The organism is Ancylobacter lacus (genome assembly GCF_018390635.1).
Taxonomy (GTDB): Bacteria; Pseudomonadota; Alphaproteobacteria; order Rhizobiales; family Xanthobacteraceae; genus Ancylobacter; species Ancylobacter lacus.
On sequence record NZ_JAHBGE010000072.1, the window covers coordinates 165,969 to 221,497 of the forward strand.

Sequence of the window (55,529 nt, forward strand, 5' to 3'; positions counted from 1 at the left end):
CGCCCGAAGCCGTCGATCTCCTACGAGGTCGGCGAGACGGTGAAGGTGTCGGACGGCCCGTTCGCGTCGTTCAACGGCGTGGTCGAGGAGGTCGACGAAGGCCGCTCCCGCCTCAAGGTGGCGGTGTCGATCTTCGGTCGCGCCACGCCCGTGGAGCTCGAATTCGGTCAGGTCGAGAAGACCTGATCGCTTCAGGCCGGTTCGCCGGCCGTTTACGGGCCGGTTTCGACCGGTCCAAAGGTCGTGGGAGGGCAGGGGCGACCGCCAATCGCTTCATCGCCCGGACCACGTGCCCCGCGCCGGCAGGTCGCCGGCATTTCTGGGAGTAAGACATGGCAAAGAAGATCACCGGCTATGTGAAATTGCAGGTGCCGGCCGGGTCGGCGAACCCCGCCCCCCCGATCGGTCCTGCGCTCGGCCAGCGCGGCCTGAACATCATGGAGTTCTGCAAGGCGTTCAACGCCCAGACCGCCCAGATGGAGAAGGGCATGCCCATCCCCGTCCTGATCACCGCGTATCAGGACCGGTCCTTCACCTTCGAGCTGAAGACCCCCCCGGTCTCCTACTTCCTCAAGAAGGCCGCCGGCCTGCAGACGAAGAAGAAGCCCGGCTCCGGCCACAAGACCCCGGGCAAGGGCTTCATCGGCAAGATCTCGCAGGAACAGATGCGCGAGATCGCCGAGAAGAAGATGAAGGATCTGAACTGCGACACCGTCGAGTCGGCGGTCCGCATGATCGAAGGCTCCGCCCGTTCGATGGGCCTCGAGGTGGTGGGTTGATCTGATGGCCAAGATTGCGAAGCGTGTCCAGGCTACCCGCGAGGGTATCGACCGGGCGAAGCTCTATGGCCTCGACGAGGCTCTCGGGCTCGTGAAGGACCGGGCCAACGCCAAGTTCGACGAGACCATCGAGGTGGCGATCAACCTCGGCGTCGACCCGCGCCATGCCGACCAGATGGTCCGCGGCGTGTGCAACCTGCCCAACGGCTCCGGCCGTACCGTGCGGGTCGCGGTGTTCGCTCGCGGCGCCAAGGCCGACGAGGCCAAGGCGGCCGGTGCCGACATCGTGGGCGCCGAAGACCTGCTGGAGACGATCCAGGGTGGCACCATCGAGTTCGATCGCTGCATCGCGACCCCGGACCTGATGCCGCTGGTCGGTCGTCTCGGCAAGATCCTCGGCCCGCGCGGCCTGATGCCGAACCCGAAGGTCGGCACCGTGACCATGGACGTCAAGGGCGCCGTCGAGGCGGCCAAGGGCGGCGCGGTCGAATTCCGCGTCGAGAAGGCCGGCATCATCCACGCCGGTATCGGCAAGGCCTCGTTCCCGGTCGACAAGCTCGCCGAGAACATCCGCGCCTTCGCCGATGCCGTGGTTCGGGCGAAGCCCACCGGCGCCAAGGGCACCTATGTCCAGCGCATCGCGGTGTCCTCGACCATGGGCCCCGGCGTGAAGGTCGACACCAGCTCGGTGCTGTCGCCGGCGTGATGCCGGAGCCGCGCCGGTCGCGGAGGCGTGACCGGCGCGTATGCGGAATTGTCAACCCCCCGATGCGAAGAGGGGGCTGACAAGTCCCCTGTTAACCTCTATATCGCAGGTTTCGCTCTGACTCGTTTGAGCGGAGCTGATGACATTCCAGGCTTTCGTCCGCCAACCCGGACGAAGGGGCCGGTAGGGTTCGCCCTGCCGGCCTAAGTCCTGTCCGAGACTGCAGGTGCCAAGCCCTCCGGGGCGCGGCGTAATCCCGACCGGGGCCTGCATAGACGGGGTACGACCGCAGTGCTTGTGCCGTCCCAGGACGGCTCTTGAATTTCGGCTCGAACCAGCGCCTTGGCCGGATCGCTTCGGACCCAAGGGGACAGGATATTCACCCGTCGTCCCGCCTCCCGGCGGGCCGGCAAGGCGCAAACCGGCGGAGGGTTCCCATCCTTCCGCCACCGGAGAGCAAGAGAAGTGGATCGCGCTCAAAAAGAAGAGCTCGTCACGACGCTCGCCGATGTGTTCCAGAACACGTCGGTCGTTGTCGTGGCCCACTATTCCGGTCTCACCGTCGCTCAGATGTCCAAGCTGCGTCAGCAGATGAAGGCGAGCGGCGCGACCGTGAAGGTGGCCAAGAACCGCCTCGCGAAGATCGCTCTCGAAGGTTCGGACGTCGCACATGTCGGTGCCCTGCTGAAGGGCCCGACCGTGATCGCCTATTCCAGCGATCCCGTTGCGGCGCCGAAGGTTGCCGTCGAGTTTGCCAAGGCGAACGACAAGTTCGTCATCCTTGGCGGCGCGATGGGCAAGACGGCCCTCAATGTGGACGGCGTGAAGGCTCTGGCCACGCTGCCGTCCCTCGATGAACTGCGCGGCAAGCTGGTCGGCCTCATCCAGGCCCCGGCGACCAAGATCGCCCAGCTCACCACCGCGCCGGCGGCGAAGCTCGCCCGCGTGTTCGGGGCCTATGCCAAAGAGAACGAAGCCGCGTGAGGCTTTCCCGGTAATACTGGTTCGAACCAAAATCCAAGGACTTAGGTAAAATGGCTGACCTGTCGAAGCTCGTTGACGAGCTGTCCAACCTCACCGTTCTCGAGGCCGCCGAGCTCGCGAAGCTCCTCGAGGAGAAGTGGGGCGTTTCCGCTGCCGCCGCTGTGGCCGTGGCCGCTGCCCCCGGCGCTGCCGCCGCCGCCCCGGTGGAAGAGCAGACCGAGTTCACCGTCGTTCTGGCTGCCGCCGGCGACAAGAAGATCGAGGTCATCAAGGAAGTCCGCGCCATCACCGGCCTGGGCCTCAAGGAAGCCAAGGACCTCGTCGAAGCCGCTCCCAAGCCCGTCAAGGAAGGCGTGACGAAGGAAGAGGCCGAGAAGATCAAGGCGCAGATCGAGAAGGCCGGCGCCAAGGTCGAGCTTAAGTGATCTGACACGTTTCGGGGGCGCCGCGTCAGCGGCGTCCCCGTTCCGTCGGGCGATGCGTCCGGCGGCAATGGAGGACCCTGACGGTTCTCCCGGCGACCGGAGGCCAAGGCCGCGGTCGCCCGGCGAGCCGTCAGACGCCGTGCAGGGCCGAACGGAGGGCGGGCCGCCTTCCGTCCCGGGCCGGGCGGTGCTCATGCGGTCCCTTGATCCAGCGGCGGGTCAAGGGCGCGCGGACGGAACACTCGGACGGAGCGAGGATCGACATGGCGCAGACGTTCACCGGTCGTAAGCGGGTCCGCAAGTTTTTCGGCAAGATCCAGGAAGTGGCGGAGATGCCGAACCTCATCGAGGTTCAGAAGGCATCCTACGACCAGTTCCTGCAGATCCAGGAGCCGAAGGGCGGGCGCGACGACGACGGCATTCAGGCGGTTTTCAAGTCCGTCTTCCCGATCTCGGATTTCGCTGGCGCGGCCATGCTGGAGTTCGTGCGCTACGAGTTCGAGCCGCCGAAGTACGACGTCGATGAATGCCGGCAGCGTGGCATGACCTTCGCCGCGCCGCTGAAGGTCACCCTGCGTCTCATCGTGTTCGATGTCGATCCCGACACCGGCTCCAAGTCCGTCAAGGACATCAAGGAGCAGGACGTCTACATGGGCGACATCCCGCTCATGACCTCGAACGGCACCTTTATCGTGAACGGGACCGAGCGCGTCATCGTCTCGCAGATGCACCGTTCGCCGGGCGTGTTCTTCGACCACGACAAGGGCAAGACGCACTCCTCGGGCAAGCTGCTGTTCGCCGCCCGCATCATCCCCTATCGCGGTTCCTGGCTGGACATCGAGTTCGACGCCAAGGACATCGTGTTCGCGCGCATCGACCGTCGCCGCAAGATTCCCGTCACCAGCCTGCTCTTCGCCCTCGGCCTCGACGGCGAGGAGATCCTCAACACCTTCTACAACACCATCACCTTCTCGCGGACGAAGGACGGCTGGCGCATGCCGTTCGATCCCAAGCGGATGAAGGGCTACAAGGCGGTTGCCGACCTTGTTGACGCCGACACCGGCGAGATCGTGATCGAGGCCGGCAAGAAGATCACCGTCCGCCAGGCGCGCCAGCTCGCCGAGAAGGGCCTCAAGGCGCTGCGCATCGGCGACGACGAGATGGTCGGCCAGTACATCGCCGAAGACCTCGTCAACATGCAGACGGGCGAGATCTATGTCGAAGCCGGCGACGAGATCACCGAGAAGACGCTGAAGCTGCTCGCCGACATCGGCTATGACGAGGTGCCGGTTCTCGAGATCGACCACGTCAATGTGGGCGCCTATATCCGCAACACGCTGGCGGTCGACAAGAACATGACGCGCGAGGACGCGCTGTTCGACATCTACCGTGTGATGCGCCCGGGCGAGCCGCCGACGCTCGATTCCGCGCAGGCGATGTTCCACTCGCTGTTCTTCGATTCCGAGCGCTACGACCTTTCCGCGGTCGGCCGCGTGAAGATGAACATGCGCCTTGATCTCGACTGCCCGGACACCGTGCGCGTGCTGCGCCGCGACGACATCCTGGCGGTCATCAAGACGCTGGTGGAGCTGCGCGACGGCAAGGGCGAGATCGACGACATCGACCATCTCGGCAACCGCCGCGTCCGTTCCGTCGGCGAGCTCATGGAGAACCAGTACCGCGTCGGCCTGCTGCGCATGGAGCGTGCGATCAAGGAACGTATGTCCTCGGTCGACATCGACACCGTGATGCCGCAGGACCTCATCAACGCCAAGCCGGTGGCGGCGGCGGTGCGCGAGTTCTTCGGTTCCTCGCAGCTCTCCCAGTTCATGGACCAGACCAACCCGCTGTCGGAGATCACGCACAAGCGTCGTCTCTCGGCGCTGGGTCCGGGCGGCCTGACGCGCGAGCGCGCCGGCTTCGAGGTGCGCGACGTGCACCCGACCCACTATGGCCGCATCTGCCCGATCGAGACGCCGGAAGGCCCGAACATCGGCCTGATCAACTCGCTGGCGACCTTCGCCCGCGTGAACAAGTACGGCTTCATCGAAGCGCCGTATCGCCGGGTCCGCGAGAGCCAGGTGCAGGACGAGGTGGTCTATCTCTCCGCCATGGAGGAGGGGAAGTACTACGTCGCCCAGGCGAACATCCCGCTCGACGGCGAAGGCCGCTTCGTCGAGGACCTGATCGTCTGCCGTCATGCCGGCGACGTGCTGCTGGTGACTCCGGACCGCGTCGACTTCATGGACGTGTCGCCCAAGCAGCTCGTCTCGGTGGCCGCGGCGCTGATCCCGTTCCTTGAGAACGACGACGCCAACCGCGCGCTGATGGGCTCGAACATGCAGCGCCAGGCGGTGCCGCTGGTTCGCGCCGACGCGCCCTTCGTCGGCACCGGCATGGAGTCGGTCGTCGCCCGCGACTCCGGCGCGGCGATCGCGGCCCGCCGCACCGGCATCATCGACCAGGTGGACGCCACCCGCATCGTCATCCGCGCGACCGAGGACAACGACCCCTCGAAGTCGGGCGTCGACATCTACCGCCTGCAGAAGTTCCAGCGCTCCAACCAGTCCACCTGCATCAACCAGCGTCCGCTGGTGCGTGTCGGCGATTGGGTGAAGAAGGGCGACATCATCGCGGACGGTCCCTCGACCGACCTCGGCGACCTCGCGCTCGGCCGGAACATCCTCGTCGCCTTCATGCCGTGGAACGGCTACAACTTCGAGGACTCCATCCTTCTGTCCGAGAACATCTCGAAGGGCGACATCTTCACCTCGATCCATATCGAGGAATTCGAGGTGATGGCCCGCGACACCAAGCTCGGGCCGGAGGAAATCACCCGCGACATTCCGAACGTCTCGGAAGAGGCGCTGAAGAATCTCGACGAAGCCGGCATCGTCTATATCGGTGCCGAGGTTCAGGCGGGCGACATCCTCTGCGGCAAGATCACGCCGAAGGGCGAGAGCCCGATGACGCCTGAGGAGAAGCTGCTGCGCGCCATCTTCGGCGAGAAGGCGGCCGACGTGCGCGACACCTCGCTGCGCGTTCCTCCGGGCGTCACCGGCACGGTGGTCGAGGTCCGGGTGTTCAACCGCCACGGCGTCGACAAGGACGAGCGCGCCCAGGCGATCGAGCGCGAGGAGATCGAGCGTCTTGCCAAGGACCGCGACGACGAGCAGGCGATCCTCGATCGTAACGTGTTCGGCCGTCTCGCCGAGATGCTGGACGGCAAGGTCGGCGTCAGCGGCCCGAAGGGCTTCCGCAAGGAGACCGCGCTGACCCGGTCGGTTCTGGCGGAGTATCCGCGCAGCCAGTGGTGGCAGTTCGCGGTGGCGGACGACCAGCTCATGGGCGAGCTGGAGGCCATGCGCAACCAGTACGACGAGTCGAAGAAGCGGCTGGAGCAGCGCTTCCTCGACAAGGTCGAGAAGCTGCAGCGCGGCGACGAGCTGCCGCCCGGCGTGATGAAGATGGTGAAGGTCTTCATCGCGGTGAAGCGCAAGATCCAGCCGGGCGACAAGATGGCCGGCCGTCACGGCAACAAGGGCGTGGTCTCGCGCATCGTCCCGGTCGAGGACATGCCGTTCCTCGAGGACGGCACCCCGGTCGACATGGTGCTCAACCCGCTCGGCGTGCCGAGCCGGATGAATGTCGGCCAGATTCTGGAGACGCATCTGGGCTGGGCCTGTGCCGGTCTCGGCAAGGTGATCGACCGTGCGGTTGAAGCCTACAAGGCGACGCACGATATCGCTCCCCTGAAGGACGCGTTCGGCAAGGTCTATGGCGATGACGAGACCGTCTCCTCGCTCGACGAGGAAGGTCTGGTCGAGCTGGGGTCGAACCTGCGGCGCGGTGTTCCCATCGCCACCCCGGTGTTCGATGGCGCCCGCGAGGCGGACATCGAGCGCATGCTGGAGCTGGCGGGTCTCGACCGCTCGGCGCAGTCGACCCTGTTCGACGGCCGCACCGGCGAGGAGTTCGATCGAAAGGTGACCGTCGGCTACATCTACATGCTGAAGCTGCACCACCTGGTCGACGACAAGATCCACGCGCGGTCCATCGGCCCGTACTCCCTCGTCACCCAGCAGCCGCTGGGCGGCAAGGCGCAGTTCGGCGGGCAGCGCTTCGGCGAGATGGAGGTGTGGGCGCTCGAGGCGTATGGCGCGGCCTATACGCTGCAGGAGATGCTCACGGTGAAGTCGGACGACGTGGCCGGTCGCACCAAGGTCTACGAAGCCATCGTGCGCGGCGACGATACCTTCGAGGCCGGCATTCCCGAGAGCTTCAACGTGCTCGTCAAGGAAATGCGGTCGCTCGGTCTCAACGTCGAATTGATGAACTCGAAGACCCTTTCCGCGGTTCCCGGCGCCGGCGAAAGCCTGCCGGCGGCCGAGTGACCCGATAGACGTCGACAGGATGCGGGCGCCGGCGGCGTCCGCATCCATCATTGCGTCACACAGACTTTTTCCAGCGACACTGAAAGCCCATGGCGGCGGGCGCGGTGTCCGAGCCGAAGGAGACGGCGATGAATCAAGAGGTGATGAATCTCTTCAATCCGGCAGCTCCCGCGCCCACGTTCGATCAGATCAAGATCTCGATCGCGAGCCCGGAGAAGATCGCGTCGTGGTCTTTCGGCGAGATCAAGAAGCCGGAAACCATCAACTACCGGACGTTCAAGCCGGAGCGTGATGGCCTGTTCTGCGCGCGCATCTTCGGCCCGATCAAGGACTACGAGTGCTTGTGCGGCAAGTACAAGCGCATGAAGTACAAGGGCATTATCTGCGAGAAGTGCGGCGTCGAGGTCACCCTCTCGCGCGTGCGCCGCGAGCGCATGGGCCACATCGAGCTGGCCGCCCCTGTCGCGCACATCTGGTTCCTGAAGTCGCTGCCGAGCCGCATCGGCCTGCTGCTCGACATGACGCTCAAGGACCTCGAGCGCATCCTGTACTTCGAATATTACTGCGTCATCGAGCCGGGCCTCACCCCGCTGAAGGAGCGTCAGCTCCTCTCGGAGGAGGACTATCTGCGGGCGCAGGAAGAGTATGGCGAGGACAGCTTCACCGCGCTGATCGGCGCGGAGGCCATCCGCGAGATTCTGCGCGGCATGGACCTCGAGCAGATCGCGGCGAACCTGCGCAAGGAGATCGCCGAGGCCACCACCGAGCTGAAGCCGAAGAAGCTCGCCAAGCGGCTGAAGATCGTCGAGGCCTTCCAGCAGTCCGGCAACAAGCCGGAATGGATGATCCTGACCCATGTACCCGTCATCCCGCCGGACCTGCGCCCGCTGGTTCCGCTGGACGGCGGCCGCTTCGCCACGTCCGACCTCAACGACCTGTACCGCCGCGTCATCAACCGCAACAACCGCCTGAAGCGGCTGATCGAGCTGAAGGCGCCGGACATCATCATCCGCAACGAGAAGCGCATGCTTCAGGAAGCGGTCGATGCGCTGTTCGACAATGGTCGCCGCGGCCGCGTCATCACGGGCGCCAACAAGCGCCCGCTGAAGTCGCTCGCCGACATGCTCAAGGGCAAGCAGGGCCGCTTCCGCCAGAACCTGCTCGGCAAGCGCGTCGACTATTCCGGCCGTTCGGTGATCGTGGTGGGTCCCGAGCTGAAGCTGCACCAGTGCGGCCTGCCGAAGAAGATGGCGCTGGAGCTGTTCAAGCCCTTCATCTATTCGCGTCTCGACGCGAAGGGCCTGAGCGCGACCGTGAAGCAGGCGAAGAAGCTCGTCGAGAAGGAGCGTCCCGAGGTGTGGGACATCCTCGACGAGGTGATCCGCGAGCATCCGGTGATGCTGAACCGCGCGCCGACCCTGCACCGGCTCGGCATCCAGGCGTTCGAGCCGACCCTCATCGAGGGCAAGGCGATCCAGCTTCACCCGCTGGTCTGCGCCGCCTTCAACGCGGACTTCGACGGCGACCAGATGGCGGTGCACGTGCCGCTGTCCATCGAGGCGCAGCTCGAGGCGCGCGTCCTGATGATGTCGACCAACAACATCCTGCACCCCGCGAACGGCGCGCCGATCATCGTGCCCTCGCAGGACATCGTGCTGGGCCTCTACTACCTCACCATGATGCGCGACGGCGAGCCCGGCGAGGGCATGGCCTTCGCCAATATGGGCGAGATCGACCACGCGCTCGCGGCGAAGGTCATCACCCTGCACACCAAGGTGCGCGGGCGCTATGTCGGCGTGGATGAGAACGGCAACCCCGCCTCGAAGATCTACGAGACCACCCCGGGCCGGATGAAGCTCGGCGAGCTGCTGCCGAAGACGGTCAAGACTCCCTTCGACGTCGTCAACAAGCTGATGACGAAGAAGGAAATCTCGAACATGATCGACACCGTCTACCGCCACTGCGGTCAGAAGGAGACGGTCATCTTCTGCGACCGGATCATGTCGCTGGGCTTCCACAACGCCTTCCGCGCCGGCATCTCCTTCGGCAAGGACGACATGGTCGTCCCCGCCAAGAAGTGGGAGCTGGTGGAGGAAACCCGTACCCTGACGAAGGAGTACGAGCAGCAGTACAATGACGGCCTGATCACCCAGGGCGAGAAGTACAACAAGGTCGTCGATGCGTGGGGCAAGTGCACTGATCGCATCGCCGAGGAGATGATGCGCGAAATCTCGTCGGTCAAGAAAGACCCCAAGACCGGCCGGGACAAGCAGATCAACTCGATCTACATGATGTCGCACTCGGGGGCGCGCGGTTCGCCGGCCCAGATGCGCCAGCTCGCCGCCATGCGCGGCCTGATGGCCAAGCCCTCGGGCGAGATCATCGAGAGCCCGATCATCTCGAACTTCAAGGAAGGCCTGTCGGTTCTGGAGTACTTCAACTCCACCCACGGCGCCCGCAAGGGCCTCGCCGACACCGCCCTGAAGACCGCGAATTCGGGCTACCTGACCCGTCGACTGGTCGACGTGGCGCAGGACAGCATCATCACGACCGTGGATTGCGGCAGCTCCAACGGCATCAAGATGCGCGCCATCGTCGATGCGGGCCAGATCGTGGCCTCGCTCGGCTCGCGCGTCCTGGGCCGTACCGCGGCGGAAGACGTGATTGAGCCGGCGACCGGCAACGTCATCGTCCCGACCGGGCGGATGATCGAGGAGGCTGATGTCGAGCGCATCACCAAGTCGGGCATCCAGGAGATCAAGATCCGCTCGGTTCTGACCTGCGAAGCCAAGAACGGCGTGTGCGGCACCTGCTACGGCCGCGACCTCGCGCGCGGCACGCCGGTGAACATGGGTGAGGCCGTGGGCGTCATCGCCGCCCAGTCGATCGGCGAGCCGGGTACGCAGCTGACCATGCGCACCTTCCACATCGGCGGCGCCGCCACGCTGGCGGATTCCTCCTTCGTGGAATCGAACTTCGAAGGCAGCGTGCGCATCCGCAACCGCAACGTCGCCCGCAACTCGGACGGCGAGCTGATCGCGATGAGCCGCAACCTCTCGGTCGTCATCGTCGATCACGACGGGACGACGGAGCGCGCGGTGCACCGCATCCAGTTCGGCGCCAAGCTGAAGGTGGATGAGGGCGACTCCATCAAGCGCGGCCAGCGCATCGCGGAGTGGGACCCCTACACCCGCCCGATCCTGACCGAGGTCGACGGCACCGTCGGCTTCGAGGATCTGGTCGAAGGCGCGTCCATGAGCGAGTCGGTCGACGAATCGACCGGCATCGCCAAGCGCGTCGTCACCGACTGGCGGACGGGTCGCGGCACCGAGCTGCGTCCGGCCATCGTCGTGCGCGGCTCGGACGGCAAGCCGGCCAAGCTGGCGCGTGGCGGCGAGGCCCGCTACGCGCTGCCGGTCGAGGCGATCATCTCGGTCGATCCGGGCTCCACGACCCGGGCCGGCGACGTGCTCGCCCGCGTGCCGATGGAAAGCGCCAAGACCCGCGACATCACCGGCGGTCTGCCGCGGGTGGCGGAGCTGTTCGAGGCGCGGCGGCCGAAGGATGCGGCGATCATCGCCGAAATCGCCGGCACCATCCGCTTCGGCAAGGACTACAAGAACAAGCGCCGCGTCACCATTGAGCCGCAGGACTCCAACGACGATCAGGTCGAGTACCTCATCCCGAAGGGCAAGCACATCCATCTGCAGGATGGCGACCTCGTCGAGAAGGGTGACTTCATCGTCGACGGCAACCCGGCGCCGCACGACATCCTGGCCATCAAGGGCGTCGAGGAACTCGCCGCCTATCTCGTCAACGAGATCCAGGAGGTCTACCGGCTGCAGGGCGTGCTCATCAACGACAAGCACATCGAGGTGATCGTTCGCCAGATGCTGCAGAAGGTCGAGATCGACGACGCCGGTGACACCGAGCTGCTCACCAACGAGCAGGTCGACGTCAGCGAGCTCGACGAGATCAACACGGCCATGATCGCCGAGGGCAAGAAGCCCGCGTCCGGTCACCCGGTTCTGCTCGGCATCACCAAGGCGAGCCTGCAGACGCGCTCCTTCATCTCCGCCGCCTCCTTCCAGGAGACGACGCGGGTGCTGACGGAGGCCGCGGTCAACGGCAAGACCGACGACCTCGGCGGCCTGAAGGAGAACGTCATCGTCGGCCGGCTGATCCCGGCCGGCACCGGCGCCCAGATGGCGAAGCTTCGCGTGACCGCGACGACCCGCGACGACCTCATCCTCGCCCAGAACGAGCAGGACGTGGACACCTCGGCGCCGGCGATCGAAGGCCCCGCCGCCGCGGAGTGACGCCGCTTCCGCGCTGTCGCCGATCGGCATGTCGATGAGAGAGGCCGCCCCTTGCCGGGGCGGCCTCTTGTTTTTGGGTTAGGGGAGGGCGCCTGTCCCGGCGGGGCCAGCTCGGGTCGCCGGCGCCGACCGGGATGGGCGACACCTGCGGCGTGTTCTTCCGGCGCCGAGCCGCCGTTCCCCCGGTAACGATTCGGTAAGGTGGCTGCAGTAGCTGGGACAGGGACAAACGGCGTATCGGTTGCCGGCTGTCACCTCTGTGCCCCGGGAGACGCACCCGTGGCATGTTCCGGCGATCGCCCGCGGTACCCCCGCCGGTGCCGTAGCGCGGCCGCTGCAGGGGCTGCAGGCCCCTTCCGTGCCCCGATGAGGATGGCGCGGTCGACACGAGGGTCGGCGGCGCCCGGACCCCGCCCGGAATCGGGCGAGCGGCCGTCCCTCATGTCGTTCCGGTAACGAACGGGGTTGACTTCTACCGAGTCGCCACGTAGAAGGCCGGGACTTTCGCGGCAGGCCAGTCAGTGTTGCCGTGTTCGGGCGCCCAGTCCGGACAGAGAACGCTGAGACGCTGCCGGAACGCAAGCATGACCAAAGCAGGCGCATGATCGCGCCGCCGGGCCGCAAGGCACATGGCGTGATCCTCTGAACGTGCAGCGCCCTCGGCTTCCGGCCGGCGGCGCTTATTTCGTTCGTAGCCATGCTGGACATGTCAGGGCATGCAGGTCGTGCCCGTTCCGGACCGACGAAAACTGAATGCGGTTGCGGCCGCGGAAATGGGTTCGCGCGGGGCTTGCTCCCGTCGCAACAGAGACGAAGGCGAGAGACGTGCCGACGATCAACCAGCTGATCCGCAAGCCGCGGGAAGCCCAGAAGGCCCGGAACAAGGTTCCGGCGCTGCAGGCCAGCCCGCAGAAGCGTGGTGTTTGCACCCGCGTTTACACCACCACCCCGAAGAAGCCGAACTCGGCGCTTCGTAAGGTGGCCAAGGTTCGCCTGACCAATGGCTATGAAGTCATTGGTTATATCCCGGGTGAAGGCCACAACCTTCAGGAGCACTCCGTGGTGATGATCCGCGGCGGCCGCGTGAAGGACCTTCCGGGCGTTCGCTACCACATCCTGCGTGGCGTGCTCGACACCCAGGGCGTCAAGAATCGTAAGCAGCGCCGTTCGAAGTACGGCGCCAAGCGGCCGAAGTGAGGATCTGAACGATGTCCCGTCGTCACCGCGCAGAGCGTCGCGAAGTCACCCCGGATCCGAAGTTCGGCAGCGAAGTGCTGAGCCGGTTCATGAACGCCGTCATGTATGACGGCAAGAAGTCGGTTGCCGAAACCATCGTGTACGGCGCGCTCGACATCGTCGAGACCCGCGCGAAGGCGGAGCCGCTCGGGGTCTTCACGCAGGCTCTCGACAATGTGAGCCCCTCGATCGAGGTGCGCTCCCGCCGCGTCGGCGGCGCGACCTACCAGGTTCCGGTCGAAGTCCGCCCGGAGCGCCGGCAGGCTCTCGCCATCCGCTGGCTCATCACCGCGGCGCGTGCCCGCAACGAGAAGACCATGGTGGAGCGCCTGTCGGGCGAGCTGCTGGACGCTTCCAACAACCGCGGCACCGCGGTGAAGAAGCGTGAAGACACCCATCGTATGGCGGAGGCGAACCGCGCCTTCTCTCACTATCGCTGGTGATGACGAAAGCCGGGACGAGGAACTGACATGTCGCGCACGCATGCCATCGAGGACTACCGCAACTTCGGCATCATGGCCCACATTGATGCCGGCAAGACCACGACCACCGAGCGGATCCTCTACTACACGGGCAAGAGCCACAAGATCGGCGAAGTCCATGACGGCGCCGCCACCATGGACTGGATGACCCAGGAGCAGGAGCGCGGCATCACGATCACGTCGGCCGCGACGACCGCGTTCTGGCACGGCAAGCGTCTGAACATCATCGACACGCCCGGCCACGTCGACTTCACCATCGAGGTCGAGCGTTCGCTGCGCGTGCTGGATGGTGCGGTGTGCGTGCTCGACGGCAACCAGGGTGTGGAGCCGCAGACCGAGACGGTGTGGCGCCAGGCCGACAAGTACAACGTTCCCCGCATCGTGTTCGTCAACAAGATGGACAAGACCGGCGCGGATTTCTATCGCTGCGTCGACATGATCGTGGATCGCGTCGCCGGCAACCCGGTGTGCTGCCAGCTCCCGATCGGTTCCGAGTCCAACTTCAAGGGCGTGATCGATCTCGTCCGCATGAAGGCGGTCGTCTGGGACAATGAAGAGCTGGGCGCGAAGTACCACGACGAGGAAATCCCGGCCGATCTCGCCGAGAAGGCCGTCGAGTATCGCGGCAAGCTGATCGAGGCAGCGGTCGAGCTCGACGACGAGGCGCTGACGAACTACCTCGAAGGCATCGAGCCGGACGAGGCGACCCTGAAGGCGCTGATCCGCAAGGCCGTCATCGGCCGCGTGTTCAACCCGGTGTTCTGCGGCTCGGCCTTCAAGAACAAGGGCGTGCAGCCCCTGCTCGACGCGGTCGTGGATTTCCTGCCGTCGCCGATCGATCGCGGCGCGATCAAGGGCATCGACTTCAACACCGAGGAAGAGACCGACCGCAAGCCGTCGGACTCCGAGCCGCTGTCGGTCCTCGCCTTCAAGATCATGGACGACCCCTTCGTCGGCACCATCACCTTCTGCCGCGTCTACTCGGGCAAGCTCGAGACCGGCATGGGCCTGCTGAACTCGACGCGCGACAAGCGCGAGCGTGTCGGCCGGATGCTGCTGATGCACGCGAACAACCGCGAGGACATCAAGGAGGCCTATGCCGGCGACATCGTCGCCCTGGCCGGCCTCAAGGAAGTCCGCACCGGCGACACGCTGTGCGATCCGGCGAAGCCCGTGATCCTCGAGAAGATGGAGTTCCCGGAACCCGTCATCGAGATCGCGATCGAGCCGAAGTCGAAGGCCGACCAGGAGAAGCTGGGCATCGCCCTGTCGAAGCTGGCCGCCGAGGACCCGTCCTTCCGCGTGTCCACCGATCACGAGAGCGGCCAGACCATCCTCAAGGGGATGGGCGAACTGCACCTCGACATCAAGGTCGACATCCTGAAGCGGACCTACAAGGTCGACGCCAACATCGGCGCGCCGCAGGTGGCCTATCGCGAGACGATCACCCGCAAGACCGAGATCGATTACACCCACAAGAAGCAGACCGGCGGTACCGGCCAGTTCGCCCGGGTGAAGTTCACGGTCGAGCCGAACGAGGTCGGCAAGGGCTTCGCGTTCGACAGCGCCATCGTCGGTGGCGCGGTGCCGAAGGAGTATATCCCCGGCGTGACCAAGGGCCTCGAGAGCGTGCTGGGTTCCGGCGTGCTGGCGGGCTTCCCGGTGGTCGACGTCAAGGTGACGCTGATCGACGGTGCCTACCACGAAGTCGACTCGTCGGCGCTCGCCTTCGAAATCGCGTCCCGCGCGGCCTTCCGCGAGGCTCTGCAGAAGGGCGGTGCCGTCCTGCTCGAGCCGATCATGAAGGTCGAGGTGGTGACGCCCGAAGACTACACCGGCTCGGTCATCGGCGACCTGAATTCCCGCCGCGGCCAGATCCAGGGCCAGGACATGCGGGGCAACGCGAACGTCATCAACGCGATGGTGCCGCTTGCCAACATGTTCGGCTACGTCAACACGCTGCGTTCCTTCAGCCAGGGCCGCGCGACTTTCACCATGCAGTTCGACCACTACGAGCAGGTGCCGTCGAACGTCGCTCAGGAGGTTCAGGCCAAGTACGCGTGAGCGTCGGCCTGAATTCCTGGACGAGCAGTCAACAACATTCGCCTTACTGACCGACGGAGAGTCCCGTGGCCAAAGAGAAATTCAACCGTTCGAAGCCGCACTGCAACATTGGCACGATTGGCCATGTTGACCATGGCAAGACGTCGCTGACGGCAGCGATCACGAAGGTTTTGGCCGAGGCGGGCGGCGCGACGTTCACCGCTTACGACCAGATTGACAAGGCGCCGGAAGAGAAGGCGCGCGGCATCACGATCTCGACGGCGCATGTCGAGTACGAGACGCCGAACCGTCACTACGCGCATGTGGACTGCCCCGGCCACGCCGACTACGTGAAGAACATGATCACGGGCGCGGCGCAGATGGACGGTGCGATCCTTGTGGTTTCGGCGGCGGACGGCCCGATGCCGCAGACCCGCGAGCACATCCTTCTGGCCCGCCAGGTCGGCGTTCCCGCGCTGGTGGTGTTCCTGAACAAGTGCGACATGGTCGACGACGAGGAGCTTCTCGAGCTGGTCGAGCTCGAGGTTCGCGAGCTGCTGTCGAAGTACGACTTCCCGGGCGACGACATCCCGATCATCCGCGGTTCGGCGCTGGTGGCGCTTGAGAATGGCGATGCCAAGCTCGGCCATGACGCGATCCTCGAGCTGATGAAGGCGGTCGACGCCTACATCCCGCAGCCGGAGCGCCCGATCGACCTGCCGTTCCTGATGCCGATCGAGGACGTGTTCTCGATCTCGGGCCGCGGCACGGTGGTGACGGGCCGCGTCGAGCGCGGGATCATCAAGGTTGGCGAGGAAGTCGAGATCGTCGGCATCCGTCCGACGGTGAAGACGACGGTGACCGGCGTCGAGATGTTCCGCAAGCTGCTGGACCAGGGCCAGGCGGGCGACAATGTCGGCGTGCTGCTGCGCGGCACCAAGCGCGAGGACGTTGAGCGCGGCCAGGTCGTGTGCAAGCCGGGTTCGGTGAAGCCGCACACCAAGTTCAAGGCCGAGGCGTACATCCTGACGAAGGAAGAGGGCGGGCGTCACACCCCGTTCTTCACGAACTACCGCCCGCAGTTCTACTTCCGGACGACGGACGTGACCGGCATCGTGACGCTGCCGGAAGGCACGGAAATGGTGATGCCGGGCGACAACATCACGGTGGACGTGGCGCTGATCGTGCCGATCGCGATGGAAGAGAAGCTGCGCTTCGCCATCCGTGAAGGCGGCCGCACCGTCGGCGCCGGCGTCGTCGCCTCGATCATCGAGTGACGCAAAGAACGTGAGGGGCGCTCGGCCAGCGTCGTGCGCCCCTTTTTCGTGGAGCTCGTTGTGAGCCCCATCGGCGAGCCCGCAAGTGGCCACCCTCTGGGAGCCTGAAGAAAAATGAACGGCCAGAACATCCGAATCCGCCTCAAGGCGTTCGACCATCGTATCCTGGACGCCTCGACGCGCGAGATCGTGAACACGGCCAAGCGCACCGGCGCTCAGGTCCGCGGCCCGATTCCGCTGCCGACGCGGATCGAGAGGTTCACGGTCAACCGCTCGCCCCACGTGGATAAGAAGTCTCGTGAACAGTTCGAGATGCGCACCCATAAGCGCCTCCTCGACATAGTCGACCCGACGCCCCAGACGGTGGACGCGCTGATGAAGCTCGACCTCGCCGCCGGCGTCGACGTCGAGATCAAGCTCTGAGTTGAAGGCGAGGGGACACGGCCATGCGGTCAGGCGTCATCGCCCAGAAGGTCGGAATGACCCGCATCTTCAATGATGCAGGTGAGCACATTCCGGTCACTGTGCTGAAAGTCGATAATTGCCAGGTGGTTGCCCACCGTACGCTGGACAAGAACGGCTATGTCGCCGTTCAGCTCGGTGTCGGTCAGGCGAAGCCTCAGAACACCACGCGCGCCATGCGCGGCCATTTCGCGGTCGCTCAGGTGGAGCCCAAGCGGAAGCTCGCCGAGTTCCGCGTCGAGGAAGACGGGCTGATCCCGGTCGGCGCCGAGCTGACGGTCGATCATTTCGTCGTCGGCCAGTTCGTCGACGTGACCGGCACCTCGACCGGCAAGGGCTTCGCCGGTGGCATGAAGCGGCACAATTTCGGTGGTCTGCGCGCCACCCACGGTGTGTCGATCTCCCACCGTTCGATCGGTTCTACCGGCGGTCGTCAGGACCCCGGCAAGACCTTCAAGAACAAGAAGATGCCCGGTCACATGGGCGTCGAGACCGTGACCACCCAGAACCTCAAGGTCGTGCTGACGGATGTCGAGCGTGGCCTGATCGCGGTCGAGGGTGCGGTGCCCGGCCACAAGGGTGGCTGGATCATCGTCGCGGACGCGGTGAAGAAGAAGCTGCCTGCCGACGCGCCGAAGCCGGGCAAGTTCCGGATTCCGGGCGAGGCGAGCGAGGCCACCGAGTCCGACGCGGCTCCGGCTGAAGCCACTGCCGAGGAGGGCGTGTGATGGAACTCGCCGTCAAGACTCTCGAGGGAACCGACGCCGGTTCCGTCACCCTGTCGGACGAGATCTTCGGTCTCGAACCGCGCCAGGACATACTGCACCGCTGCGTGGTGTGGCAGCTGTCGCGCCGCCAGGCGGGCACGCACCAGACCCTGTCCCGTGCTGACGTCAACCGCACCAAGCGGAAGATGTACAAGCAGAAGGGCACCGGCGGCGCGCGTCACGGCGCGGCTTCCGCCCCGCAGTTCCGCGGCGGCGCGAAGGCGTTCGGCCCGGTCCAGCGCAGCCACGCCTCGGACCTTCCCAAGAAGGTCCGCGCCCTGGCGCTGAAGCACGCGCTGTCGAGCAAGGCTAAGGACCAGCAGATAATCGTCCTCGACGATGCCAAGCTGGCCGAGCCCAAGACGAAGCTGCTCAAGGAGCGGCTGGCGGGTCTCGGCCTGTCGAACGCGCTCGTCATCTCGGGTGCCGAGGTCGATCTCAACTTTGGGCTCGCCTCGCGCAACATCGGCCATTTCGACGTGCTGCCGGTCCAGGGCATCAACGTCTACGACATCCTTCGCCGTCAGACCCTGGTGCTGACCAAGGCGGCTGTCGATGCGCTGGAGGCGCGCTTCAAATGAGTCTCGATCCGCGCCACTACGACGTGATCGTGTCCCCGGTGATCACCGAGAAGGCCACGACCGCGTCCGAGCACAACCAGGTCGTCTTCAAGGTTGCTCTGACGGCTACCAAGCCGCAGATCAAGGAGGCGGTCGAGAAGCTCTTCGACGTCAAGGTGAAGAGCGTGAACACGCTGGTCCGCAAGGGGAAGACCAAGGTCTTCAAGGGCCGCAAGGGCGTGCAGAACGACGTGAAGAAGGCGGTCGTGACCCTCGTCGAGGGACACACCATCGACATCACGACGGGTCTGTGAGCCGGACCTAAGGGGACAGAGACATGGCGCTCAAGACCTTCAAGCCGGTGACGCCGAGCCTTCGTCAGCTCGTGATTGTCGACCGCTCCGGCCTCTACAAGGGCAAGCCGGTCAAGACCCTCACCGAGGGCAAGACCGAGTCCGGCGGCCGCAACAATCTCGGCCGCGTGACGGTTCGCTTTCGCGGCGGCGGACACAAGCAGACCTACCGCGTGGTGGACTTCAAGCGCGCCAAGCGCGACGTCCCCGCCGTGGTCGAACGGATCGAGTACGATCCGAACCGCACCGCCTTCATCGCCCTCATCAAGTATGAGGACGGCGAGCTGGCCTATATCCTGGCGCCGCAGCGCCTTGCCGTCGGTGACGCCGTCATCGCCGGCAAGAGCGTGGACGTGAAGCCGGGCAACGCGGCGCCGCTCGGCAATCTGCCGGTCGGCACCATCGTCCACAATGTGGAGCTGAAGATCGGCAAGGGCGGGCAGATCGCCCGTTCGGCCGGTTCCTATGCCCAGATCGTGGGCCGCGACCAGGGCTACGTGATCGTCCGCCTCAACTCGGGCGAGCAGCGTCTGGTCCATGGCGAGTGCTTCGGCACGGTGGGCGCGGTCTCGAACCCCGACCACATGAACACCAACCTCGGCAAGGCGGGGCGCAAGCGCTGGCTTGGCCGTCGTCCGCATAACCGCGGTGTCACCATGAACCCGGTCGATCACCCGCACGGCGGCGGCGAAGGCCGCACCTCGGGCGGTCGTCATCCGGTCACGCCCTGGGGCTTCCCCACCAAGGGCAAGAAGACCCGGAAGAACAAGCAGACCGGCAAGTTCATCGTGTCGAGCCGGCACGCACGCAAGAAGTGAGCGAGGGAACCTGAAGAATGTCTCGTTCGGTCTGGAAAGGTCCGTTCGTCGACGGCTACCTCCTCAAGAAGGCGGAAGCCGCTCGCACCTCCGGGCGCCATGACGTGATCAAGATCTGGAGCCGCCGCTCCACGATTCTGCCCCAGTTCGTGGGCGTCACGTTCGGCGTCTATAATGGCAACAAGCACGTCCCCGTTTCGGTGAACGAGGACATGGTCGGCCACAAGTTCGGCGAGTTCGCCCCGACCCGTACCTATTACGGGCACGCGGCGGACAAGAAGGCCAAGCGGAAGTAGAGGCAAGCACCATGGGTAAGGCAGCTCGTCCGCGCGCGCTCGCGGATACGGAAGCCAAGGCGGTTGCGCGGAATCTCCGCATCAGCCCCCAGAAGCTCAATCTCGTCGCCGGCCTCATCCGGGGCAAGAAGGTCGCGACGGCACTCGCCGACCTTCAGTTCTCGCGCAAGCGTATCGCTGGCGACGTGAAGAAGGTCCTGGAGTCGGCCATCGCCAATGCCGAGAACAACCATGAGCTGGACGTCGACGATCTCATCGTCGCCGAGGCGCATGTCGGCAAGGGCATCGTCATGAAGCGTTTCGCCGCGCGCGCCCGTGGTCGGGCCAGCCGCATCGAAAAGCCGTTCTCGCACATCACCATCGTCGTGCGTGAAGTCGGGGAGAAGGCCTGATGGGTCAGAAGGTCAATCCGGTCGGGCTGCGTCTCGGCATCAACCGCACCTGGGACTCGCGCTGGTTCGCGGGCAAGGGTGAGTACGGCCAGCTGCTGCACGAAGACATCAAGATCCGCGACATGCTGATGAAGCTGCTGAAGCAGGCGGCGGTCAGCAAGGTCGTGATCGAGCGTCCGCACAAGAAGTGCCGCGTCACCATCCACTCGGCCCGTCCGGGCGTGGTGATCGGCAAGAAGGGCGCGGACATCGAGAAGCTCCGCAAGAAGGTCGCCGAGATGACCAACTCGGAGGTCTTCATCAACATCGTCGAGATTCGGAAGCCCGAGATCGACGCCCGCCTGGTGGCCGAATCAATCGCCCAGCAGCTCGAGCGCCGCGTCGCTTTCCGCCGCGCGATGAAGCGTGCGGTGCAGTCCGCGATGCGTCTGGGCGCTGAAGGCATCCGCATCAACTGCTCCGGCCGCCTTGGCGGAGCGGAAATTGCGCGTCTCGAGTGGTATCGTGAAGGCCGCGTGCCGCTTCACACCTTGCGCGCCGACGTGGATTACGGTACTGCGACCGCCTTCACGACCTACGGCACCTGTGGTGTGAAGGTCTGGATCTTCAAGGGCGAAATCCTCGAGCACGATCCGATGGCGCAGGACAAGCGCCTCTCGGAGAACGAGCCGTCGGGTGGTCGCTCCTCGCGCCGCGACGCGGCGTGAGCAGTGAAAAAGGAATAAGAGGCGCGACATGCTGCAACCGAAGCGCACGAAGTTCCGCAAGCAGTTCAAGGGCCGCATCCACGGCACTGCGAAGGGCGGGACTGACCTCAATTTCGGCCAGTTCGGACTCAAGGCACTTGAGCCCGAGCGTGTGACCGCTCGTCAGATCGAAGCCGCGCGTCGCGCGCTCACCCGTCACATGAAGCGTGCGGGCCGGGTGTGGATCCGCGTGTTCCCGGACGTGCCGGTGTCGAAGAAGCCGACCGAAGTCCGCATGGGCAAGGGCAAGGGCGCGCCTGAATTCTGGGCCGCCAAGGTGAAGCCCGGCCGCATCATGTTCGAGATCGACGGCGTCAATCAGGAGACGGCCAAGGAAGCGCTGACGCTTGCGGCCGCCAAGCTCCCGATCAAGACCCGTTTCGTCGAACGCATCGCCGAGTGAGGAGGCAGGAATGACGAAGGCTTCCGATATTCGGACGAAGACGGTTGACGAGCTCGCGGACGAGCTTCTGTCGCTGAAGAAGGAGCAGTTCAACCTGCGCTTCCAGCGTGCGACCGGCCAGCTCGAGAACACCGCCCGGGTCCGCGAAGTCCGCCGCAGCATTGCGCGGATCAAGACGGTCCAGGCGCAGAAGGTCGCTTCGGCGGCCAAGGCGAAGTGAGGAGATAACGATGCCGAAGCGTTTGCTGCAGGGCGTCGTGGTGAGCGACAAGCAGGACAAGACCGTGGTGGTCCGGGTCGAGCGTCGTTTCACGCATCCGCTGCTGAAGAAGACCGTCCGCCGTTCCAAGAAGTATCACGCCCACGACGAGGCGAATTCCTGGAAGGAAGGCGACACAGTGTGGATCGAGGAGAGTCGTCCTCTTTCCAAGCTGAAGAACTGGATCGTGGTCCAGGGCGAGAAGCGGGTCGAGGTCTGAGGCTCTTCGGAGCCTTCGATCTTATTGGATTCCCGGAAACGGGGTTGAGGGTGCGCCGGTTCGCCGGGCGCGCGCATAATTACGAGAAAAAGGTGCGTCATGATCCAGATGCAGACCAATCTCGACGTGGCGGACAATTCCGGCGCGCGTCGCGTCATGTGCATCAAGGTGCTCGGCGGTTCCAAGCGTAAATACGCCCATGTCGGCGACATCATCGTGGTGTCGGTGAAAGAGGCGATTCCGCGCGGCCGCGTGAAGAAGGGCGACGTGATGAAGGCCGTGGTCGTTCGCACGGCCAAGGATATCCGTCGCGCCGATGGTTCCGTGATCCGTTTCGACCGCAATGCGGCCGTGCTGATCAACAACCAGAAGGAACCGGTCGGCACCCGCATCTTCGGGCCGGTGCCGCGCGAGCTTCGCGCGAAGAACCACATGAAGATCATTTCGCTGGCGCCGGAGGTGCTGTGATGGCCGCGAAAATCAAGAAGGGCGACAAGGTCGTCGTTCTCGCCGGCCGCGACAAGGGTCGCACCGGCGAGGTGTTCGAGGTGCTCCCGAAGGACGGCACCGCGCGCGTGCGCGGCGTCAACCTGGTGAAGCGGCACCAGCGGCAGAGCGCGAACCAGGAAGGCGGGATCATCTCCAAGGAGGCCCCGATCGACCTGTCCAATATCGCGATCGCCGATCCGAAGGACGGCAAGCCGACGCGCGTCGGTTTCCAGGTGCAGGCCGACGGCACGAAGGTGCGTGTGGCCAAGCGCTCGGGGGAGAAGATCGATGGCTGAGGTTACCTATATCCCGCGGCTCAAGTCCCATTACGAGGACGTTGTCCGCAAGGCGATGATCGAGCAGTTCGGCTACAAGAACGTCATGGAAGTGCCGGTCATCGACAAGATCGTCATCAACATGGGCGTGGGTGAAGCGACCGCCGACACCAAGAAGGTCCAGACCGCCGCCGGCGACCTCGCCATGATCGCCGGCCAGAAGCCGGTCATCACCCGGGCCCGCAAGGCGATCTCGAACTTCAAGCTGCGCGAGAACCAGCCGGTCGGCGCGAAGGTCACCCTTCGCAAGGTCCGCATGTACGAGTTCGTGGACCGGCTCGTGAACATCGCGCTGCCGCGCGTTCGCGACTTCCGCGGGCTGAACCCCAAGAGCTTCGACGGCCGCGGCAACTATGCCCTCGGCATCAAGGAGCACATCGTGTTCCCCGAGATCAACTACGACAAGGTTGATCAGATGTGGGGCATGGACATCATCGTCTGCACGACGGCGAAGACCGACGACGAGGCGCGCGCGCTTCTCAAGGCCTTCAATTTCCCGTTCCGGCAGTAAGCATCCCCTTCCGGCCGTGGGGCAGAGCCCCAAACGCGGAGACTAGGAGCAACACCCTATGGCGAAGAAAAGCGCGGTCGAGAAGAACGAACACCGCCGGGAGCTCGCGAAGAGCTATGCCGGCCGGCGTTCGCGTCTCAAGGCCCTGGTGAAGAACAAGGAACTGCCGATCGAGGAGCGCTTTGCCGCCGTCCTCAAGCTGGCTGAGCTTCCGCGCAACTCGGCGAAGGTCCGCATCCGCAACCGGTGCGAAGTGACCGGCCGCCCGCGTGCGTTCTATCGCAAGCTGAAGATGTCGCGCATCGCGCTGCGCGAACTGGGTTCGCAGGGCCAGATTCCTGGCCTCGTGAAGTCGAGCTGGTGAGGGAGGGCTGACCCATGTCCACGACCGATCCGATCGGCGATCTCATCACTCGCATCCGCAATGCGCAGATGCGTCGCAAGGAAAAGATCTCGACGCCGGGCTCGCGCCTGCGCGCCAGCGTTCTCGAGGTTCTGGCCTCCGAGGGCTTCATCCGCGGCTATTCCGCGTCGGAGCCCGTCAATGGCCGCACCGAGTTCGAGATCGAACTGAAGTACTATGACGGCGAGCCGGTGATCCGCGAGATCTCCCGCGTCTCGAAGCCTGGCCGGCGCGTCTATTCGTCGGTCAAGACCCTGCCGCGCGTCGCCAACGGTCTCGGCGTCGCTGTCGTCTCCACGCCGCAGGGCGTGATGGCGGACCACGAAGCCCGCGAGAAGAACGTGGGCGGCGAGGTCCTCTTCACTGTCTTCTGACGGGGAGGAAGAGAGCAACATGTCCAAGATCGGCAAAGCTACCATCACTGTCCCCGCCGGCGTCACTGCCGCGATCGAGGGCCAGACCGTCAAGGTGAAGGGTCCCAAGGGCGCCCTTCAGGTCGACCTGGTCGACGAGATCGGCGCCAGCCTCGATGGCGGTGTCATCTCGTTCAAGCCGCGCGGCGAGACCAACCGGCACAAGGCGATGTGGGGCCTGTCCCGCACGCTGGTGTCGAACCTCGTCGAAGGCGTGACCAAGGGCTTCGAGAAGAAGCTGGAGATCAGCGGCGTCGGCTACAAGGCCGCGGTGCAGGGCAAGAACCTGAACCTGTCGCTCGGCTACAGCCACGACGTGCTGTATCCGATCCCGGAAGGGATCCAGATCGTCACGCCGAAGCCCACCGAGATCGTGGTGTCCGGCATCGACCGCCAGAAGGTCGGGCAGGTCGCCGCCGAGATCCGCGAGTATCGCGGCCCCGAGCCCTACAAGGGCAAGGGCGTCAAGTACGCGGGCGAGTTCATCTTCCGCAAGGAAGGCAAGAAGAAGTAACGGATACGAACCATGGCAAATTATCAGGACGCTACCGAGCGCCGAAAGGCGCGTGTCCGTCGTGCTCTCCGCGCGGCGGCGAACGGGCGGCCGCGCCTTTCCGTGCATCGCTCGTCGAAGCACATCTATGCGCAGGTTATCGATGACGCCCGCGGCGTGACCGTCGTGGCGGCTTCGACGCTCGAGAAGGAGCTGCGTGCCAGCCTCAAGACCGGCGCGGATGTCGCGGCGGCCGAGGCGATCGGCAAGCTGATCGCCGAGCGCGCCGTCGCTGCCGGCGTGAAGGAGGTGGTCTTCGACCGCGGCTCCTTCATCTATCACGGCCGCGTCAAGGCGCTCGCCGATGCCGCCCGTGAGGGCGGTCTCAACTTCTGATCACGAGCGGGTCGACCGCGCAAAGACGAGGATAAGATCATGGCTCGTGAACGTGAGCGTGAACGCGAGGATCGCGACAATACGTTCGTGGACAAGCTGGTCCACATCAACCGCGTCGCCAAGGTGGTGAAGGGCGGCCGTCGGTTCGGCTTCGCCGCGCTGGTGGTGGTGGGTGACCAGAAGGGTCGCGTCGGCTTCGGCCACGGCAAGGCCCGCGAAGTTCCCGAGGCGATCCGCAAGGCGACCGATGCGGCCAAGCGCGCGCTGATCCGCGTGCCGCTGCGCGAAGGCCGTACCCTGCACCACGACGTGCATGGTCACCACGGCGCCGGCAAGGTGGTGCTCCGCGCCGCCCCGGCGGGTACCGGCATCATCGCCGGCGGCCCGATGCGCGCCGTGTTCGAGACGCTGGGCATGCAGGACGTGGTGGCGAAGTCGTTCGGCTCGTCCAACCCGTACAACATGGTCCGCGCGACCTTCGACGCCCTGAAGAACCAGGACAGCCCCCGCCTCGTGGCGGCCCGGCGCAGCCTGAAGGTGTCGCAGCTGCAGTCGCGTCGTCGCGTCGACGACGCCGAAGCGACCGACTGATAGGAGGCCAGCATGGCGAACGCCAAGACCATCACGGTGGAGCAGACGGGCAGTCCGATCCGCCGGCCGGGCGACCAGCGGGCCACTCTCGTTGGCCTCGGTCTCAACAAGCTTGGGCGCAAGTCCACGCTCGAGGACACTCCGGCCGTCCGTGGCATGATTGCCAAGGTCGGTCATCTCGTCCGCGTCGTCGAAGCGTGACGGCAGGACAGGGAGACAGGCGATGAGCAGCCTCAACGACATTCGTGACAATCCCGGCGCCCGCAAGAAGCGGATGCGCGTCGGCCGCGGCATCGGCTCGGGCAAGGGCAAGACCGGCGGCCGTGGCGTGAAGGGTCAGACCTCGCGCACCGGCGTCGCCATCAAGGGCTTCGAGGGCGGCCAGATGCCCGTGCACCGGCGCCTGCCGAAGCGCGGCTTCAACAACATCTTCGCCCGCGACTGGAACGAGGTCACCCTCGGCCGCATCCAGACCGCGATCGACGCCGGCAAGCTCGATGCCTCGCAGCCCGTCACCCAGGAAGCTCTCGTGGCTTCCGGCGCGCTGCGCCGGGCCAAGGACGGCGTCCGCGTGCTCGGCTCCGGCGAGCTGACCTCCAAGATCACCCTCGAAGTGGCCCACGCCACCAAGTCGGTGCTCGAGGCGGTGGAGAAGGCGGGTGGTTCGGTGACGCTTCTGGTCCCGGCCGCCACTGGCGAATCGGCGGACTGACACTTACGTCAGCCGCCGACGTTTCAGGGCACAGGCGAGGAGCGAAGCCATCATGGCGTCGGCAGCAGAACAGCTCGCGGCAAACCTCAATTTCGGTGCTCTGGCAAAAGCCGAAGAACTGAAGAAGCGCATCTGGTTCACACTGGGTGCGCTTCTCGTCTATCGGCTGGGCACCTATATCCCGATGCCGGGTATCAACCCCGACGCGCTGGCGGATGTGTTCCGCACCGCCCAGCAGGGCATCATCGGCCTTTTCAACATGTTCTCGGGCGGCGCGGTCTCGCGCATGGCGATCTTCGCCCTGAACATCATGCCCTACATCTCCGCCTCCATCATCGTTCAGCTCCTCACGACCGTCTCGCCGACGCTCGAGGCGCTGAAGAAGGAGGGCGAGTCCGGGCGCAAGCAGATCAACCAGTACACCCGGTACCTCACCGTCATCCTGGCGGTGTTCCAGTCCTATGGCATCGCCGTCGGGCTTGAGGGTTCGGGCGCCGTGGTGAGCGATCCCGGCCTGTTCTTCCGCATCTCGACGGTCATCACCCTGACCGGCGGCACCATGTTCCTGATGTGGCTGGGCGAGCAGATCACCTCGCGCGGCATCGGCAACGGCATCTCGCTCATCATCTTCGCCGGCATCGTGGCGGAGCTGCCCTCGGCGATCGCCAACACGCTGGAGCTCGGCCGCCAGGGCGCGCTCTCCACCGGCATCATCCTCGCGGTGATCCTGATGGCCGCCGCCGTGATCATGTTCATCGTGTTCATGGAGCGGGCGCAGCGCCGGCTGCTGATCCAGTACCCGAAGCGCCAGGTCGGCAACAAGGTGTATGAGGGCCAGTCCTCGCACCTGCCGCTGAAGCTGAACTCCTCGGGCGTGATTCCCCCGATCTTCGCCTCGTCGCTGCTGCTCATCCCCACCACGGTGGCGAGCTTCATGCAGGGGCAGGGCCCGGCGTGGCTGACCACCGTCACCTCGCTGGTGGCGCATGGCCGGCCGCTGTTCATGCTGCTCTATGTGCTGCTGATCGTGTTCTTCTGCTTCTTCTACACCGCGATCGTGTTCAACCCGACCGAGACCGCGGACAACCTGAAGAAGCACGGCGGCTTCATCCCCGGCATCCGCCCGGGCGAGCGCACCGCCGAGTACATCGACTATGTGCTGACTCGCATCACGGTCATCGGTGCCGCTTACCTTGCGATTGTGTGCCTGTTCCCGGAGATCCTGATTTCCTACGCCGCGGTGCCGTTCTATTTCGGCGGTACGTCGCTGCTCATCGTCGTCTCGGTGACGATGGACACGGTGGCGCAGGTTCAGGGTCACCTGCTGGCGCATCAGTATGAAGGCCTCGTCAAGAAGGCGAGGCTCAGGGGGAAGCGTCGATGAGGCTGATTCTGCTGGGACCGCCCGGGGCCGGCAAGGGCACCCAGGCACAGCGGGTCGTGGCTCGCCACGGCATTGTGCAGCTCTCGACCGGTGACATGCTGCGGGAGGCCGTGCGGGATGGCACGGCCGTTGGCCTCAAGGCCAAGGCGGTGATGGACGCCGGTCAGCTCGTCTCTGACGAGATCGTGATCGGCATCATTTCCGAGCGAATCGACCAGCCGGATTGTGCGCGAGGCTTCATCCTGGATGGGTTCCCGCGCACCGTGGCCCAGGCCGAGGCGCTGGACCGCATCCTCGCGGAAAAGGGCCTCAAGCTCGACGCGGTGATCGAGTTCAAGGTCGACCAGACCCGCCTGCTGGAGCGGATCATGGGCCGCGCCGCCGAGGCGAAGGCCAAGGGTGAGCCGGTGCGCCGGGACGACGACCCGGAGGTCTTCAAGACCCGGCTGGAGGCCTTCAACCGCGACACCGCGATCGTGGCGCCTTATTACGCCAAGACCGGCCTGCTGACGGCGGTTGACGGGATGGCGCCGGTGGACGAGGTCACCCGCCAGATCGCGGGCGCGCTGGAGACGGTGTGAGCGCCTCCGGCGTTCGATGACTTGACACGTGGCGTGCACTCGTCTATGTGCGCCGCTTCACTTTGAGCGAACCGGGCGTTACGACGTCTGTCCCAGATGTCGGGGCGCCCGTTCGCGCATACTCCGCAGGGGCCGGGCTCCACCGGACGCGGGGACGATCTCAACGCCGCGGCATGCCGCGGCACACATGGAGAAGCCGACGTGGCTCGTATTGCAGGCGTTAACATCCCGACCAACAAGCGCGTCGTCATCGCGCTCCAGTACATTCACGGCATCGGCGCCAAGAAGGCCGAGGAGATCGTGGAGAAGGTCGGCATCCCGGCGGAGCGCCGCGTCAACCAGCTGACCGACCAGGAAGTGCTGCAGATCCGCGAGACCATCGACCGCGACTACATCGTCGAGGGCGATCTGCGCCGCGAAGTCGCGATCAACATCAAGCGCCTGATGGACCTCGGCTGCTACCGCGGCCTGCGTCACCGCCGCGGCCTGCCGGTGCGCGGCCAGCGCACCCACACTAATGCCCGCACCCGCAAGGGTCCGGCCAAGCCGATCGCCGGCAAGAAGAAGTGATTCGGCGGGCCTGAGGCCCGTCTTCCTGCCCCGCGCCGGCTTCCCCGTGGAGCCGGCGGCGTCCACCTCACTCTCGTCCCGAGCGCCTGGCATTACGGGCGCGCTCGAAGGATCAAGGAACCATGGCCAAAGAAGCAGCCCGCGTTAAGCGCCGCGAACGCAAGAACATCGCCTCCGGCGTCGCCCATGTGAACGCCTCGTTCAACAACACCATGATCACCATCACCGACGCGCAGGGCAACACCATCGCCTGGTCGTCGGCCGGTGCCATGGGGTTCAAGGGCTCCCGCAAGTCGACCCCCTACGCCGCCCAGGTCGCGGCCGAGGATTGCGCCCGCAAGGCCGCCGATCACGGCATGCGCACCCTCGAGGTCGAGGTGTCCGGCCCCGGTTCGGGGCGTGAATCGGCTCTGCGCGCCTTCCAGGCCGCGGGCTTCACCGTCACCTCGATCCGTGACGTCACGCCGATTCCGCACAACGGCTGCCGGCCGCGCAAGCGCCGCCGCGTGTGATCGGTCCCCTCCCGCGGGTGCTTCGGCCTCGCGGGAGCCGCTGCGTTTGGCATTCCTTCCCGGGTGCGGGAGGCGGTTTTCCGGTAGCACGACCGGGACGCCGTCGAGAGCAAGGGTGACGTCGTGATTCAGAAGAACTGGCAAGAGCTGATCAAGCCGGAAAAGCTCGAGGTTGCCGCCGGCAGCGACCCCAAGCGGCTTGCGACCGTCGTCGCCGAGCCGCTGGAGCGCGGCTTCGGCCAGACCCTCGGTAATGCGCTGCGCCGGATCCTGCTGTCGTCGCTGCAGGGCGCGGCGGTGACGTCGGTGCACATTGACGGGGTTCTGCACGAGTTCTCCTCGATCCCCGGCGTGCGCGAGGACGTGACCGACATCGTCCTCAACATCAAGGACATCGCCATCAAGATGCCGGGTGAAGGCCCGAAGCGCATGGTGGTGAAGAAGCAGGGTCCCGGCATCGTCACCGCCGGCGACATCCAGACCGTCGGCGACGTGCAGGTTCTCAACCCCGAGCTCGTGCTCTGCACGCTGGACGAGGGCGCCGAGATCCGCATGGAATTCACGGTCGACACCGGCAAGGGCTATGTCGCGGCGGAGCGCAACCGCCCCGAGGACGCGCCGATCGGCCTCATCCCGGTCGACAGCCTGTATTCGCCGGTCAAGAAGGTGTCCTACAAGGTCGAGAACACCCGCGAGGGCCAGATCCTCGACTATGACAAGCTGACTCTCTCCATCGAGACCAACGGCTCGGTCGGCCCCGAGGATGCGCTGGCTTATGCCGCGCGAATCCTGCAGGACCAGCTCGAGATCTTCGTGAATTTCGAGGAGCCCAAGCGCGAGGTCGAAAGCCCCGCGATGCAGGAGCTGCCCTTCAACCCGGCGCTTCTCAAGAAGGTGGACGAACTGGAGCTTTCCGTCCGTTCGGCCAACTGCCTGAAGAACGACAACATCGTCTATATCGGCGACCTGATCCAGAAGACCGAGGCGGAGATGCTCCGTACCCCGAACTTCGGCCGCAAGTCGCTGAACGAGATCAAGGAAGTGCTCGCCAGCATGGGCCTGCATCTCGGCATGGAAGTGCCGGGCTGGCCGCCGGAGAACATCGAAGATCTCGCCAAGCGCTTCGAAGATCACTACTGAGCATCACGCGCGGCATTCGAGCCGCACCACTCCACCCCGGCTCGAAAGCCGTCGCACGACAGGAATGAAGCCATGAACCACGGCAAGGCACATCGCCGGTTCAACCGGTCCGCCGAGCACCGCAAGGCCATGTTCGCCAATATGGCGCAGGCGCTCATCACCCACGAGCAGATCCTCACCACCCTGCCCAAGGCGAAGGACCTTCGCCCGGTGGTCGAGAAGCTCATCACCCTCGGCAAGCGCGGCGGCCTCCATGCCCGCCGTCAGGCGATCGCGGAAGTGCGCGACCTGCCGACCGTGCGCAAGCTGTTCGACGTGATCGGCCCGCGCTACAAGGAGCGCAACGGCGGCTACACCCGCATCATCAAGGCGGGCTTCCGCCATGGTGATTCGGCCCCGGTCGCGGTGATCGAGCTGGTCGACCGCGACGTCAACGCCAAGGGCGCGGCCGACATCGCCCGCCACGAGGCGAGCAAGGCCGAGGAAGCCGCGGCCTGATCGGCCCGCGCGCCGGCAGGAACAGAGGGCGGCCTTCGGGCCGCCCTTTTTCGTTTCCGGGGCCGGGTGGGGGAGGGGGGCGAGGGGCGATGCACGGACGGCGCGGGCCGGCAGCCCGGCCGCCGGCCGGGACCGCGGCGCGGCCAGCCTGCGCGGGCGCGCCGGGCGTGTTCGCGCCCTTTCTCCGCCACGCTCGGCACTCTATATCTGGCGGCATGAATCACGCGCTCCGCCTCCTCGTTCCCGCGCTCGTCATCGCCGCGCTGGCGGTGCCGGCGCCCGTGCTGGCCCAACAGGTTCAGGTGCCGCGCTCGCGCGCCGAGATCGGGCTGACTTTCGCCCCGGTCGTCGCCCGCACGGCGCCGGCGATCGTCAATGTCTACGCGCTCAAGAACCGGCCCCGCGCCAACCCGATGCTGGACGACCCGTTCTTCCGGCGTTTCTTCGGGGCGCCGGGCGGCCCCGGCTTCGGCGGGCCGAACGACCGGGTGCAGCGCTCGCTCGGCTCCGGCGTGCTGGTCGACCGCAGTGGTGTCGTCGTCACCAACAACCATGTGGTGGAGGGGGCGGACGAGGTCCGCATCTCGCTCGCCGACAAGCGCGAGTTCGATGCCGAAATCCTGCTGCGCGACCCCCGCACCGATCTCGCCGTGCTGAAGCTGCGCGGCGGCAAGGGCGATTTCCCCTTCGCCGAGCTGGGCAGCTCCGATGATCTGGCGGTCGGCGACATCGTGCTGGCGATCGGCAACCCGTTCGGCGTGGGGCAGACGGTGACGCAGGGCATCGTCTCCGCTCTCGCCCGCACCCAGGCCGGCATCACCGACTACGGCTTCTTCATCCAGACCGACGCGGCGATCAATCCCGGCAATTCCGGCGGCGCGCTGGTGGATGGCGCCGGCCGCGTCATCGGCATCAACACCGCGATCTTCTCCCGCTCCGGCGGCTCGCAGGGCATCGGCTTCGCCATTCCCGCCGACATGGTGCGGGTGGTGCTGCAATCGGCGCTGTCCGGCAGCAAGACGGTGCGCCGGCCATGGCTCGGGGCCAATCTCCAGCGCATCACCGCCGACATCGCTGAAGGGCTGGATATCGGCCGCCCGGTCGGGGCGCTGGTGCAGAGCGTGGTGCGGGGCAGCCCGGCGGATCAGGCGGGGCTGCGTTCGGGCGATCTCATCGTGTCGGTGGCCGGGCAGGAGGTCGACGATCCCGACGCGTTCGGCTTCCGGTTCGTCACCCGCCCGCTCGGCGGGTCGGTGGAGATCGGCGTGGTGCGGCAGGGCCGCCAGCTCAGCCTCAACGTGCCGCTGGTGGCGGCGCCGGAGACGACGCCGCGCGACGAGATCACCCTTTCCGGCCGCTCGCCGCTGACGGGCGCCACGGTGGTGAACCTGTCGCCGGCGGTGATGGAGGAGATGCGCACCCTCGATGCCGACAAGGGCGTGGTGATCGCGGCGGTCGCCGAGGGCTCGCCGGCGGACGACATCAATCTCAAGGCCGGCGACGTCATCCTCGAGGTGAACGGCGTGCCCATCGCCACCACGGCCGATCTGGACAACGCGACCCGTACCCCCTCGCGGATCTGGCGCATCACCCTCAAGCGGGGTGGCCGCACCATTTCCGCCGTGCTGCCGGGCTGACCGGGGTGGCTGACCTCTTCACCTCCGCCGGCCTCGCGAAGGACGCGCCGCGCCCGCTGGCCGACCGGCTGCGGCCGCGGCGGCTCGACGAGGTGGTCGGCCAGGAGCACCTCACCGGCCCCAAGGGCGCGCTCACCCGCATGCTGGAAACCCGGGCGCTGGGCTCGCTGGTGTTCTGGGGCCCGCCGGGCACCGGCAAGACCACCATCGCCCGGCTGGTCGCGAGCCAGACCGATCTCGAATTCGAGCAGGTCTCGGCCATCTTCACCGGCGTCGCCGAGCTGAAGAAGGTGTTCGAGGCCGCGCGCGGGCGCCGCGCCCTTGGCCGCGGCACGCTGCTGTTCGTCGACGAGATCCACCGCTTCAACCGCGCCCAGCAGGACAGCTTCCTGCCGGTGATGGAGGACGGCACCGTCACCGTCATCGGCGCGACGACGGAGAATCCCTCCTTCGAGCTCAACGCCGCGCTGCTCTCGCGCGCCCGGGTTCTGGTGTTCAGGCCGCTGGACGATGCCGCGATCGAGCGGCTGATGGCGCGGGCGGAAACGCTGGAGGGCAAGCGCCTGCCTCTCGATGCCGACGCCCGCGCCGCGCTGGTGCGCATGGCCGATGGCGACGGGCGCTATCTCCTTGGCCTCGCCGAGGAGCTGTTCGCGCTGCCGGAGGGCGCCGACCTTGACGTCGCCGCCCTCGCCGAGACGGTGCAGAAGCGCGCGCCGGTCTATGACAAGGGTCAGGACGAGCACTACAACCTGCTGAGCTGCTTTCACAAAAGCCTGCGCGGTTCGGATGTGCAGGCCGCCATGTACTGGGCGGCGCGGATGATCGTCGGCGGCGAGGATCCCGGCACGGTGTTCCGCCGGCTGGCCTGTTGCGCGTCGGAGGATGTCGGCATGGCCGACCCGCAGGCGATGCCGCAGGTGGTGGCGGCGTGGACCGCCTTCGAACGGGTGGGCTGGCCGGAGGGGCGGCTGTTCCTGGCGCAGGCCATCGCCTATGTCGCCACCGCGCCGAAATCCAATGCCGCCTATTCCGCCTTCAACGCGGCGCTGGCGCTGGCGCAGAAGACCGGCTCGCTGCCGCCGCCCAAGCACATCCTCAACGCACCGACCCGGCTGATGAAGGATCTCGGCTACCACGCCGGCTACCGCTACGACCATGATTTCCCGGACGCCTATGCCGGGCAGGAATTCTTCCCCGACGAGCTGGCGGGCGAGCGCCGGCCGGAGCTTTACGCCCCCAATGAGCGCGGCTTCGAGCGGGAGGTGAAGAAGCGGCTGGAATACTGGGCGCGCATCAAGGCGGAGCGGGGTCGCTCCTGAGCCGCCGGCCGGCGGCGAGCCCGGCGGGGCAGGCATGCCCACCGCCGCACCTTCGCCCGCCGGCCGAAGCTCGTGCGCCCTTGCAACATAGGCCGCGCGCGCTGCATCTGCCGTAACGTCATGATCTTGAAGCCGTTCGGGGCTGGCCTTATCAGGGTCCTCCATCGCCCGACGGAGACCGCCATGACGCCCGCCTTGCTCGTTTTCCTTGGTGCCGGCTTCGGCGGCCTGCTGCGGCACCTCGTGAACATCGGCAGCGTGAAGCTGTTCGGAATACTGGGCTTCCCCGCCGCCACCATGTTCATCAACGTGCTCGGCTGCTTCCTGATGGGCGTCATCACCGCGCTGTTTGCCCTGCGCAGCGGGGAGGGCGGCTTCTGGACCCAGCATGTGCGGCTGCTGCTCACCACCGGAATGCTCGGCGGCTTCACCACCTTCTCCACCTTTTCGCTGGAATTCGCCCTGCTGGTGGAGCGCGGGGATGCGGTTCAGGCCGGCGTCTATGCGCTGGGCTCGCTGGCGTTGTGCCTGCTGGCCGTGTTTGCCGGCATGGCTGCCATTCGCGCCTTCGCTTGACGCGGAGCCTCGCGCGCGTCATCCCAGTAAGCGTTAATGCGTGGTTCATCCCGGTGGGCCTAGGGCTGAACGCCGAAGAGGTCGACCGGCGTCCGACAGACGAGCGCTTGCACGACCCGACGAGGCTTATGTTCCATGGCTGTCCGCACTCTCAGCGTCCAGGTCGACGAAGACGGCATGCGGCTGGACCGGTGGTTCAAGACCCACTTCCCCTTCATGGCGTTCGGGCATCTCCAGAAGCTGGTGCGCACCGGGCAGGTGCGGGTGGACGGTGCCCGGGCCAAGACCAGCACCCGGCTGGCCTCCGGCCAGCTCGTGCGGGTGCCGCCGCTTGCGGAAACCGATGGCGATGACGCCCCGGCGCTCAGCCCCGCGCTTGTCACGGCATCCGCTCCCACCGCGGCGGAAGGCCGCGAGGTGGTGACGGCGGCGGTCGCGGCGGCACCGGCCGCCGAAGGCGCGCCGCGGCCGGCCGCGGGCCGTGGCGAGGCGGTCGCCCGCCGGATCGCCGGCCTCGCCCCGGCCATCCGCCGCCCCGTCGACGACGACAAGGACGCCGCGGCCCTGCGCGCCATGACGCTGTTCGAGGACCGCGACGTCATCGTGCTCAACAAGCCGTTCGGCCTTGCCGTGCAGGGCGGCTCCGGCACCTATCGCCATGTCGACGGCATGCTGGAATCGCTGCGCGCGGAAGACGGCCAGAAGCCGCGCCTGGTCCACCGCATCGACAAGGACACCTCCGGCATCCTGCTGGTGGCCCGCTCGCGCCTCGCCGCCGCCGCGCTGGCGAAGACCTTCCGCTCCCGTTCCGCCCGCAAGGTCTACTGGGCGCTGGTGCCGGGGGTGCCGAAGCCGCGGCAGGGCCGCATCTCGACCTATCTCGCCAAGGACGACGCGGCCGAACGGATGCGGGTGGCGCGCCACGGCGAGGACGACGCCAGCCATGCCGTCTCCTATTACGCGGTCGTCGACCAGGCGGCGCAGAAGCTTTCCTGGCTGTCGCTGAAGCCGGTGACCGGGCGCACCCACCAGCTGCGCGCCCACGCCGCCCATATCGGCCATCCCATCGTCGGCGATCCGAAGTATTTCGACATCGAGAACTGGCCGCTGCCGGGCGGTCTGCAGAACCGGCTGCACCTGCTGGCGCGGCGGCTGGTCATTCCGCACCCGAGGGGCGAGCGGCTGATCGACGTTTCGGCGCCGCTGCCGCCCCACATGCAGCAGAGCTGGGCCGTGCTGGGATTCGATGCCACCCAGTACGACCCGATCGACGGGGCACCGGACGATGAGTGACATCGCGCGGCGTCACCGTCACCGTCGTGCCACATGCGCAATGTCATACAGGCGGCTTGGCCCGACTGCTTGCAATGCGGTGGGCTTGGGACAAGCAGTATGGTACAGATGATTGCGTCTTGGGCTTAAGTTTTAATGCATACAAATAAGGCGCTGTCTCACGCGGAGAGGGTGCCTCTGGGCCTTACCGTGGCCCGTTTCTTGATTGCTGGCGGTAGACGACTGGATGCCGCGTCGCATGCGTATGGAAGGGCCGGCAGTGTGCCTGTCAGTGCAGGCGCCACAGCGGGGGGATACATATGAGTGAAGCCGGAGGCGTATATGGCCTCGATGTTGCGGAAGGGCTCGACGACCGTCGTTCTCGCGACCTGATGCTTCGGCATCGAAATCTGATCCGCTTCATGATCATCAGTGGAGCGGTGGCCGTGGATCTGGCAGCCATCGGTGTGGCAGCCATGATCGGAGCCCTTCTTCGGCAGGGGCATATCGAATCCTCGAGCTGGGTGCAGCTCGTCGGCGTTCTCGTACCAACCTATTTCCTGGCCGCGATCGGCTTCGGCGCTTACCGGATGCGCACCCTGCGCTCCCTGGCGCGAACCCTCAGCAAGAGTTTCGTCGCGCTCAGCCTCGCCGTCAGCTTCGGCTTCTGCGCCGCCTTCGCGCTTCAGGTCGGCAGCCAGTTCTCGCGGCTCGAAACCGGCTACACCATCCTCTTTGCCGCGCTGCTGCTCATGATGATGCGCATCTTCGGCACCATGCTGCTGCGGAACGCGCTGCGCAGCGTGATCGACCAGAGCGCCGTCGTGCTCACGGATGGCCTGCTTCTCGGCCGTCGCAGCGGCGACAGCTTCACCAAGGTGGTCGACGTGCGTGGCGCGGGGCTTGTGCCCAGCCTCAACGACCCCGCCTTCCTCGACCGCGTCGGCCGCATCGTGCGCGACGCCGACCGGGTGGTGCTCTCCTTCGACGACCCGGTCGAGCGGCTGAAATGGGCCGAGGCGATGCAGGTCAGCGGCCACAATGCCGAGCTCATCGCCGATCTCGGCGACGTGAAACCGATGGCGCTGTCGCGCTGGCAGGGGCACTCCACCCTCGTCATCTCGCGCGGGCCGCTCAACACCGGCGAGCGGGTGGTCAAGCGCCTGTTCGATCTCGGGGTAACGCTGGCGCTGATGCCGGTATTCGGGCCGCTGATCGCGATCTTCGCCATTCTGGTGAAGCTGGATTCGCCCGGCCCGGCCTTCTTCATCCAGGAGCGGGTGGGCCGCAACAACCGCACCTATCGCTGCTTCAAGATGCGCACCATGCGCACCGACCTCACCGACACCTCGGGCTTCGTGTCGGCCTCGCGCAAGGACCCGCGCATCACCCGCCTCGGCGGCTTCCTGCGCAAGACCAGCATCGACGAGCTGCCGCAGCTCTTCAACGTGCTGCTCGGCGACATGAGCCTGGTCGGCCCCCGCCCGCACGCGCTGGGCTCCCGCGCCGAGGGCGCGCTGTTCTGGGAGCTGGTGCCGGATTACTGGCGGCGTCATTCGATGAAGCCGGGCGTCACCGGGCTCGCGCAGGTGCGCGGCCTGCGCGGCGCCACCCACCGCCGCTCCGACATCGAGCGCCGGGTCGCCGCCGATCTCGAATACATCAATGGCTGGTCGCTCTGGCTGGACGTGAAGATCATCATCATGACCTTCACCGTGCTCGTTCACCGCAACGCCTACTGACCCCCGGTCTCTCCCGCCGGGCACGGTGCGGCCCGGCAGGACCGGAGCCCCATCCGCCCGCGCGACGCTCTTTCGGGATCAGATGCGTCCATCGGCGTGAGCCTTTTCGCCGGGCCCCTCGCGGGCCCGGTTTGCGTCGGGCACCGCCGCTGCCGACTCAGCCCCTCGCGCCGGCGCATTGCCGCTTCGCCGGGCAGAGCATCGCCTCGCCAGCCGCGCATCTCCCTTCCGCGGCGTGGGCCTTTGCAGAATCGACGCATCAACAACGCATGGCAGGCCTGCATTGCGGGCGGGGCTCGGCCGCTCCGCGCCCACAGCCCCGCGTTCCGCCCTGCCGGCGCGACCGCCGCCGGGCCGGCCTCACCGGCATTTCTCTGCCGCTTCGCCGCCCGCTCGGGCCATGGCGGTTCCCGGACACCCGGCGGGCCGGCTCGTCGCCCCGTGCCGGCAGGCCCACCCCTTGTGGATCGCTGGGGACAAGCGGCCGCGCCGGCGTCCGGCGCGGCGGGGTAACCGGTCCGTAACCGCGCTTCGGCACACTCGCTTAAGGTTAAACGAGTGGAGGCTGCGTTGAGTGACCAAGTGCGTGCGCGAATGATGCACGGCTCCATCGGCGCCCTGGCCGCGGCCGACGTGGCCTATCTCAGCCGTTCCATGGTGATGGACGGCGCGGTGAGCGAGCGCGACGCCGAGGATCTCATTGCCTTCGACCATCTGGTGGTGGCGCAGGCGCCGGAATGGACCGCCTTCTTCGTCGCGGCCATCGCCTCCCACATTCTCGCCGACCGCGCCCCGGCGGATGTGGTGGATGGCGAAAAGTGCGACTGGCTGTTCGACCGGCTGGCGCCGCGCGGCCGCGCCGACAGCCCCCGCCTCATGCCGCTGCTGCTGCGCATCATGGAAGGCGCCCGCTCGGTGGTGCCGCGCCTGCCGGCCTTCGCGCTGATGCAGCTGCGCGCCGCGCTCATCACCGGGGAGGGCGCCGCGCTCGCCGGCCGCCACCACCCCAGCCGCATGGTCGACGCCCATGACGTCGCCCTCATCCGCCGCATTCTGGTTGCCGGCGGCGGTGGGGAAGGGCGCGCCATCTCGCGGGAGGAGGCGGAGGTGCTGTTCGGCATCCACGACGCCACCATCGGCGCGGAAAACGCTGCCGGCTTCGTTCCGCTGTTCGTCGGCGCCATTACCCAGCATGTCCGGGCGGCTTCCGGCCAGCGCGTCGCGCCGCGCGGCCTCTCGCTGCAGCCGGGAAAGCCGGCGGGCGGGCCCTCCGCCGCCTCCGTGCCGCTGGCGCCGGAGGTTGCCGGCTGGCTGGCGCAGCGCATCCTGAGGGACGGGCGCATGACACCGGCCATGGTGGCGCTGCGCGACGGCCTGCTGGGGCCGGAAGCGCCGATCGGCGAATCGCTGCGCGCGCTGCTCGACCGCGCCGCCTGAGGGCTTTCCGTCCCCGGTGGACTCCAATTCTCCCTCGGACTGGGGTTGGCGCTCCGGCCGGCCGGCGGGGAGGGCTGGCTTCATCGCGCCTCGCCCGCATCCCGCCGGCGTGGCCGCGGCGCCACCCCGTGCGGCTGCGTGAGGCCGCCGCCGCCACAAGGCTGGCGGCGGCGCCGCGTGTGCCGTATCACCTTCCCGTCGCCCGCGAGGCGGCCTCCGCCCGGTTTCGGTCCATGCACGCTCTCTCCCGCGCCACCGCCCTTTCCCTCCTCCTGCTGGCGGGGCTGTGCGCCGCGCCCGCCCGCGCGCAGGACCGCTGCGCCGGCAAGCTCGGCACCTCCCGCACGCTGGCCGTCGATGCCTCCGGCGGCCTGCATGTCGGCACCAAGCATTTTCCCGACACGCTGGCGCTGGAAGACGGCGAGGTGGTGCTCACCTTCGACGACGGGCCCTTTCCCGCCACCACGCCGAAGGTGCTGAAGGCGCTGGCCGACGAGTGCGTGAAGGCGACCTTCTTCGTCATCGGCCGCAACGCCGCGGCGCATCCCGCGCTGCTGAAGCGCGAGCTGGCGGAGGGCCACACGGTCGGCCACCACAGCATGACCCACCCGATGACGCTGGCCGACATTCCCTACGACAAGGCGGTGGCGGACATCGAGCAGGGCCTGCGCGCCGACGAGAAGGCGGCCTATGGCACGGTCGCGGCCCGGCCCCGCGTGCCGTTCTTCCGCTTTCCCGGCTTCGGCTCCTCGCCGGAGCTGCTGGCCTATCTCGACCGCCGCGGCATCGCCGTCTTCGGCGCCGATCTGTGGGCGAGCGACTGGGACAAGCAGACCCCGGAGCACCAGCTCGCGCTGGTGATGGAGCGGCTCGACCATGCCCGCAAGGGCATCATCCTGTTTCACGACACCCGAGCCCAGACGGTCGCCATGCTGCCCGCCTTTCTCCAGAAGCTGAAGGAGGGCGGCTATCGCGTGGTGCATGTGGCGCCGGCCACCGCCGTCGCCGCCGCACCCGCGCAGCCGTGAGCCTCTGACTCCCGCGCCTCCGACCGGTTTCTTTCGAGGCTGATCGGTGCCGCGGGCACGCATCAGCGCGTCCGGAACGAGAACGCGACCTCTCCCGAGGCGACCGAGGGTGCTGCCGCCGGGAACGGCGGCGGCGGACCGTTGGGTCGGCTCTTGGTCTGCGGCGAAGCTCGCGGCCGATGTAGCGCCCGCGCATACGGGCGGCGGCGGGGCGCGGCATGGCCGGTGTGCCGGGCGCGTCGCGGCGGCGGGTGAGGTGCGCGTTTGCGGGATATCCAAAAAACCTTTCGCCGGCATTGAGCGAGGGTCGTCGCCGATCCCGACGACGGCATTGCGCGTGCGACGCGCCGGAAGGCGATGGAATGGGCGGAAAGCAGACCTGCTGCCATCCGTGTAAGCACGGTCAGCCTGCGAGTGATCTAACCTTTGGTAAGCTTTGGCCGCGTCCATTCCCCAAGAATTCGATCGAAAAAAGCTGCAAAAAGACGCAGCTCAAGGGGATGGTGACCGTTGCGTGTGGGCCCGTTGTGGGATACCACAAGAAGTAATATGCAATTTTCGTGCTAGGATGCTGTCTCGATGCGAGGTGCGGCAATGACGGCCGGTTTGGCCGCTCGTTCTCGGCGACGCAAGGCAGCCTTTCCCCTGCACCGGCTTCCGCGCCGGCCGGGGCCTGGCATCTCCTGCAGCCCTGCGGCAGATCACGTGACGACCCGGCTGTGGGGGCCGGGGCTCGGCGCGGCAGGCGCCTGCATCTCGACTGAGCGGGCGGGCTCAGCACGGGCACCGGGTGGGGAGGGGCGATGGTCCCCGCCGCACCGGGGTGCCCGCCACAGAAGCGGTGCGATGCCCCGAACCGGAACGGCGCTGCCGTTGCGGTGATGGTTCGCACCCCGCTTCTCGACGACGGCGCCCGACTCCTGGGGGTGGGGCGCCCGGCTCCGGCGCTCTCGCCGGGCCCGCCGCCGGGACGTGCCACGCGCCCCGCGGGCTTCACCGCCGCCACCGCCCTTCCGCGCTGCCGGGCCGACGATGATCGAACCATCGCATCGGCCGAAGGCGGCCACTGAACCTCCGCTTTCAGGGCACTCCAGCCTTCAGGGCACTCCAAATATGAGCACCGGACATGTCGTCAGCGCGTGAACACTTCCTGGGGAGCGTAAGGCGGGGCGCGTTGCGTCGCAGCCTCGGCGAGATCCTGCGCCGGGGGCTGGCCCTATCGGGGGGGTGCGGCGGCGTCCGCTCCCTCGCCGTTCGCGCCCTGCTGGCGGCCGTGCTGGTCCTCCCCCCGATGGGCGCCGCGTCAATCGCCCATGCCGAGGATGCGCCGCCTCCGGCCGCCGCCACCGCCGCAACCGACGCTCCCGCTCCCGCCGCGGATGCCGCGGCCGCCACCGAGGGCGACAAGGCCGCCGCGCCGGCGCCGGCCGGGCCGACCGAGGTGCAGGTCGGTGCCTATATCCTGCGCATTTCCAACGTCTCGCAGAAGGACGGCACCTTCAACGTCGACATGTGGGTCTGGTTGCGGTGGAAGGGCGATCTGCGTCCCGACAAGACGTTCGAGGTCGCCGATGGCTCGATCACCAGCCGGTCCGACACCGAAGTTCTCGAAGACGAAGGCTATCACTACACCAGCGTGCGTGTTCAGGCGCTGGTCTACCACGATTTCGACGTCCGGCATTTCCCGATGGACGACCACACGCTCGACATCGACATCGAGGACTCGACCTACGACGATTCCACCATCCGCTACGTCGCCGACCGCGGCATGGCGCTCGATCCCGGGCTGCAGGTGGCGGGGTGGGGGGTCTCGCTTCTGCAGCCCCGTGCCACCGAACATGTCTACCCCACCGATTACGGCCTGCGCTCCACCGGCAGCGCGACCTCGGTCTATTCCCGCCTGACGATTCCGATCGCGCTCAAGCGCGAGAGCATGATGGCGCTGGTGAAGCAGTTCTGGATCTCCGGGCTCGCCGTCGTGCTGGCGCTGCTCGCCCTGCTGATCCACTCGCACGATCTCGATGCCCGCTTCGGGCTGGGGGTCGGCTCCATCTTCGCGGCGAGCGCCAACGCCTTCGTGCTGGCGGACAATCTTCCGAAGACCACCTCGCTGACCCTCGCGGAACAGCTCAACCTGCTGTCGGTGGCCGTCATCTTCCTCAGCGTCTTCGTCAGCATCTGGTCGCTGCGGCTGCGCTATGCCGGGCGGGCCGAGGACTCCGTGAAGCTCGACCGCATCGCCCTGATCGGGCTCGCCGTCTTCTATGTCATCGCGAATGTCGCGATCATCAGGGTCAGCCTCGGCTGAGGGATGATCGAGCGACCACACCATCCAGAACAGGACAGTGAGCCGATGTTGTCCGCAGAAGCCCAGGATCGTCCCGGCCTCCGCCCCGGCGTCCGCCCGTGGGACGACCGCATGACGCAGTTGTTCGACGCGGTGGCGCAGGGCGGCGTCACCAGCCGGCAGGCCATCCTCGCCAGGATGGCCGAGGCCGGCATCGGGCCCGACGATCACCGCATCGCCGGCACCTGCCGCAAGCTCGACGCGCTCGGCGACGCCGCGATCGACCGCGCCGGCTTCGCCGAGCTGATCGGCGACGAACTGCTGACGGTCAGCCGCATCTTCCGGCGGCAGCTCATCATCCCGGACTGGCAGGATTTCTGCCACGCCATCCGCGGCATCTATGACGAGGTGGCGCCGGACCGTTCCGGGGCGAATGCCGATTACATCCCCATCCTCAGGGATGCCGACCCGGAGAAGTGGGGCGTGTCGATCTGCAGCATCGACGGGCAGCGCTTCTCCTGCGGGGATGTGGACATCTACCACTCCATCCAGTCCGTCTCGAAGCCGCTGACCTATTCCTTCGCCCTGCTGCGGGAAGGCGAGGAGTTCACGAGCCGCTTCGTGGGAACCGAGCCCTCCGGCCGCCCGTTCAACGCGCTCGACCTGCTGCCGGACATGCGGCCCTTCAACCCCTGCGTTAATGCCGGCGCCATCATGACCGCCGGCATCGTCGCTTCGGGCAGCCCGGAAAAGTCGGCGCGGGAGGTCACCTACGACATCATGGCGATGTGGAGCGGTCTCAGCGGCGGCATCGCCGAGGTCCGCTTCAGCGAGGAGACCATGCTGTCGGAGCGCAGCACCGCCCACAACAATTACGCCATCTCCTATCTGCTGCAGGGCCGCAAGGGCCTGCCGCGCGACGTTGACCTCCACAAGATGCTCGAGGTCTATCTCTCCTGCTGCAGCATCGAGATGACCTGCGAGATGCTGTCCGTCGCCGCGGCGACGCTCGCCAATGGCGGGGTCTGCCCGCTGACCGGCGAGCAGGTGCTGCCGACCGAGCTGGTGAAGAAGACGCTGGCCGTCATGCAGTTCGCCGGCATGTACGACAATGCCGGGGTGTTCACGCTCCAGGTCGGCCTGCCCGCCAAGTCGGGCGTGGCGGGGGCCATTCTCGTCGTCGTGCCCAACCTCATGGGCTTTGCGACCTTCTCGCCCCGGCTCGACAGCTACGGCAATTCGGTGCGGGGCGTCGCGTTCTGCCGCAAGCTGGTGGAGCGCTTCACCTTCCATGTCTATGACAGCCTGTCCGGCGGCCGGACCGGCTGCAAGCTCGACCCCCGCGAATCGCAGCACAACCGCAAGCAGCGCGATCTCTCCGACCTCAAATGGGCGCTGGCCCATGGCGACCGGTCGGCCCGCAAGGTCCATGACCTGCTGCTGGAGACGATGATCGACATCTGCATCGCCGATGGCGATGTCGAGGACGACGAGCTCGACATCATCGCCAATACGCTGGACACCATCATCGGCTCCAGGATCGCGCCGGCGCAGCTGCGGGTGCTGTCGGAGGCCCGCCTCGCCCAGGGCAGCGCCCCGTTCGACGGCCTGCTGGCGCTGCTGGGCCGGGAGTGCCCCACGCTGGACGACAATGTGCGGGGCCTGCTGCTGGAGGCGGCGTTCAGGGTCTCCTGCGCGGATGGGGAGATCGAGCCCGAGGAATATGCCCGCCTCGCCGGAATCGCCGGGGCGCTGGGCGTCCATAAGGGCATCCTGGATATCCAGGTCGACCGCTTCCGGCGCGGCGCCACGCTCTAGCCGCCGGAAGACGCTCCGTCCGCCCGGCGTGGGATGAGGGCCGGGGGACGCGACGACGCGGACGAGGGCCGCCGGCCGCGAGGGCCCGGACCGGAAGGGTGCCGGCCGGCACGGATCGGCGGCGCCCACGATGGCGAGCCGGGCGCCGGCGTCGGCCCGCCATCGAGCAAAGCGATTCCCGGCCCGCAGCGCCATCGGCACGCGCCATCCGGCATCTGCCGGCGCTCGGAATGTGTATCGGGAAAGACAAGGCTGATCGCGGCCTTCGGCGGGATCAGCAGGCCGGTGCGGCGAACGGTGCCGGACGGTCTGTTCCCGCACCTTCTGTTCCGGTGCGGGAAAGCACGGCGCCGAAAGAAAGAAGCACCAATTCATAAGAATGGTGCGGTCGAGAGGACTCGAACCTCCACGGTGTTACCCACTGCCACCTCAAGGCAGCGCGTCTACCAATTCCGCCACGACCGCATGCCGTCTGGGTTTCGCAAGGAGCGGCGCCCGTCGGCGGGGCATCGTCTAACAGATCGACTCGGGGTCCACAAGTGCCGAGCCGCCTTCCAGCCGCTGCGCCGTGTGGTAGCTGTGGAACGTCGAGACATTTGCCGGCGCAGCCACTATTTCAGGCCCATGAGCGAGACGGGAACGCCTTTCACACCGCCGGAACCGGCCGCCGCGCCGGCGCCCTTGACGCCCGGCCGGCCGGTACCGGCCGCGCCAGCCTCTGCCGCGCTGTCCGGCGCGGGGGATCGGGCGGTCGCGCCGCCCGATGGCGCGGAGCCTCGCGTGCCGCCCCACGATTCCGCTGTCCGTGCCGGGTCCGGCGCCGGGGAGAGGGCGGCCATGCCCGCCGTCACGGCGCGCGGCGATCTGGCGGCGCGGCTGCCGGCGGAGGAGGGGGCGCCGCCGGTGCGCTGGCGGGTCAGCGAGGGCCTCGTCGCCTATCCCGACGCGCTGGCGGAGATGGACCGGCTCGCCGCCGCCATCGCCGAGGGCACCGAGCCGGAAACCGTGTGGCTGCTGGAGCATCCCCCGCTCTACACCGCGGGCACCAGCGCGCGGCCGGAAGACCTGGTCGAGCCCGACCGCTTTCCGGTCTATCAGGCCGGGCGGGGCGGCCAGTTCACCTATCACGGCCCCGGCCAGCGCATCGCCTATGTCATGCTCGACCTGCGCCGCCGCACGCCCGATGTGCGGCGCTACGTGGCGGCGCTGGAGGAATGGCTGATCGCCACGCTCTGGTCGTTCCACATTCGCGGCGAGCGGCGCGAGGACCGGGTCGGGGTGTGGGTGCGGCGGCCCGACAAGCCCGGCGAGGCCGAGGACAAGATCGCCGCGATCGGCATTCGCGTGCGGCGCTGGGTGACGCTGCACGGCATCGCGCTGAATGTGGAGCCCGACCTTTCCCATTTCGGCGGCATCGTGCCGTGCGGCGTGCGCGAGCACGGCGTCACCAGCCTGGTCGATCTCGGCCTGCCGCTCGACATGGCGGATGCCGATCTGGCGTTGCGGCAGAATTTCGAGGCGATCTTCGGCCCCACCGTCGCGGCGTGAGCCGGGGCGGGGAGGCACCGTGCCGCCCGGTCCCCCGTGCTGGCGCCGCAAAGCCCCGGTCCGCCAGCGGCTTGCGGCGTCGTCCGGCGAAAGGGATTGCGGCTACAGCGTCGGCAACACCGCGAAGGCGCCGTCCGTGACCTCTTCCGCGGGTCCCGGCGGAAGCTCGTCCACACGCTCCACCCGCGCGGCGGGCGGGCCGCCGTGGCAGGCGGCGATCAGCGCCTCCACCGCCGGCTGCTGCCCGCAGAGCAGGGCTTCCACCGCGCCGGAGGCGCGGTTGCGCACCCAGCCGGCGAGACCGCGGCGGCCGGCTTCCCGCGCGAGCCAGGCGCGGTAGCCCACGCCCTGCACGCGGCCGTGGATCATCAGGCGGATTTGGTGCGTCTGCGGCATGGAACGGGTCCTGTGCGTGGTCCGGTTTGCGCGCGCGGCCCGGAGCCCTGCGCGCCTCCGGGACGGAACGGCCCCCGCTCGGCCTGTCGCGCGTCGCCGGCACCGGGCCGGCCCCGATGTGGCACGGCTGCCCGCTTCCGGCAAATCTCGCCGCCGCGGCACCACCATGAATTGCCTTGGACGCGGGGGCTTTCTAAAGACGTCATGGCGCCGGGCCCGGCGTGCCTCCCTCACGACGCGGAGACCGGCATGCGCGACGAGAACGACCCCGGCGCTCCCGCGGGCGCACCGGCGCCGGCTGCGGCGTCCGCCCGCCCGGACCCTCGGCCGGCGGAACTCGACGACGCCTTCGTCGCCGCGGTCAGCGCGGCGATCGGGCGCGGCGACCTCGCCACGCTGCGCGAGCAGGTCGAAGGCCTGCACGAGGCCGATCTCGCCGCGCTGCTGGAGGCGCTGGAGCCGGCCGAGCGCCCGCGCCTCATCGAGCTGCTGGGCGCGGATTTCGACTTCACCGCGCTGACCGAGCTCGACGAGACGGTGCGCGTGCAGATCCTCGAGGAACTGCCCGCCGCCACCGTCGCCCAGGGCGTGAGCGAGATCGATTCCGACGACGCGGTCTACATCCTCGAAGACCTCGACGACGCCGAGAAGCAGGAAATCCTTGGCCAGCTCCCGATGCTGGCCCGCGCCTCGCTGCAGCGCAGCCTCGACTACCCCGAGGAGAGCGCCGGCCGGCGCATGCAGACCGAGTTCATCGCCGTGCCGCCGTTCTGGACCGTGGGCCAGACGCTGGACTATATCGGCGAGACCGAGGGCCTGCCCGAGACCTTCTTCGAGGTGTTCGTGGTCGACGCCACCTACCGCCTCACCGGCTCGGTGCCGCTCGACCGCCTGCTGCGCACCCGGCGCGGCACCAAGCTCGGCGAGGTGGTGACGCCCGACCGCCACGTGGTGAAGGCGACCGACGACCAGGAGGACGTCGCCCGGGTGTTCGAGCGCTACAACCTCATCTCCGCGCCGGTGGTGGACGAGGCTGAGCGGCTGGTGGGCGTGCTCACCGTCGACGACATCGTCGACGTCATCCAGGAGGAGGCCGACGAGGACCTCAAGGCGCTGGGCGGCGTCGCCGGCGACGAAGAGCTTTCCGACAGCGTCTGGTACATCGCCAAGAGCCGATTCACCTGGCTGCTGCTCAATCTCGTCGCCGCCAATCTCGCCTCCTTCGTCATCTCGCTGTTCTCGGGCGAGCTGCAGAAGATGGTGGCGCTCGCGGTGCTGATGCCGATCGTCGCCAGCCAGGGCGGCAATGCCGGCACCCAGACCATGACGGTGGCAGTGCGGGCGCTGGCCACCCGCGAGCTGCGCGCCAGCAATGCCGGCCGGGTGGTGGCGCGCGAGCTGCTGGTCGGGCTGTTCAACGGCGTGGCCTTCGCCGTCATCATGGCGGTGGTGGTGTTCGCCCGGTTCGGCGTGATCGACCTCGGCATCGTCATCGCGCTGGCCATGGTCATCAATCTGGTGGCGGCGGCGCTGGGCGGCATCCTCATCCCCATCGCGCTGCAGAAGCTGAACGTCGACCCGGCGGTTTCCTCCGGCCCCTTCGTCACCACCATCACCGACGTGGTGGGCTTCTTCGCCTTCCTCGGCATCGCCGCGCTGTGGTTCGGCTGATCCGGTCATTCGTCCATTAACGATTCGACGAAATCGTATCCAATCTGCCGCGACTTCTCGTGACAGATGCCGCCGCGTCGTGAACAGTGGCCATCTCCCCTCGCGGGAAGTGGTTCGCGTTCTGGACAAGGTGCCATGCCCCGCAACACCGGGCCTGCCGACCGGATGATCCTTGCGGTCGCCCTCGTCATCCTGGCGGCGGTGTCGGCCATGGGGGCGTTTTCGCTGGTCGCGGCCGAGCGGATCGACGCCTCCGCGGGGCGGCGGTGGACCGATCTGGTCGGCGAATCGCTGCAGCGGCGGGCCAGCGACCTGCAGCGCGATCTCGCGAGCTTCGCGCATTGGGACGAGTCGGTGCTGCGCACCGCCTTCTTCCTCGACGCCCCCTGGGTGCACCGCAATTTCGGCAAATGGCTGCACGACACCCGCCATCACGACCGCGCCTACATCGTGATGGGCGACCGGGTGACCTATGCCGCGATCGACGGCGAGATGGTCGCCGCCCGCACCGCGCCCTTCGCGGCAGCCGCCATCATGCCGATCGTGCGCGGGGTGGAGAGCGCCTATGCCTCCGAGGCGGCGCAGGCCGCGGCACAGGAGAGCCGCTCGGGTGAGGAGACCCGCCCCAACATCGCGCCGGTGTTCCGGGCCGGCTATGCCACGGTGGACGGCGTGCCGGCGCTGGTCGGCGCCATCAGCATCACGCCCGATCTCGGCCGCGTGGTGTCTCCCACCCGGACCCCGCCCATCGCGGTGACGGTGGAGTTCCTCGACGGCGACTTCCTCCGCGATCTCATCGCCGAGCTGCATCTCGGCGATCCCGCCGTCTCCCACGAGCGGCCGGGGGAGGATCGGCTGGCGGTGCCCATTCCGTTCTCCGACCCCGCGGAGCGGCCGGCCTGGCTGAGCTGGCTGCCCGAGAAGGCCGGAGCGACCCTGCTGCGGGCGCTGCTGCCCTCCCTGATCGGCACCGCCGTCCTGCTGCTGGCGGCCTCGGTGATCGTGCTGTGGTTCGCCCGGCGGGCGACGGCCGACCTCGCCGAAAGCGAGGCGCTGGCCTCCCGCCTCGCCTTCGTCGACCCGCTGAGCGGGCTGGCGAACCGGGCCATGTTCCTGCGCACGCTGGCGGCGCGGCTGCCCCGCACCGGCGGGACGAGCCGGCTGGCGGTGCTGTTCGTCGATCTCGACGGCTTCAAGGACATCAACGACACCCTCGGCCATCAGTTCGGCGACCTCCTGCTGTCGGAGGTCGGTTCCCGGCTTCAGCACCTCGCCTCGGTGGACGGGCTGGCGGCGCGGTTTGGCGGCGACGAGTTCGTGCTGCTGCTGCCGATCGGCCCCGACAAGGCCGAGCTGGAGCAGCTCTGCACCAACATATTGGAGGTGCTGCGGCAGCCCTTCTCCATCGGCGCCCACACCATCGTCATCGGCGGCTCGGTGGGCGCGGTGGTGGCGCCCGATCACAGCAGCTCGGCCGACGAGCTGATCCGCCTCGCCGACATCGCGGTGTACCGGGCCAAGGCGGAGGGCCGCGCGACCTTCCGGGTGTTCGAGCCGAGCATGGAGGCGGAGCTGCGCCGCCGCCGCGAGGTGGAGCTGGAGCTCGCCAGCGCGCTCGACCGCGGCGAGATCACCGCCTACTTCCAACCGCAGATGGCGATCGACGGCGAGATGGTGATCGGCTGCGAGGCGCTGGCGCGCTGGCAGCACCCCCGGCGCGGCATGATCCCGCCCTGGGAGTTCATCAGCATCGCCGAACAGTCCGGCCTCATCACCCGGCTCGACATGTATGTGCTGCGGCAGGCCTGCCTCGCCGCGCGCGACTGGGGCGGCATCAAGCTCGGCGTCAATCTCTCGGCGGTCGACTTCCTGTCGCACGATCTCGTGCGCAACATCGCCGCCATCCTGGAGGAGACCGGCTTCGAGCCGAGCCGGCTGGAGGTGGAGATCACCGAGACCCTGCTGGTGGGCAACCAGCCCGAGGCCTTCACCATCCTCTCCGCCCTGCGTGAGATGAATGTGCGCATCGCGCTGGACGATTTCGGCAGCGGCTATTCCTCGCTTGGCTATATCCGCCGGTTCCGCATCGACAGCCTGAAGATCGACCGCAGCTTCATCCAGAACATCGGCGTCACCGACGACGCCCCCGCCATCATCGACTGCGTGGTGCGGCTGGCGCGGGCGCTGGGGGTGACGGTGACGGCGGAAGGGGTCGAGACCCGGGCGCAGCTGCGCTACCTCGCCTCGGTGGGCTGCCATCACGCCCAGGGCTATCTGTTCGGCACGCCGATGCGGCGGGAGGATTTCGAGCAGTATCTCAGCCAGCGCCTGCCGCGCCGGGAGTACGGCGAGTTCCGCGCGGCCTCCAAGTGAACGGAGCTGCCGTGTTCTTCGTCGTCTCCAAACTCTTCTGGTCGGTCTTCGCGCCCTCCACCTTCCTCGCGGTGCTGGTGCTGGCGGGCCTCCTGCTGGCGCTGCGCTGGCGCCGCGCCGGCCTCTCTCTCGCCGGAGCCGGGGTGGCGGCGCTGCTGCTGTTCGGGCTGTCGCCGCTCTGGGCGGCGCTGCTGCTGCCGCTGGAGAACCGCTTCCCGGTGTTCCAGGACGATGGCGGGCGGGTCGACGGCGTCGTCGTGCTGGGCGGCGGCCAGAACCCCGACATCTCCGCCCTGCGCGACCAGCCGGCCTTTTCCGACACGGCCGAACGCATGATGGCGCTCGCCTATCTCGCGCGGCGCTATCCCGACGCCCGCGTCGTGTTTTCCGGCGGCAGCTCGGCGCTGGAGGCGCAGGCCGGCTTCACCGAGGCGGCGACGGTGCGGCGCACCCTGCCCTGGCTGGGGGTGCCGGTGGACCGGGTCCTGCTGGAGGATCGCTCCCGCAACACCTGGGAGAACGCGGTCTTCACCCGCGATCTGGTGCAGCCCCGGCCGGGCGAACGCTGGCTGCTGGTGACCTCCGCCTATCACATGCCGCGCGCGGTCGGCTGCTTCCGGGCGGCGGGGTTTCCCGTCACGGCCTTTCCCGTCGATTTCCGCACCACCGGGACAATCGGCACGTCCAGCGTCGCCGGCTCGCTGGCCGAAGGCCTGCGCCAGTTCGAAATCGGGCTCAGGGAATGGATCGGCCTGCCGGTCTACTACGCCACCGGGCGGTCGTCGGCGCTGTTTCCCGCGCCCTGAGGCGCGGGGCGGCCGAGGCGATAGACGCCGCGGAACTCGCCGGGGTCGACCGGCCGGCCCTTGCGGTAGATGGCGATGCGCCCCTCGATGGCCATGCGCACCGCGGCGCGGCGCACCCGCGGCAGGAAGCGCTGCCAGCGGTCCCGCGTCTGCGCCTCGGTGGCGACCCGCACCGCCGCTTCCGCCGGGCTGATCGGGCGGCCCTTGGGGTCGGCGGCGATCAGGGCGAGGATGGCCTGTTCCACCGCCGGATCGGCGTCCACCGTGCCCTCGGCGGGGATCGCGGCGTCCTCATGGGCGGCGTTCATGCAGTCTCCTCCTCGTCCAGCACCCAATGCGCGTCCGCGCCGAACTGGCGATTCAGCATCACCAGGAACAGCGCGAAGGTCGCGGCCATGAAGGCCCAGCCGTTCACATACCAGCCGAGATAGCCGATGGCGAAGAAGAAGGCGCGCTGTCCGCGGTTGAAATGCCGGCCCGCCAGCGTCGCCATGCGGGCTGCCTTGCGAACGTGGCGCTGCGCCGCCGGGGTCTGCGCCTCGGCGGGCGGCGGCGTCGAGCCCAGCAGGATGGTGGTGTAGTTGAACAGCCGGTAGGCCCACGCGAACTTGAAGAAGGCGTAGGCGAAGATGATGGTGATGCCGAAGGTTTTCAGCTCCCACGACATCCGGTTTGCAGGCGCCACGAAAGGCAGGTCGGAGAAAATCTTCATCACGTCCTCCGAGGATTGGAGGATGGCGAGCGAGGCGCCGATGGCGAGCAGCGAGGTCGAGGCGAAGAAGGCGGTGCCGTTTTGCAGCGCGGCGACGATCTGCGCGTCGACGATGCGGTTGTCGCGCGCCAGCATCCGGTTCATCCAGTCGAGCCGGAACTGGTCCATCCGCCGGTTGAGGGTGCGCCGCTCCGACCACGACCCTTCCATGAGCTGGTGGTAGGTCAGCCATGCCGCGAGGAAAACCGCCAGCGCGACGTAATCCAGAAGCGAGAAACCCGGGATCATCGCAGGGTCGGTCTCCGGCCGTGTTCGGCGCCCGCGCCGGGCCGCGTCTCATGCAGGCCGCACGGGACAGCAATGCACGCGTGCGGGGCATCATGACGGTTTTGCGATTGCGAAATCATTCACGATTCATTAGCTTTTGAAACATGCAGCGCGATACGGCCGGGGGGCCTGCCGACGCCGCGGGCAGCTTCATCATCATGGTATCTCCTATGAATTCCGTTACCGAGCGCTCCTGCTGGGGCGTGGCACGCTGGGCAGCCGCCCTCTTCCTTGCCGGTGTCGGCATCGTCTACCTCTTCGGCGGATTCGCCTCGGTCGTCAGCAGCTAGGCCGCGCCGCCGCTTCCGCCATCCGCCGCCGGCCGACCCCTCAGTCGTGGGTGCGCGGCGGCTGCGGCCTTCGCGGCGGTCGTTTCGCGATAGCCTGGGGGCAGCCGGCCGCCGAGGTGCAGCGACGACTTGCAGTGGTAGGGTTTTGCCCCGATTGTCCGCGTCGGACAGGGGAGAACTCGGCTGTGGCGCTCAAGCTCATCATCGGCAACAAGAACTATTCGTCCTGGTCGCTGCGGCCGTGGCTGGCCTTGACCGCGGCGGGAATCCCGTTCGAGGAAGAGCTGGTGCTGCTCGACACGCCGGAATTCGTCGAGCGGGTGCGGCCCTATTCGCCCACGCTGCGGGTGCCGATCCTGATCGACGGCGACGCGGTAGTGTGGGAATCCATCGCCATCATCGAGCACATCGCCGAGCGCTTTCCGCAGGCGGGCATCTGGCCCGCCGATCCGGTGGCGCGGGCGCGGGCCCGTTCGCAGGCCACCGAGATGCATGGCGGCTTCTCCGGCATCCGCAGTGCGTTCCCGATGAACCTCTGGCGGCCGGTCGCGCCGCACCCGGTGCCCGAGCGGGCCCAGCGCGACCTCGACGCCATCACCGCCGGCTGGCGCACGGCGCGCGAGCGCTTCGGCGCCGGCGGCGACTTCCTGTTCGGCGCCTTCGGCGGCGTCGACGCCATGTATGCCCCCATCGCGACGCGCATCCGCACCTATGGGCTGCCGGTCGACCCGGTGAGCGCCGCCTATGTCGAGGCGATCCACGCCCACCCCGCGTTCCGCGCCTGGTATGACGCCGCGCTGCAGGAGACCGCGCTGGTCGCCGATGACGAGATCGACTGGCCGGTGGTCAAGCGGATCTGACGAATCAGGCCTTGGGCCGGGCGCACCCGCTGCTCCGCCGAGGGGCGACCCGGAGCGTCCGTCACAAAGCGGGTGCGCCCCTGAAAAATTCCGGCGCCGGGCTCTGGCTCCGCGCCCGCCGCGCGTGCTAGCCAGACCGCATGCCGCTCCACCTGCTGAAGCTCTGCGTCGGTGCCGACTCCATCGAGGACATCGAGGCATGGATCGCCGAGACCCTGGCCGATCAGGCCGGGCGCGGCCTCGCGCCCCATCACGCCCACGTCACGCGGATGGTGCCGACCCGGGTGGAGGAACTGCTTGACGGCGGCTCGCTCTACTGGGTTGTCAAAGGCGAGGTGAGCTGCCGCCAGCGCCTCCTCGCGGTGACCCCCTTCGTCGATGCCGATGGTATTCGCCGCTGCGAGCTCGTGCTGGAGCCGTCGGTGCAGCGTGTCGAGCCGCGGCCGAGCCGCCCGTTCCAGGGATGGCGGTATCTGGCGCCCAAGGATGCCCCGCCCGATCTGGGTACCGCCAGTGGCGGCGGCGAGGCGCTGCCGGAGAGCCTGCGGCGCGAGCTGCGCGCGCTCGGCCTGATCTGATCCTCCCGAGCGGCGATGTCGGCCTCATCGTCCACCTCATCGCACTGACCATCCATCCCGAGCGGACCCATTTCCGGCGTCGCGCGTTGGCACGAAAGCAATGGGCAGACAACGCGGAAGGACGGAACATGGCAGAGGACAGCACCAAGGAGAATCGCGTCGTAGAGAATGGCGAGGTCGGCGTGCAGTCGACCACCCCGTCGCGGCAGAGCGTCGAAGTGCGGCCGATGCGCTACGTGCTCGGTATCGGGCTGGTGCTGGTCATCATCGGCATGGCCGTCAGCTACATCAGCATCTAGCCGAAGCGAGCCGGTGCAGCAGCCGAAGTTCCTTAGAATCAATAACTTGGCCGCGATGGCTCGCTAGCCCGCCGGCACCGGCACATTGTCGATGAGCCGGGTCCGTCCCAGCCGCGCTGCCGTGAGAAGGCGGATCGGGCCGTCGGCGACTGAGGCCACCGGCGCCAGCGTCAGTGCGTGCCGGGCGGCGACGTAATCGACAGAAAAGCCTTGCGATTCCAAGAGGTTGCGCGCTTCGTCGGCCGCAGCCCCGGCATCGCCGCCCGCCGCGATCCTCTCGGCGGCCGCGGTGAGCGCCCGGTAGATCAGCGGCGCCAGCTGGCGCTCCTCGGGCGAGAGATAAATGTTGCGCGAGGAGAGGGCGAGGCCGTCCGGCTCGCGCACCGTGGGTACGCCGACGACCTTGACGCCGAGGTCGAGGTCCCGGGCCATGCGGCTAACCACTTGAAGTTGCTGGTAGTCTTTCTCGCCAAAAAAGGCGAGGTCGGGCCGGCACTGGGTGAAGAGCTTGGCGACCACGGTGGCGACGCCGGCAAAATGGGTGGGACGGAACGCGCTCTCCAGCCCCTCGGCGGGCCCGCCGAGCGACACCGTGGTGCAGAAGCCGTCCGGGTACATCTCGGCGACGTCGGGGGTGAACACCGCATCGGTCCGCGCCGCCGCCAGCTTCACCATATCCGCCGGCAACGTCCTGGGATAACGCGAGAAATCCTCGTTTGGGCCGAACTGCGCGGGATTGACGAACACCGAGGCGACGACCCGGTCCGCCCGCCGCCGCGCCGCGCGCACCAGCGCGATATGGCCGACATGGAGCGCGCCCATGGTGGGGACCAGCGCGACGCGCTCGCCCGCCGCCCGCCACGCCCCGACCTGCCGGCGCAGCGCTGAGACCGTTCGTATCCGCTTCAATCCGTCATACATTGCCGAAAACCGCCCTTTGGCGCCCCGCTGGCGCGGTGGGTGGCGGGAACCTATCAAGCACCTTCGAACCGTCAACCGCGCCGTTCCGCGCGCTTGGCCGCAGGGTGATAAACGGGCGTGGGCATGGTGTCTCGACGGGTGACGACGACAGGCGCGACAACGGGGGAGGTGGACGCCTTTCTCCGGAAGATCGCCATAACCCCTTCTCCGATCAGTAAATCTTCCAGTGCCGCGCGGCGGCTGGTGTTCGGCCTCGACGCGACCATGAGCCGGCAGCCGACCTGGGATCTCGCCTGCACGCTGCAGGCCGCCATGTTCGAGGAGGCGGCGGCGCTCGGCGGGCTGGAGGTGCAGCTGGTGTATTACCGCGGCCCTTCCGAGTGCCGGGCCTCGCGCTGGACGCCGGATGCGATCAAACTCGCCGCCCTGATGGGGCGCGTCGGTTGCCAGGGTGGGCCGACCCAGCTCGCCCGCATGATTCGGCACGTCGAGGACGAGGCGGCGCGGGCCCCGGTCGGGGCGTTCGTCTTCGTCGGCGACGCGATGGAAGAAGGCATCGATGCCGTCTGCGCCGCCGCCGGCCAGCTCGCCTTGCGGGGCGTGCCCGCCTTCATGTTCCAGGAGGGCAGCGATTCCGCCGTCACCACCGCCTATCGCGAGGTCGCCCGGCTGACCGGAGG

The 55,529-nt window shown here is 67.4% G+C and carries 59 protein-coding genes and 1 tRNA gene (2 of these 60 cut by a window edge); 55 read left to right on the plus strand and 5 right to left on the minus strand.

Annotation, left to right across the window (positions count from 1 at the left end; all coding sequences use genetic code 11):
- The 47 genes from nusG to glsA form a co-directional block, all read left to right on the plus strand.
- Positions 1-186, plus strand: partial view of a transcription termination/antitermination protein NusG gene (nusG, locus tag KHC27_RS17930; protein WP_213340755.1) — the final stretch only. 345 nt of this gene lie to the left of the window's left edge; the window shows 186 of its 531 coding nt (coding positions 346-531); its start codon lies beyond the left edge, outside the window; it ends in the stop codon at positions 184-186.
- Between the two features lie 146 nt (positions 187-332).
- Entirely contained in the window at positions 333-779 is a 447-nt protein-coding gene (rplK, locus tag KHC27_RS17935; RefSeq protein ID WP_213340756.1) for a 50S ribosomal protein L11, read from the plus strand.
- Between the two features lie 4 nt (positions 780-783).
- Positions 784-1,485, plus strand: a complete 702-nt coding sequence (gene rplA / locus KHC27_RS17940) for a 50S ribosomal protein L1 (protein ID WP_213340757.1) — start codon at positions 784-786, stop codon at positions 1,483-1,485.
- A gap of 465 nt (positions 1,486-1,950) precedes the next feature.
- Complete coding sequence (gene rplJ, locus KHC27_RS17945; RefSeq protein ID WP_213340758.1) at positions 1,951-2,469, plus strand: 50S ribosomal protein L10; 519 nt, start codon at positions 1,951-1,953, stop codon at positions 2,467-2,469.
- Between the two features lie 50 nt (positions 2,470-2,519).
- A complete protein-coding gene (rplL, locus tag KHC27_RS17950) occupies positions 2,520-2,894 on the plus strand; it encodes a 50S ribosomal protein L7/L12 (RefSeq protein WP_213340759.1) in 375 nt (124 codons plus the stop codon).
- A gap of 263 nt (positions 2,895-3,157) precedes the next feature.
- Positions 3,158-7,288 (plus strand): DNA-directed RNA polymerase subunit beta, encoded by a 4,131-nt coding sequence (rpoB, locus tag KHC27_RS17955; protein ID WP_213340760.1) that lies wholly within the window; start codon positions 3,158-3,160, stop codon positions 7,286-7,288.
- A gap of 128 nt (positions 7,289-7,416) precedes the next feature.
- Entirely contained in the window at positions 7,417-11,607 is a 4,191-nt protein-coding gene (gene rpoC / locus KHC27_RS17960; protein ID WP_213340761.1) for a DNA-directed RNA polymerase subunit beta', read from the plus strand.
- Between the two features lie 825 nt (positions 11,608-12,432).
- The gene (gene rpsL / locus KHC27_RS17965) at positions 12,433-12,804 is read left to right on the plus strand and encodes a 30S ribosomal protein S12 (protein ID WP_018390597.1); all 372 of its coding nucleotides are present in this window, start codon (positions 12,433-12,435) and stop codon (positions 12,802-12,804) included.
- Between the two features lie 11 nt (positions 12,805-12,815).
- Positions 12,816-13,286, plus strand: coding sequence for a 30S ribosomal protein S7 (rpsG, locus tag KHC27_RS17970; protein ID WP_213340762.1), 471 nt, complete (start codon positions 12,816-12,818; stop codon positions 13,284-13,286).
- A gap of 27 nt (positions 13,287-13,313) precedes the next feature.
- Positions 13,314-15,389, plus strand: coding sequence for an elongation factor G (gene fusA / locus KHC27_RS17975; RefSeq protein ID WP_213340763.1), 2,076 nt, complete (start codon positions 13,314-13,316; stop codon positions 15,387-15,389).
- Between the two features lie 65 nt (positions 15,390-15,454).
- Positions 15,455-16,645, plus strand: coding sequence for an elongation factor Tu (gene tuf, locus KHC27_RS17980; protein ID WP_213340753.1), 1,191 nt, complete (start codon positions 15,455-15,457; stop codon positions 16,643-16,645).
- A gap of 114 nt (positions 16,646-16,759) precedes the next feature.
- Entirely contained in the window at positions 16,760-17,068 is a 309-nt protein-coding gene (gene rpsJ, locus KHC27_RS17985) for a 30S ribosomal protein S10 (protein ID WP_170010341.1), read from the plus strand.
- 23 nt (positions 17,069-17,091) lie between these two features.
- A complete protein-coding gene (rplC, locus tag KHC27_RS17990) occupies positions 17,092-17,835 on the plus strand; it encodes a 50S ribosomal protein L3 (RefSeq protein ID WP_213340764.1) in 744 nt (247 codons plus the stop codon).
- Positions 17,835-18,455, plus strand: coding sequence for a 50S ribosomal protein L4 (gene rplD / locus KHC27_RS17995; protein ID WP_213340765.1), 621 nt, complete (start codon positions 17,835-17,837; stop codon positions 18,453-18,455). The genes rplC and rplD overlap by 1 nt, the downstream gene beginning before the upstream one ends.
- Positions 18,452-18,748 (plus strand): 50S ribosomal protein L23, encoded by a 297-nt coding sequence (locus KHC27_RS18000; protein ID WP_213340766.1) that lies wholly within the window; start codon positions 18,452-18,454, stop codon positions 18,746-18,748. The genes rplD and KHC27_RS18000 overlap by 4 nt, the downstream gene beginning before the upstream one ends.
- Before the next feature lie 23 nt (positions 18,749-18,771).
- Entirely contained in the window at positions 18,772-19,605 is an 834-nt protein-coding gene (rplB, locus tag KHC27_RS18005) for a 50S ribosomal protein L2 (protein ID WP_213340767.1), read from the plus strand.
- A gap of 17 nt (positions 19,606-19,622) precedes the next feature.
- Entirely contained in the window at positions 19,623-19,901 is a 279-nt protein-coding gene (gene rpsS / locus KHC27_RS18010; RefSeq protein ID WP_213340768.1) for a 30S ribosomal protein S19, read from the plus strand.
- Positions 19,902-19,912: 11 nt separating this feature from the next.
- Positions 19,913-20,293: a 50S ribosomal protein L22 gene (gene rplV, locus KHC27_RS18015; protein WP_213340769.1), complete on the plus strand. Its 381-nt coding sequence runs from the start codon at positions 19,913-19,915 to the stop codon at positions 20,291-20,293.
- Positions 20,293-21,000 (plus strand): 30S ribosomal protein S3, encoded by a 708-nt coding sequence (gene rpsC / locus KHC27_RS18020; protein WP_213340770.1) that lies wholly within the window; start codon positions 20,293-20,295, stop codon positions 20,998-21,000. Before rplV ends, rpsC begins: the two co-directional genes overlap by 1 nt.
- A gap of 28 nt (positions 21,001-21,028) precedes the next feature.
- The gene (rplP, locus tag KHC27_RS18025; protein ID WP_213340771.1) at positions 21,029-21,442 is read left to right on the plus strand and encodes a 50S ribosomal protein L16; all 414 of its coding nucleotides are present in this window, start codon (positions 21,029-21,031) and stop codon (positions 21,440-21,442) included.
- A gap of 10 nt (positions 21,443-21,452) precedes the next feature.
- Positions 21,453-21,662: a 50S ribosomal protein L29 gene (gene rpmC, locus KHC27_RS18030; RefSeq protein WP_213340772.1), complete on the plus strand. Its 210-nt coding sequence runs from the start codon at positions 21,453-21,455 to the stop codon at positions 21,660-21,662.
- Positions 21,663-21,672: 10 nt separating this feature from the next.
- Complete coding sequence (gene rpsQ, locus KHC27_RS18035) at positions 21,673-21,921, plus strand: 30S ribosomal protein S17 (protein WP_213340773.1); 249 nt, start codon at positions 21,673-21,675, stop codon at positions 21,919-21,921.
- Positions 21,922-22,020: 99 nt separating this feature from the next.
- Positions 22,021-22,389: a 50S ribosomal protein L14 gene (gene rplN / locus KHC27_RS18040; protein ID WP_029355712.1), complete on the plus strand. Its 369-nt coding sequence runs from the start codon at positions 22,021-22,023 to the stop codon at positions 22,387-22,389.
- Positions 22,389-22,706 (plus strand): 50S ribosomal protein L24, encoded by a 318-nt coding sequence (rplX, locus tag KHC27_RS18045; RefSeq protein WP_213340774.1) that lies wholly within the window; start codon positions 22,389-22,391, stop codon positions 22,704-22,706. Before rplN ends, rplX begins: the two co-directional genes overlap by 1 nt.
- On the plus strand, positions 22,699-23,256 hold the full coding sequence (gene rplE, locus KHC27_RS18050) for a 50S ribosomal protein L5 (protein WP_213340775.1): 558 nt from the start codon (positions 22,699-22,701) through the stop codon (positions 23,254-23,256). Before rplX ends, rplE begins: the two co-directional genes overlap by 8 nt.
- A gap of 58 nt (positions 23,257-23,314) precedes the next feature.
- Entirely contained in the window at positions 23,315-23,620 is a 306-nt protein-coding gene (gene rpsN, locus KHC27_RS18055) for a 30S ribosomal protein S14 (protein ID WP_213340776.1), read from the plus strand.
- 14 nt (positions 23,621-23,634) lie between these two features.
- The gene (gene rpsH / locus KHC27_RS18060; RefSeq protein ID WP_213340777.1) at positions 23,635-24,033 is read left to right on the plus strand and encodes a 30S ribosomal protein S8; all 399 of its coding nucleotides are present in this window, start codon (positions 23,635-23,637) and stop codon (positions 24,031-24,033) included.
- Between the two features lie 19 nt (positions 24,034-24,052).
- Complete coding sequence (gene rplF / locus KHC27_RS18065) at positions 24,053-24,586, plus strand: 50S ribosomal protein L6 (RefSeq protein WP_213340778.1); 534 nt, start codon at positions 24,053-24,055, stop codon at positions 24,584-24,586.
- Positions 24,587-24,598: 12 nt separating this feature from the next.
- Positions 24,599-24,961, plus strand: coding sequence for a 50S ribosomal protein L18 (rplR, locus tag KHC27_RS18070; protein ID WP_213340779.1), 363 nt, complete (start codon positions 24,599-24,601; stop codon positions 24,959-24,961).
- Between the two features lie 39 nt (positions 24,962-25,000).
- A complete protein-coding gene (gene rpsE / locus KHC27_RS18075; RefSeq protein WP_170010303.1) occupies positions 25,001-25,552 on the plus strand; it encodes a 30S ribosomal protein S5 in 552 nt (183 codons plus the stop codon).
- Between the two features lie 12 nt (positions 25,553-25,564).
- Positions 25,565-25,753: a 50S ribosomal protein L30 gene (rpmD, locus tag KHC27_RS18080; protein ID WP_213340780.1), complete on the plus strand. Its 189-nt coding sequence runs from the start codon at positions 25,565-25,567 to the stop codon at positions 25,751-25,753.
- A gap of 22 nt (positions 25,754-25,775) precedes the next feature.
- Complete coding sequence (gene rplO / locus KHC27_RS18085; RefSeq protein WP_213340781.1) at positions 25,776-26,264, plus strand: 50S ribosomal protein L15; 489 nt, start codon at positions 25,776-25,778, stop codon at positions 26,262-26,264.
- Positions 26,265-26,316: 52 nt separating this feature from the next.
- Entirely contained in the window at positions 26,317-27,648 is a 1,332-nt protein-coding gene (secY, locus tag KHC27_RS18090) for a preprotein translocase subunit SecY (RefSeq protein WP_213340782.1), read from the plus strand.
- Positions 27,645-28,229 (plus strand): adenylate kinase, encoded by a 585-nt coding sequence (locus KHC27_RS18095; protein WP_213340783.1) that lies wholly within the window; start codon positions 27,645-27,647, stop codon positions 28,227-28,229. Before secY ends, KHC27_RS18095 begins: the two co-directional genes overlap by 4 nt.
- Positions 28,230-28,430: 201 nt before the next feature.
- Positions 28,431-28,799, plus strand: a complete 369-nt coding sequence (gene rpsM / locus KHC27_RS18100; protein WP_213340784.1) for a 30S ribosomal protein S13 — start codon at positions 28,431-28,433, stop codon at positions 28,797-28,799.
- A 122-nt stretch (positions 28,800-28,921) separates the two neighbouring features.
- Positions 28,922-29,311, plus strand: coding sequence for a 30S ribosomal protein S11 (gene rpsK / locus KHC27_RS18105; protein WP_029355735.1), 390 nt, complete (start codon positions 28,922-28,924; stop codon positions 29,309-29,311).
- A 123-nt stretch (positions 29,312-29,434) separates the two neighbouring features.
- Entirely contained in the window at positions 29,435-30,451 is a 1,017-nt protein-coding gene (locus KHC27_RS18110) for a DNA-directed RNA polymerase subunit alpha (RefSeq protein ID WP_213340785.1), read from the plus strand.
- A 72-nt stretch (positions 30,452-30,523) separates the two neighbouring features.
- Entirely contained in the window at positions 30,524-30,949 is a 426-nt protein-coding gene (rplQ, locus tag KHC27_RS18115) for a 50S ribosomal protein L17 (RefSeq protein WP_213340786.1), read from the plus strand.
- Between the two features lie 215 nt (positions 30,950-31,164).
- Positions 31,165-32,586, plus strand: a complete 1,422-nt coding sequence (locus tag KHC27_RS18120; protein ID WP_213340787.1) for a Do family serine endopeptidase — start codon at positions 31,165-31,167, stop codon at positions 32,584-32,586.
- Between the two features lie 5 nt (positions 32,587-32,591).
- Positions 32,592-33,908 carry a replication-associated recombination protein A gene (locus KHC27_RS18125; RefSeq protein WP_213340788.1) on the plus strand — a complete coding sequence of 439 codons (1,317 nt, stop codon included), beginning with the start codon at positions 32,592-32,594 and terminating at the stop codon, positions 33,906-33,908.
- Positions 33,909-34,091: 183 nt separating this feature from the next.
- On the plus strand, positions 34,092-34,484 hold the full coding sequence (gene crcB, locus KHC27_RS18130; protein WP_213340789.1) for a fluoride efflux transporter CrcB: 393 nt from the start codon (positions 34,092-34,094) through the stop codon (positions 34,482-34,484).
- Between the two features lie 135 nt (positions 34,485-34,619).
- Entirely contained in the window at positions 34,620-35,777 is a 1,158-nt protein-coding gene (locus KHC27_RS18135; RefSeq protein WP_213340790.1) for an RluA family pseudouridine synthase, read from the plus strand.
- A gap of 401 nt (positions 35,778-36,178) precedes the next feature.
- Entirely contained in the window at positions 36,179-37,498 is a 1,320-nt protein-coding gene (locus tag KHC27_RS18140) for an exopolysaccharide biosynthesis polyprenyl glycosylphosphotransferase (protein ID WP_213340791.1), read from the plus strand.
- Between the two features lie 594 nt (positions 37,499-38,092).
- Complete coding sequence (locus tag KHC27_RS18145; protein WP_213340792.1) at positions 38,093-38,935, plus strand: hypothetical protein; 843 nt, start codon at positions 38,093-38,095, stop codon at positions 38,933-38,935.
- A 233-nt stretch (positions 38,936-39,168) separates the two neighbouring features.
- On the plus strand, positions 39,169-39,963 hold the full coding sequence (locus tag KHC27_RS18150) for a polysaccharide deacetylase family protein (protein ID WP_213340793.1): 795 nt from the start codon (positions 39,169-39,171) through the stop codon (positions 39,961-39,963).
- A 1,174-nt stretch (positions 39,964-41,137) separates the two neighbouring features.
- Complete coding sequence (locus KHC27_RS18155) at positions 41,138-42,271, plus strand: ligand-gated ion channel (protein ID WP_213340794.1); 1,134 nt, start codon at positions 41,138-41,140, stop codon at positions 42,269-42,271.
- Between the two features lie 111 nt (positions 42,272-42,382).
- The gene (gene glsA / locus KHC27_RS18160) at positions 42,383-44,068 is read left to right on the plus strand and encodes a glutaminase A (RefSeq protein ID WP_213340795.1); all 1,686 of its coding nucleotides are present in this window, start codon (positions 42,383-42,385) and stop codon (positions 44,066-44,068) included.
- Between the two features lie 380 nt (positions 44,069-44,448).
- On the opposite strand, the gene KHC27_RS18165 is transcribed toward glsA, so the two are convergent.
- Positions 44,449-44,533 (minus strand) — tRNA-Leu (locus tag KHC27_RS18165).
- Between the two features lie 372 nt (positions 44,534-44,905).
- Between KHC27_RS18165 and lipB the strand changes: the two genes are divergently transcribed.
- Complete coding sequence (gene lipB, locus KHC27_RS18170; protein ID WP_213340796.1) at positions 44,906-45,616, plus strand: lipoyl(octanoyl) transferase LipB; 711 nt, start codon at positions 44,906-44,908, stop codon at positions 45,614-45,616.
- A 102-nt stretch (positions 45,617-45,718) separates the two neighbouring features.
- Here the strand turns inward: lipB and KHC27_RS18175 are convergent, their stop codons facing one another.
- Positions 45,719-46,012 (minus strand): acylphosphatase, encoded by a 294-nt coding sequence (locus tag KHC27_RS18175; protein WP_213340797.1) that lies wholly within the window; start codon positions 46,010-46,012, stop codon positions 45,719-45,721.
- Positions 46,013-46,261: 249 nt separating this feature from the next.
- Between KHC27_RS18175 and mgtE the strand changes: the two genes are divergently transcribed.
- From mgtE to KHC27_RS18190, 3 genes are all read left to right on the plus strand, one after another.
- Positions 46,262-47,683 (plus strand): magnesium transporter, encoded by a 1,422-nt coding sequence (mgtE, locus tag KHC27_RS18180; RefSeq protein ID WP_213340798.1) that lies wholly within the window; start codon positions 46,262-46,264, stop codon positions 47,681-47,683.
- Positions 47,684-47,818: 135 nt separating this feature from the next.
- Entirely contained in the window at positions 47,819-50,056 is a 2,238-nt protein-coding gene (locus KHC27_RS18185; RefSeq protein ID WP_213340799.1) for a putative bifunctional diguanylate cyclase/phosphodiesterase, read from the plus strand.
- An 11-nt stretch (positions 50,057-50,067) separates the two neighbouring features.
- Positions 50,068-50,862 (plus strand): YdcF family protein, encoded by a 795-nt coding sequence (locus KHC27_RS18190; RefSeq protein WP_213340800.1) that lies wholly within the window; start codon positions 50,068-50,070, stop codon positions 50,860-50,862.
- On the opposite strand, the gene KHC27_RS18195 is transcribed toward KHC27_RS18190, so the two are convergent.
- Positions 50,820-51,170 carry a DUF3253 domain-containing protein gene (locus KHC27_RS18195; RefSeq protein WP_213340801.1) on the minus strand — a complete coding sequence of 117 codons (351 nt, stop codon included), beginning with the start codon at positions 51,168-51,170 and terminating at the stop codon, positions 50,820-50,822. The two genes, KHC27_RS18190 and KHC27_RS18195, sit on opposite strands and share 43 nt — an antisense overlap.
- On the minus strand, positions 51,167-51,862 hold the full coding sequence (locus KHC27_RS18200; protein ID WP_246520048.1) for a DUF599 domain-containing protein: 696 nt from the start codon (positions 51,860-51,862) through the stop codon (positions 51,167-51,169). The genes KHC27_RS18195 and KHC27_RS18200 overlap by 4 nt, the downstream gene beginning before the upstream one ends.
- Positions 51,863-52,376: 514 nt before the next feature.
- On the opposite strand from KHC27_RS18200, the gene KHC27_RS18205 reads away from it, so the two are divergent.
- The 3 genes from KHC27_RS18205 (at position 52,377) to KHC27_RS18215 (ending at position 53,928) form a co-directional block, all read left to right on the plus strand.
- Positions 52,377-53,051, plus strand: a complete 675-nt coding sequence (locus tag KHC27_RS18205; protein ID WP_213340802.1) for a glutathione S-transferase family protein — start codon at positions 52,377-52,379, stop codon at positions 53,049-53,051.
- 140 nt (positions 53,052-53,191) lie between these two features.
- Positions 53,192-53,629: a DUF1489 family protein gene (locus KHC27_RS18210; protein ID WP_213340803.1), complete on the plus strand. Its 438-nt coding sequence runs from the start codon at positions 53,192-53,194 to the stop codon at positions 53,627-53,629.
- A gap of 128 nt (positions 53,630-53,757) precedes the next feature.
- Positions 53,758-53,928, plus strand: coding sequence for a hypothetical protein (locus tag KHC27_RS18215; RefSeq protein WP_213340804.1), 171 nt, complete (start codon positions 53,758-53,760; stop codon positions 53,926-53,928).
- 63 nt (positions 53,929-53,991) lie between these two features.
- Here KHC27_RS18215 and panC read toward each other — a convergent pair whose 3' ends face one another.
- On the minus strand, positions 53,992-54,849 hold the full coding sequence (gene panC, locus KHC27_RS18220) for a pantoate--beta-alanine ligase (RefSeq protein ID WP_213340806.1): 858 nt from the start codon (positions 54,847-54,849) through the stop codon (positions 53,992-53,994).
- A 168-nt stretch (positions 54,850-55,017) separates the two neighbouring features.
- Here panC and KHC27_RS18225 point away from each other — a divergent pair, with 168 nt between their 5' ends.
- Positions 55,018-55,529: the 5' portion of a VWA domain-containing protein gene (locus tag KHC27_RS18225; protein ID WP_425514892.1), read on the plus strand. 169 nt of this gene lie beyond the right edge of the window; the window shows 512 of its 681 coding nt (coding positions 1-512); its start codon is at positions 55,018-55,020; its stop codon lies beyond the right edge, outside the window.

Coding starts and splice junctions, on each gene's coding strand:
- rplB (WP_213340767.1), top strand. CDS start 18,772: ATGGCGCTCAAGACCTTCAAGCCGGTGACGCCGAGCCTTCGTCAGCTC.
- lipB (WP_213340796.1), top strand. CDS start 44,906: ATGCCCGCCGTCACGGCGCGCGGCGATCTGGCGGCGCGGCTGCCGGCG.
- rpoC (WP_213340761.1), top strand. CDS start 7,417: ATGAATCAAGAGGTGATGAATCTCTTCAATCCGGCAGCTCCCGCGCCC.
- rplA (WP_213340757.1), top strand. CDS start 784: ATGGCCAAGATTGCGAAGCGTGTCCAGGCTACCCGCGAGGGTATCGAC.
- KHC27_RS18175 (WP_213340797.1), bottom strand. CDS start 46,012: ATGCCGCAGACGCACCAAATCCGCCTGATGATCCACGGCCGCGTGCAG.
- KHC27_RS18135 (WP_213340790.1), top strand. CDS start 34,620: ATGGCTGTCCGCACTCTCAGCGTCCAGGTCGACGAAGACGGCATGCGG.
- rpmD (WP_213340780.1), top strand. CDS start 25,565: ATGGCGAACGCCAAGACCATCACGGTGGAGCAGACGGGCAGTCCGATC.
- KHC27_RS18185 (WP_213340799.1), top strand. CDS start 47,819: ATGCCCCGCAACACCGGGCCTGCCGACCGGATGATCCTTGCGGTCGCC.
- crcB (WP_213340789.1), top strand. CDS start 34,092: ATGACGCCCGCCTTGCTCGTTTTCCTTGGTGCCGGCTTCGGCGGCCTG.
- KHC27_RS18000 (WP_213340766.1), top strand. CDS start 18,452: ATGAGTCTCGATCCGCGCCACTACGACGTGATCGTGTCCCCGGTGATC.
- rplP (WP_213340771.1), top strand. CDS start 21,029: ATGCTGCAACCGAAGCGCACGAAGTTCCGCAAGCAGTTCAAGGGCCGC.
- rplF (WP_213340778.1), top strand. CDS start 24,053: ATGTCCAAGATCGGCAAAGCTACCATCACTGTCCCCGCCGGCGTCACT.
- KHC27_RS18140 (WP_213340791.1), top strand. CDS start 36,179: ATGATCATCAGTGGAGCGGTGGCCGTGGATCTGGCAGCCATCGGTGTG.
- KHC27_RS18145 (WP_213340792.1), top strand. CDS start 38,093: ATGATGCACGGCTCCATCGGCGCCCTGGCCGCGGCCGACGTGGCCTAT.
- secY (WP_213340782.1), top strand. CDS start 26,317: ATGGCGTCGGCAGCAGAACAGCTCGCGGCAAACCTCAATTTCGGTGCT.
- mgtE (WP_213340798.1), top strand. CDS start 46,262: ATGCGCGACGAGAACGACCCCGGCGCTCCCGCGGGCGCACCGGCGCCG.
- rpmC (WP_213340772.1), top strand. CDS start 21,453: ATGACGAAGGCTTCCGATATTCGGACGAAGACGGTTGACGAGCTCGCG.
- rpsC (WP_213340770.1), top strand. CDS start 20,293: ATGGGTCAGAAGGTCAATCCGGTCGGGCTGCGTCTCGGCATCAACCGC.
- rplK (WP_213340756.1), top strand. CDS start 333: ATGGCAAAGAAGATCACCGGCTATGTGAAATTGCAGGTGCCGGCCGGG.
- rpsK (WP_029355735.1), top strand. CDS start 28,922: ATGGCCAAAGAAGCAGCCCGCGTTAAGCGCCGCGAACGCAAGAACATC.
- KHC27_RS18200 (WP_246520048.1), bottom strand. CDS start 51,862: ATGATCCCGGGTTTCTCGCTTCTGGATTACGTCGCGCTGGCGGTTTTC.
- glsA (WP_213340795.1), top strand. CDS start 42,383: ATGACGCAGTTGTTCGACGCGGTGGCGCAGGGCGGCGTCACCAGCCGG.
- KHC27_RS18210 (WP_213340803.1), top strand. CDS start 53,192: ATGCCGCTCCACCTGCTGAAGCTCTGCGTCGGTGCCGACTCCATCGAG.
- rpoB (WP_213340760.1), top strand. CDS start 3,158: ATGGCGCAGACGTTCACCGGTCGTAAGCGGGTCCGCAAGTTTTTCGGC.
- KHC27_RS18150 (WP_213340793.1), top strand. CDS start 39,169: ATGCACGCTCTCTCCCGCGCCACCGCCCTTTCCCTCCTCCTGCTGGCG.
- rplR (WP_213340779.1), top strand. CDS start 24,599: ATGGCAAATTATCAGGACGCTACCGAGCGCCGAAAGGCGCGTGTCCGT.
- rplC (WP_213340764.1), top strand. CDS start 17,092: ATGCGGTCAGGCGTCATCGCCCAGAAGGTCGGAATGACCCGCATCTTC.
- rplD (WP_213340765.1), top strand. CDS start 17,835: ATGGAACTCGCCGTCAAGACTCTCGAGGGAACCGACGCCGGTTCCGTC.
- rpsE (WP_170010303.1), top strand. CDS start 25,001: ATGGCTCGTGAACGTGAGCGTGAACGCGAGGATCGCGACAATACGTTC.
- rpsN (WP_213340776.1), top strand. CDS start 23,315: ATGGCGAAGAAAAGCGCGGTCGAGAAGAACGAACACCGCCGGGAGCTC.
- panC (WP_213340806.1), bottom strand. CDS start 54,849: ATGTATGACGGATTGAAGCGGATACGAACGGTCTCAGCGCTGCGCCGG.
- rpsQ (WP_213340773.1), top strand. CDS start 21,673: ATGCCGAAGCGTTTGCTGCAGGGCGTCGTGGTGAGCGACAAGCAGGAC.
- KHC27_RS18215 (WP_213340804.1), top strand. CDS start 53,758: ATGGCAGAGGACAGCACCAAGGAGAATCGCGTCGTAGAGAATGGCGAG.
- rplV (WP_213340769.1), top strand. CDS start 19,913: ATGGGTAAGGCAGCTCGTCCGCGCGCGCTCGCGGATACGGAAGCCAAG.
- fusA (WP_213340763.1), top strand. CDS start 13,314: ATGTCGCGCACGCATGCCATCGAGGACTACCGCAACTTCGGCATCATG.
- rplN (WP_029355712.1), top strand. CDS start 22,021: ATGATCCAGATGCAGACCAATCTCGACGTGGCGGACAATTCCGGCGCG.
- KHC27_RS18120 (WP_213340787.1), top strand. CDS start 31,165: ATGAATCACGCGCTCCGCCTCCTCGTTCCCGCGCTCGTCATCGCCGCG.
- rpsJ (WP_170010341.1), top strand. CDS start 16,760: ATGAACGGCCAGAACATCCGAATCCGCCTCAAGGCGTTCGACCATCGT.
- rpsH (WP_213340777.1), top strand. CDS start 23,635: ATGTCCACGACCGATCCGATCGGCGATCTCATCACTCGCATCCGCAAT.
- KHC27_RS18195 (WP_213340801.1), bottom strand. CDS start 51,170: ATGAACGCCGCCCATGAGGACGCCGCGATCCCCGCCGAGGGCACGGTG.
- rplQ (WP_213340786.1), top strand. CDS start 30,524: ATGAACCACGGCAAGGCACATCGCCGGTTCAACCGGTCCGCCGAGCAC.
- rplO (WP_213340781.1), top strand. CDS start 25,776: ATGAGCAGCCTCAACGACATTCGTGACAATCCCGGCGCCCGCAAGAAG.
- rplX (WP_213340774.1), top strand. CDS start 22,389: ATGGCCGCGAAAATCAAGAAGGGCGACAAGGTCGTCGTTCTCGCCGGC.
- rplL (WP_213340759.1), top strand. CDS start 2,520: ATGGCTGACCTGTCGAAGCTCGTTGACGAGCTGTCCAACCTCACCGTT.
- rplE (WP_213340775.1), top strand. CDS start 22,699: ATGGCTGAGGTTACCTATATCCCGCGGCTCAAGTCCCATTACGAGGAC.
- KHC27_RS18095 (WP_213340783.1), top strand. CDS start 27,645: ATGAGGCTGATTCTGCTGGGACCGCCCGGGGCCGGCAAGGGCACCCAG.
- rpsG (WP_213340762.1), top strand. CDS start 12,816: ATGTCCCGTCGTCACCGCGCAGAGCGTCGCGAAGTCACCCCGGATCCG.
- rpsS (WP_213340768.1), top strand. CDS start 19,623: ATGTCTCGTTCGGTCTGGAAAGGTCCGTTCGTCGACGGCTACCTCCTC.